At 69.7% G+C, this 57,671-nt stretch carries 35 protein-coding genes (2 of these 35 only partly in view); 29 read left to right on the top strand and 6 right to left on the bottom strand.

Annotated features, from left to right (window positions below; all coding sequences use genetic code 11):
- Nucleotides 1-1,204, top strand: the 3' portion of a protein-coding gene (locus tag AB4070_RS18325; protein ID WP_441981361.1) for a heparan-alpha-glucosaminide N-acetyltransferase domain-containing protein. 68 nt of this gene lie to the left of the window's left edge; the window shows 1,204 of its 1,272 coding nt (coding positions 69-1,272); the start codon falls outside the window, past its left edge; its stop codon occupies nucleotides 1,202-1,204.
- Here the strand turns inward: AB4070_RS18325 and AB4070_RS18330 are convergent.
- Nucleotides 1,176-1,721 carry an ECF transporter S component gene (locus tag AB4070_RS18330; RefSeq protein WP_045264328.1) on the bottom strand — a complete coding sequence of 182 codons (546 nt, stop codon included), beginning with the start codon at nucleotides 1,719-1,721 and terminating at the stop codon, nucleotides 1,176-1,178. The two genes, AB4070_RS18325 and AB4070_RS18330, sit on opposite strands and share 29 nt — an antisense overlap.
- A gap of 167 nt (nucleotides 1,722-1,888) precedes the next feature.
- On the opposite strand from AB4070_RS18330, the gene AB4070_RS18335 reads away from it, so the two are divergent.
- The 7 genes from AB4070_RS18335 to AB4070_RS18365 all read left to right on the top strand — a co-directional run bounded on the left by AB4070_RS18335 (nucleotide 1,889) and on the right by AB4070_RS18365 (nucleotide 11,604).
- Nucleotides 1,889-5,089 (top strand): S8 family serine peptidase, encoded by a 3,201-nt coding sequence (locus AB4070_RS18335; RefSeq protein ID WP_441981362.1) that lies wholly within the window; start codon nucleotides 1,889-1,891, stop codon nucleotides 5,087-5,089.
- A 183-nt stretch (nucleotides 5,090-5,272) separates the two neighbouring features.
- A complete protein-coding gene (locus AB4070_RS18340) occupies nucleotides 5,273-7,558 on the top strand; it encodes a carbon starvation CstA family protein (protein WP_441981363.1) in 2,286 nt (761 codons plus the stop codon).
- Between the two features lie 15 nt (nucleotides 7,559-7,573).
- Complete coding sequence (locus AB4070_RS18345; RefSeq protein WP_441981364.1) at nucleotides 7,574-7,819, top strand: YbdD/YjiX family protein; 246 nt, start codon at nucleotides 7,574-7,576, stop codon at nucleotides 7,817-7,819.
- A 29-nt stretch (nucleotides 7,820-7,848) separates the two neighbouring features.
- Nucleotides 7,849-9,039 (top strand): sensor histidine kinase, encoded by a 1,191-nt coding sequence (locus AB4070_RS18350; protein WP_441981365.1) that lies wholly within the window; start codon nucleotides 7,849-7,851, stop codon nucleotides 9,037-9,039.
- Nucleotides 9,036-9,773: a LytR/AlgR family response regulator transcription factor gene (locus AB4070_RS18355; RefSeq protein WP_441981366.1), complete on the top strand. Its 738-nt coding sequence runs from the start codon at nucleotides 9,036-9,038 to the stop codon at nucleotides 9,771-9,773. Before AB4070_RS18350 ends, AB4070_RS18355 begins: the two co-directional genes overlap by 4 nt.
- The gene (locus AB4070_RS18360) at nucleotides 9,770-10,150 is read left to right on the top strand and encodes a heavy metal transporter (protein ID WP_441981367.1); all 381 of its coding nucleotides are present in this window, start codon (nucleotides 9,770-9,772) and stop codon (nucleotides 10,148-10,150) included. Before AB4070_RS18355 ends, AB4070_RS18360 begins: the two co-directional genes overlap by 4 nt.
- Complete coding sequence (locus AB4070_RS18365) at nucleotides 10,147-11,604, top strand: sodium/solute symporter (RefSeq protein WP_441981368.1); 1,458 nt, start codon at nucleotides 10,147-10,149, stop codon at nucleotides 11,602-11,604. Before AB4070_RS18360 ends, AB4070_RS18365 begins: the two co-directional genes overlap by 4 nt.
- A 90-nt stretch (nucleotides 11,605-11,694) precedes the next feature.
- On the opposite strand, the gene AB4070_RS18370 is transcribed toward AB4070_RS18365, so the two are convergent.
- Both AB4070_RS18370 and AB4070_RS18375 read right to left on the bottom strand, forming a co-directional pair.
- Nucleotides 11,695-12,612, bottom strand: a complete 918-nt coding sequence (locus AB4070_RS18370; protein WP_441981369.1) for a pirin family protein — start codon at nucleotides 12,610-12,612, stop codon at nucleotides 11,695-11,697.
- Nucleotides 12,609-12,953, bottom strand: coding sequence for a GNAT family N-acetyltransferase (locus tag AB4070_RS18375; protein ID WP_441981370.1), 345 nt, complete (start codon nucleotides 12,951-12,953; stop codon nucleotides 12,609-12,611). The genes AB4070_RS18370 and AB4070_RS18375 overlap by 4 nt, the downstream gene beginning before the upstream one ends.
- Before the next feature lie 206 nt (nucleotides 12,954-13,159).
- Here AB4070_RS18375 and recQ point away from each other — a divergent pair, with 206 nt between their 5' ends.
- A complete protein-coding gene (gene recQ / locus AB4070_RS18380) occupies nucleotides 13,160-15,211 on the top strand; it encodes a DNA helicase RecQ (RefSeq protein ID WP_441981371.1) in 2,052 nt (683 codons plus the stop codon).
- A 65-nt stretch (nucleotides 15,212-15,276) separates the two neighbouring features.
- Here the strand turns inward: recQ and AB4070_RS18385 are convergent, their stop codons facing one another.
- A complete protein-coding gene (locus AB4070_RS18385) occupies nucleotides 15,277-16,569 on the bottom strand; it encodes a TetR/AcrR family transcriptional regulator (RefSeq protein ID WP_441981372.1) in 1,293 nt (430 codons plus the stop codon).
- A 119-nt stretch (nucleotides 16,570-16,688) separates the two neighbouring features.
- On the opposite strand from AB4070_RS18385, the gene AB4070_RS18390 reads away from it, so the two are divergent.
- From AB4070_RS18390 to AB4070_RS18415, 6 genes are all read left to right on the top strand, one after another.
- On the top strand, nucleotides 16,689-17,987 hold the full coding sequence (locus AB4070_RS18390) for an MFS transporter (RefSeq protein WP_441981373.1): 1,299 nt from the start codon (nucleotides 16,689-16,691) through the stop codon (nucleotides 17,985-17,987).
- Nucleotides 17,988-17,989: 2 nt separating this feature from the next.
- Nucleotides 17,990-19,744 carry a glycoside hydrolase family 3 protein gene (locus AB4070_RS18395; protein WP_441981374.1) on the top strand — a complete coding sequence of 585 codons (1,755 nt, stop codon included), beginning with the start codon at nucleotides 17,990-17,992 and terminating at the stop codon, nucleotides 19,742-19,744.
- 260 nt (nucleotides 19,745-20,004) lie between these two features.
- Nucleotides 20,005-25,200 carry a choice-of-anchor G family protein gene (locus tag AB4070_RS18400; protein WP_441981375.1) on the top strand — a complete coding sequence of 1,732 codons (5,196 nt, stop codon included), beginning with the start codon at nucleotides 20,005-20,007 and terminating at the stop codon, nucleotides 25,198-25,200.
- A 79-nt stretch (nucleotides 25,201-25,279) separates the two neighbouring features.
- A complete protein-coding gene (locus AB4070_RS18405) occupies nucleotides 25,280-26,116 on the top strand; it encodes a DUF5819 family protein (RefSeq protein WP_141370569.1) in 837 nt (278 codons plus the stop codon).
- Nucleotides 26,113-27,354: an HTTM domain-containing protein gene (locus AB4070_RS18410; protein ID WP_441981376.1), complete on the top strand. Its 1,242-nt coding sequence runs from the start codon at nucleotides 26,113-26,115 to the stop codon at nucleotides 27,352-27,354. Before AB4070_RS18405 ends, AB4070_RS18410 begins: the two co-directional genes overlap by 4 nt.
- A 120-nt stretch (nucleotides 27,355-27,474) precedes the next feature.
- Nucleotides 27,475-29,541: an acyl-CoA dehydrogenase family protein gene (locus AB4070_RS18415; RefSeq protein WP_441981377.1), complete on the top strand. Its 2,067-nt coding sequence runs from the start codon at nucleotides 27,475-27,477 to the stop codon at nucleotides 29,539-29,541.
- Between the two features lie 15 nt (nucleotides 29,542-29,556).
- On the opposite strand, the gene AB4070_RS18420 is transcribed toward AB4070_RS18415, so the two are convergent.
- Nucleotides 29,557-29,994, bottom strand: a complete 438-nt coding sequence (locus AB4070_RS18420; protein ID WP_441981378.1) for a hypothetical protein — start codon at nucleotides 29,992-29,994, stop codon at nucleotides 29,557-29,559.
- Between the two features lie 125 nt (nucleotides 29,995-30,119).
- Here AB4070_RS18420 and AB4070_RS18425 point away from each other — a divergent pair, with 125 nt between their 5' ends.
- Nucleotides 30,120-31,163, top strand: a complete 1,044-nt coding sequence (locus AB4070_RS18425; RefSeq protein ID WP_441981379.1) for an NAD(P)-dependent alcohol dehydrogenase — start codon at nucleotides 30,120-30,122, stop codon at nucleotides 31,161-31,163.
- A gap of 81 nt (nucleotides 31,164-31,244) precedes the next feature.
- Nucleotides 31,245-31,814, top strand: a complete 570-nt coding sequence (locus AB4070_RS18430) for a DNA-3-methyladenine glycosylase I (protein WP_441981380.1) — start codon at nucleotides 31,245-31,247, stop codon at nucleotides 31,812-31,814.
- Nucleotides 31,815-31,832: 18 nt separating this feature from the next.
- Here AB4070_RS18430 and AB4070_RS18435 read toward each other — a convergent pair whose 3' ends face one another.
- Complete coding sequence (locus AB4070_RS18435) at nucleotides 31,833-32,579, bottom strand: GntR family transcriptional regulator (protein ID WP_441981381.1); 747 nt, start codon at nucleotides 32,577-32,579, stop codon at nucleotides 31,833-31,835.
- Between the two features lie 198 nt (nucleotides 32,580-32,777).
- Between AB4070_RS18435 and AB4070_RS18440 the strand changes: the two genes are divergently transcribed.
- The 12 genes from AB4070_RS18440 to AB4070_RS18495 form a co-directional block, all read left to right on the top strand.
- Nucleotides 32,778-35,663, top strand: coding sequence for a metallophosphoesterase family protein (locus AB4070_RS18440; protein ID WP_441981382.1), 2,886 nt, complete (start codon nucleotides 32,778-32,780; stop codon nucleotides 35,661-35,663).
- Nucleotides 35,664-35,867: 204 nt separating this feature from the next.
- Nucleotides 35,868-41,933 carry an Ig-like domain-containing protein gene (locus tag AB4070_RS18445; RefSeq protein ID WP_441981383.1) on the top strand — a complete coding sequence of 2,022 codons (6,066 nt, stop codon included), beginning with the start codon at nucleotides 35,868-35,870 and terminating at the stop codon, nucleotides 41,931-41,933.
- Between the two features lie 60 nt (nucleotides 41,934-41,993).
- Entirely contained in the window at nucleotides 41,994-42,965 is a 972-nt protein-coding gene (locus tag AB4070_RS18450) for an AAA family ATPase (RefSeq protein WP_441981384.1), read from the top strand.
- Nucleotides 42,965-44,227, top strand: coding sequence for a DUF58 domain-containing protein (locus tag AB4070_RS18455; RefSeq protein ID WP_441981385.1), 1,263 nt, complete (start codon nucleotides 42,965-42,967; stop codon nucleotides 44,225-44,227). Before AB4070_RS18450 ends, AB4070_RS18455 begins: the two co-directional genes overlap by 1 nt.
- Nucleotides 44,224-46,620: a transglutaminase family protein gene (locus AB4070_RS18460; RefSeq protein ID WP_441981386.1), complete on the top strand. Its 2,397-nt coding sequence runs from the start codon at nucleotides 44,224-44,226 to the stop codon at nucleotides 46,618-46,620. The genes AB4070_RS18455 and AB4070_RS18460 overlap by 4 nt, the downstream gene beginning before the upstream one ends.
- Nucleotides 46,617-47,864 (top strand): RDD family protein, encoded by a 1,248-nt coding sequence (locus AB4070_RS18465; protein ID WP_441981387.1) that lies wholly within the window; start codon nucleotides 46,617-46,619, stop codon nucleotides 47,862-47,864. Before AB4070_RS18460 ends, AB4070_RS18465 begins: the two co-directional genes overlap by 4 nt.
- Entirely contained in the window at nucleotides 47,861-48,676 is an 816-nt protein-coding gene (locus tag AB4070_RS18470; protein WP_046746681.1) for a PP2C family protein-serine/threonine phosphatase, read from the top strand. The genes AB4070_RS18465 and AB4070_RS18470 overlap by 4 nt, the downstream gene beginning before the upstream one ends.
- Complete coding sequence (locus AB4070_RS18475) at nucleotides 48,676-49,923, top strand: FHA domain-containing protein (RefSeq protein WP_441981388.1); 1,248 nt, start codon at nucleotides 48,676-48,678, stop codon at nucleotides 49,921-49,923. The genes AB4070_RS18470 and AB4070_RS18475 overlap by 1 nt, the downstream gene beginning before the upstream one ends.
- Nucleotides 49,920-51,557, top strand: coding sequence for a serine/threonine-protein kinase (locus AB4070_RS18480; RefSeq protein ID WP_441981389.1), 1,638 nt, complete (start codon nucleotides 49,920-49,922; stop codon nucleotides 51,555-51,557). The genes AB4070_RS18475 and AB4070_RS18480 overlap by 4 nt, the downstream gene beginning before the upstream one ends.
- A gap of 14 nt (nucleotides 51,558-51,571) precedes the next feature.
- Entirely contained in the window at nucleotides 51,572-52,282 is a 711-nt protein-coding gene (locus tag AB4070_RS18485; protein WP_230977970.1) for a hypothetical protein, read from the top strand.
- Nucleotides 52,279-53,688 carry an RDD family protein gene (locus AB4070_RS18490; RefSeq protein ID WP_441981390.1) on the top strand — a complete coding sequence of 470 codons (1,410 nt, stop codon included), beginning with the start codon at nucleotides 52,279-52,281 and terminating at the stop codon, nucleotides 53,686-53,688. Before AB4070_RS18485 ends, AB4070_RS18490 begins: the two co-directional genes overlap by 4 nt.
- Before the next feature lie 43 nt (nucleotides 53,689-53,731).
- Nucleotides 53,732-57,671 carry the 5' portion of an FtsK/SpoIIIE domain-containing protein gene (locus tag AB4070_RS18495; RefSeq protein WP_441981391.1) on the top strand. It continues 560 nt past the right edge of the window, so only the first 3,940 of its 4,500 coding nucleotides appear in the window; its start codon is at nucleotides 53,732-53,734; the stop codon falls past the right edge of the window.

Below are 57,671 nucleotides of genomic sequence, written 5' to 3' on the forward strand. Positions count from 1 at the left end.
CGCGCGCTTCCTGGCGATCATCGGCATGTTCTGCGCTCACCTGCTCCCGTCGGCCGGCATGCCCGGCCACGTCGAATGGGTGTCGACCATCGTCGACGGGAACGCCTCGACCCTGTTCGCCGTCGTCGGCGGGATCAGCGTCGTGCTCGCCACCCGCTCCTATCTGGAACGCGGCCACGTCGCCGCCGCGCGGTGGGCGATGGCTGTGCGGGGTGTGCTCGTCATCCTCATCGGGGCGACGCTCGCCCTGGCGCCGGGAAGCATCGTGGTCGTCCTCGTCTACTTCGGTGTCGCCATGCTGTGCAGCATCCCGTTCCTCAGGGTGAGTCCGCGCTGGTTGCTCGTCTCCGCGGCGATCCTCGCGATCGCGGGGCCGATCCTCAACGCCTTCCTGCGGCAGGCCCTGGGGGTCATCGGGGAGGGCGGCGGAGTGTCCTGGCCGCAGTGGGGGGAGCCGGCCGTGGCGCTGCGCGCGATCTTCGTCACCGGCACCTATCCCGTCGTGACCTGGATCGTCTACGTGCTCGTCGGGATGGCCGTCGCCACGCTTCTGATCGCCGCTCGGCACAACGGAACGGAGAAGCGATTCCTCGCGTGGACGGCTGGTATCGGCGCCTTCCTCGCCGTGTTCGCCGTGTCGACCAGCGCTCTCGTCTACGAGTTCTTCGGGCGCGCGGTCCTCGTCGCGACCCTGCCGCCCGAGGCCGCTGCCGCCACCGAGAGCATCATCGGTACGCCGGGCTTCGGCGCTCCGCTCTCTCCGCAGTGGTGGGCGCTCGTGCTGCAGACGCCGCACACCGGCACGACCCTCGACATCCTGCGCGGGGTCGGTATCGCCCTCTTCGTCATCGCGAGCATGCTGTTCCTCGCCCGAGTTCTCCCCGGGTCCGCGCTCCGGGTGCTCGAGCCCGTCAGGGCGGCGGGAGCCGCTCCGCTCACGGTCTACACGGTGCACGTGCTCGCCGCGGCGGCCACCTCGTTCGTGCTGCTCTCCGGCGCGGTCGACGCGTCGACGGAGCTCCCGTGGTGGTACCTGGGACCGGCGATCCTCGGCATCCACATCCTGGGCGCGGTCGCCATCGGCGCGATACTGGCGGCGCTGAAGCGTCGCGGTCCGCTCGAGGCGCTCGTGAGCTCGGTCTCGGGCGCAGTCGCGCGGCGGCTGGGCGGAGTGCCTAGCGGCGGGCGACGCCGGCGCGGCTGAGGGCCGAGCCGATCGCGAGGCCGATGGCTGTCCACGCGATCGGCCCGAGCACCGAGATCGCGAGGTAGAGGATCTGCGCCCACAGCGGCATCACCGAGAGGTGAGCGGCGAAGAACACCACGACCGCCACGAAGACCCCGATGATCGCCGCCGAGAGGAAGAATCGCCACGGCCCCCAGGAGCGGTAGCGGGTGAGGGCGGCCACCCCCTCCTGGATCAGACCGAACAGCAGAGCGGTGCCGATGAATCGCAGTGCCCAGGCCGGGTTGAAGGCGCTCGCGATCAAGGCGGCGAACACATGGGTGATCAGTGCGACGAGCGGGAGGCGCAGCACCTCCTGCGCGATGATGCCCGGCAGCACGTGCGAGCCGAGGACCAGGCCGTAGAGGAACAGCAGCGGACTGGCCAGCAGCACCGGAGTCACCCATCCGGCGATACCCGCGAGGATGCCCGTGGCGACCCCGATGGCTGCGCATACGAGCAGGACGCGGGTCGTCAGGACAGAGGTGCGGGCCACCTCTCCAGCTTACTGTCGACGTATCGCGAGGGCGGCCGTGGATAACCCTGGCCGATCGGCGAATGCCGGGTGACCGATCGGCCAGACTTCCTGAGAATCGCCAGGGTCGGGCTTATGTTGGCCGCGGTGCAGCAAGAGGGCCGCACCGTGATCATCGGGAGCACCACATGGGTCGAACACCCCTCCGGATGGCGGCAGCCACCACCCTGGCCACGCTGTTCATCGCATCGACGGCAACCGCAGGCTATGCGACGGAGGAGGTGACGCACCCCGTCCCCGTCGCAGGCACACCAGGGCACTACATCGTGGTGATGAAGGCGGATCCGCTCGCCACCTACGAGGGCGACGTGAAGGGTCTGAAGGCCACCAAGCCCGCCGAAGGCGACCAGCTCGAGACGCAGTCGCAGGATTCGCAGCGCTACGTCGAACATCTCCAGACCGAGCAGGAAGACCTCGTCAGCGACATCGGGGTCACGCCGGACACCACCTATCAGGTCGTCCTGAACGGCTTCAGCGCCGACCTCAGCGGCGAGCAGGTCGATGCGCTCCGCGCCTCGAAGGACGTCCTCGGCGTCTACCCCGATGAGATCCGTCACCCCGACGCGCAGAGCTCGACCGACTACCTCGGCCTCGGCGACGACCGCAAGGGCAAGGGCGGGGTGTGGCAGCAGACCGGAGGGGTCGCGACCGCCGGAGAGGGTGTCGTCGTCGGTGTGATCGACACCGGCATCGCCCCCGAGCACCCCTCGTTCGAGGGCAAGAAGATCAAGAAGCAGAAGAAGCAGAACAACCGCAGCAAGGGCGGCCAGCCCTACACCGACGGCACGTACGTCTACTTCGACAAGTCGGACGGCGGTCAGTTCCAGGCGGCGATGGTCGAGGGTCAGGACTGGGACACCAGCGACTACTCCTCGAAGCTCATCGGCGGACAGTACTTCTCCGCCGGGGCCGAGGCCGCCGGCTTCGACTTCCAGTACGACTACCTCTCGCCGCGTGACGGCGACGGCCACGGCTCGCACACCGCCAGCACGGCGGCGGGTAACTTCAAGGTCAAGGCCAGCATCGAGAACGTCGACTTCGGGACGATCTCGGGCGTCGCGCCCGCGGCGAAGATCTCGGCGTACAAGGCCTGCTACGTCGGCCCCGACACGACGGTCACCACCGACGACATCTGCGCGCAGAGCGACCTGATCGCCGCGATCGACCAGGCCGTCGCCGACGGCGTCGACGTGATCAACTACTCCATCGGCGGCGGTGCCGCGAGCACCGTGATGGCCCCGGAGGACCTCGCGTTCTTCAACGCCGCGGCCGCAGGCGTCTTCGTGGCGACGAGCGCCGGCAACGACGGACCCGACCCGGTCACGGCCGACCACGCCTCTCCCTGGTACACCACCGTGGCCGCGTCGACCATCCCGACGTGGGAGGGCACCGTGCAGTTCGACGGGTTCGCGCAGGCCGGAGCCTCGGTGAGCGTGCCGTTCGGACAGAAGGTCACCGGCCCGTCGATCGCCGCAGTCGATGCCGCGGCGGCGGGCGCCGTCACCCCGCAGCTCTGCCTGCCGGGCACCCTCGATCCTGCCAAGGTCGCCGGACACATCGTGGTCTGCGACCGCGGTGGCAACGCCCGCGCCGAGAAGTCGCAGGTGGTGAAGGACGCCGGCGGCATGGGCATGGTGCTCGTGAACGTGCCGGGCGGTGCCGACTCGCTCGACAACGACTTCCACGCGGTGCCGACCGTGCACCTGAACGCCGTGCATCGCGCGGCCGTGCTCGCGTACGTGCAGGGCGGCGTGGATCGTCCCATCACGCTCGTCGGTGAGAACACCACCGGCGTCGTCACCCCGACCCCGCAGATCGCGGGATTCTCGAGTCGCGGACCGATGCTGGCGGACGGCAGCGACGTGATGAAGCCGGACGTCGCGGCTCCCGGCGTCGCGATCCTCGCGGCGACCGAGAACGCTCCGGGGGAGAAGCCCACGTTCGGCATCCTCTCCGGAACATCGATGGCCTCCCCGCACGTGGCCGGCCTCGCCGCGCTGTACCTCGGCGAGCACCCCAAAGCGACCCCGGCGGAGATCAAGTCCGCGATGATGACCACCGCCTACGACACCGTGCTGCCCGACGGATCGAAGAACACGAACCCGTTCGAGCAGGGCGCAGGTCAGGTGGACCCGAAGCGCTACCTGAACCCGGGTCTGCTCTACCTCAACGGTGTGAAGGACTGGGCGGCGTTCCTTGACGGGAAGGGGCTGTCGGACTTCCCCGGCATCGACCCCATCGACGGCAGCGATCTGAACCAGGCGTCGATCTCGATCGGCTCCCTGACCAGCGCGCAGACCGTCACCCGCACGGTCACCTCGACCGAGAAGGGCACCTTCACGGCCAAGGCCTCCGTGCCCGGAGTGAACGTCAAGGTCACGCCTCAGCAGTTGAAGTTCGACCGCCCCGGCCAGACCAAGACGTTCACGGTGACGTTCGACAACGCCACGGCCCCGGTGGAGCAGTGGGCCACGGGTTCGCTCACGTGGACGAGTGCGAAGAACACGGTGCGCTCGCCGATCGCACTGTTCCCGGTCACGGCGGATGCGCCCGCCGAGGTCTCGGGCAGCGGCGTCGACGGCAGCACCGCGGTCGAGATAACTCCCGGTCTGACCGGTGACCTCGCGCTCGGACTCTCGGGTCTGACGCCGTTCGAACTGCTCGCCGACGCGGACAACCCCGTCGAGGGGCACTCGGGAGACGAGAAGTCGGGCGACGCCAACAAGGACGTCTCGTGGATCGTGAACGTGCCGGAGGGGACGACCCTCTCGCGGTTCGACCTCGATTCGTCGGACGACAAGGGCAGCGACCTCGACCTCACCGTGTACCGGGTGGTGAGCCCGGACGACCTGCAGTACTACGAGCGCTGGCGTTCGGCCACAGGCTCGGCGGACGAACAGGTCACGATCCCGTCGCCGAAGGCCGGAACCTACCTGGTGGTGGCGAACATCTACTCGACGACGGGTCCGATGACGTGGGACATGACCTACGCCAACGTGCTGGCCGACGGTGAGGGTGACCTCACGGCAACGCCGAACCCGCTCGCCGCGGTGCGCGGCAAGAAGACGTCGTACAACCTCGGCTGGACCGGCCTGACCGCCGGCACCCGCTACCTCGGGGTCGTGCAGTACGGCGACTCCGATGTGCGCACCGTGCTGACGGTCGACGTGCCGGCGGCGAAGTCTCCGGAGACTCCGGCTCCGGAGACTCCGGCTCCCGAGACGAAGGCGCCGGAGACCCCGGCACCGGAGACGAGCGCGCCGGCGACGCCTGCGCCCGAGACCTCGGCACCGGCGACCCCGGCTCCGCGGGAGGAGAAGCAGGAGTAATCCGGACATGCACAGCGACAGCACCCCGTGGTCCTCTGGCCGCGGGGTGCTGTCGCGTGCGGGGCATCCGTTCATCGCGTGATAGCCGCCGCTCGTCGCAGCGGCTGATCGTCCGGCTCCTCCGGGCGGGGTCGTCTTCCTAACGTGGGGGAACGCAACGTCGCGTATCCCGAGGAGACCCCCATGACCGCACCTTCGTCGCGCCGCCGCGACGGCGCCGGACTCGTCGACGACGAGCCCCTCATCGTCACCGACCCGAATCTCCCTCCCGTGGCCCTCACCGAGGAGCACCACGAGAAGACGAACCGCTGGACCCTGCCGAAGATCATCCTGTGGGCCGCGATCGCCCTGCTGGGCGCCGTCGCCTGGACCATGCTCGCGATCGTCCGCGGCGAGACCGTCAACGCGATCTGGTTCGTGTTCGCCGCGGTCTGCACATACCTGATCGGCTACCGGTTCTATTCGAAGGTGATCGAGAAATACATCACGCGACCCGATGACCGTCGGGCCACCCCCGCCGAGGTGAAGCAGGACGGCAAGGACTACGTCCCCACCGACCGCCGGGTGCTCTACGGCCACCACTTCGCCGCGATCGCCGGCGCCGGCCCGCTCGTCGGCCCCGTGCTCGCGGCGCAGATGGGCTACCTCCCCGGCACCATCTGGATCATCGTCGGCGTCGTGCTCGCCGGTGCGGTGCAGGACTACACGGTGCTCTTCTTCTCCATGCGACGCGGTGGTCGCACGATCGGCCAGATGGCCCGTCAGGAACTCGGGAAGATCGGCGGCACTGCAGCGATCATCGCCTCGCTGCTGATCATGCTGATCATCGTCGCGATCCTCGCCCTCGTCGTCGTCAACGCGCTCGGGGAGAGCCCGTGGGGCGTCTTCTCGGTCGCAATGACCATCCCGATCGCGTTGTTCATGGGCGTGTACCTCCGCTACCTGCGCCCGGGCAAGGTGACCGAGGTCTCGATCATCGGCTTCGTGCTGCTCATGGCCGCGATCATCGGCGGCGGCTGGGTCGCCGGCACCGAGTGGGGCCAGGCGATCTTCCACCTGGACCGCACCACGATCGCCTGGGGCATCATCATCTACGGCTTCATCGCCGCCGTGCTCCCGGTGTGGCTGCTGCTGGCCCCCCGCGACTACCTGTCGACGTTCATGAAGATCGGCGTGATCGTGATGCTCGCCGGGGCCATCGTGCTGGTCCGTCCCGAGATCACCGTCCCCGCCATCAGCATCTTCGGTGAGAACGGCATGGGGCCGGTGTTCGCCGGTCCGCTGTTCCCCTTCCTGTTCGTGACGATCGCCTGTGGAGCGCTGTCGGGCTTTCATGCGCTGATCGCCTCGGGGACCACCCCGAAGCTCATCGAGAAGGAGCGTCAGACGCGCTTCATCGGCTACGGCGGCATGCTCATGGAGTCGTTCGTCGCGATCATGGCGCTCGTCGCCGCGATCTCGATCGACCAGGGCATCTACTTCGCCATGAACGCCCCGACGGCAGCGACAGGGGGCACGGTCGAAGGCGCCGTCGCCTTCGTGAACTCGCTCGGCCTGACGGGGGTGAACCTGACACCCGAGATGCTCACGGGCACGGCAGCGGCCGTCGGGGAGGAGTCGATCGTCTCGCGCACCGGCGGCGCCCCCACTCTGGCTCTCGGCCTCGCGCACATCATGCAGCAGGCTCTCGGTGGCCAGGCCCTCATGGCGTTCTGGTACCACTTCGCCATCATGTTCGAGGCGCTGTTCATCCTCACGGCCGTGGATGCCGGAACCCGTGTCGCCCGGTTCATGCTGCAGGACTCGATCGGAGCCTGGTTCCCGAAGTTCCGCGACGTCTCCTGGCGCCCCGGGGTGTGGATCTGCACCGCGATCATGGTGGCCGGCTGGGGAGCGATCCTCATCCTCGGCGTCACCGACCCGCTCGGCGGCATCAACACCTTCTTCCCGCTGTTCGGCATCGCGAACCAGCTGCTCGCCGCGATCGCGCTCGCCGTGGTGATGGCCATCGTCGCCAAGCGCGGCAAGAGCTACATCAAGTGGCTGTGGATCATCGGGCTGCCTCTGGCGTTCACCGCGGTGGTCACGATCACGGCGTCGCTGTACAAGATCGCCTCGCCCGTGCCGGCCATCGGCTACTGGGCGAACCACTTCCGCTACGTCGCCGCCCGCGACAGCGGAGACACCTCGCTCGGCGAGCCAGCGGTGCTCGATGCGGTCATCCGCAACACCGCCGTGCAGGGCACGCTGTCGATCATCTTCGTGACCCTTGCGATCATCGTGATGGTGGCGGCCGTGATCGTCACGATCAGGGCGATCCGCGACGGTGGCGGCGAGAACACCGAGGACGCACCCGTGGCCTCGCGCCGCTTCGCCCCGGCCGGGTTCCTGCCGAGCGCTGAAGAGCGCGAGCTCGAGAAGCAGTGGGAGCCGATCCTCGCGGACGAGCGCAAGGCGTCGACCCACTGATGTCGAGACACTGAGATGGCTGACACCACGAGTCGGACGGATGCCGCGACCACCCTCCTGCGGACGCTGCTCAGCGCCGCGGTGCGGGCCGGCCGCGGCATCCGCTGGTACATCACGAACCTGATGGGCGACAGCGCCTACGCGACGTACGTCGCCCATCACGGTCGTGTGCACCCCGGCGAGGAGCCGCTGACCGAGCGGCAGTTCTGGCGGCAGCGGATGGACGACCAGGATCGCAACCCCGGCGCCCGCTGCTGCTGAGGCGTGCACGGCTCCGTAGGCTGAACCCCATGACCGACGTCGTTCTCGCAGCGATCCTCGGCGTGCTCGGCGGCATCGTGCTCTCGGTGCTCCTCCTGCTCGCACGCCGACTCGCCCGCGGCGCCGCCGACCTGGGCAGCGACGCCGAACAGGCCGCCCTCACTGTGCTGCATCAGGCGAGTCTGGCGGCACCGCATCTGCGCGCTGGACTGTCGGGCCCCGATGTCGTCAAGGCGGCGCGTCATCTGCGGGTGCTGCTCGGCAGCGCGGCGGTCGCGATCGTCAGCGCCGAGGGCACGGTGTCGTTCGACGGGCCGTCCGACGGACTGGAATCCGCCGCCCGCCGCATCGCCGCCAGGGTCGGGGAGTCGGGACGCAGGCAGGTCTTCCCCGCTCCCGGTGCAGACGACGATCTCGCGGCCGTCGGGGCGCCGATCCTGGTCGACGGACGCGCGATCGGTGTCGTGGTCGCCTTCGCGGCGCCCGTCCGTGCCGCGTTGGTGCGTGCCTCGGAGGAGGTCGCCGACTGGTGCGCGGCCCAGGTCGAGCTCGGCGGACTCGATGCGTCCAGGACGCAGCTGGCCGAGGCGGAGCTGCGCTCGCTGCGTGCGCAGATCTCGCCGCATTTCATCTACAACGCCCTCACGGCGATCGCCTCCTTCGTGCTCACCGACCCCGCACGCGCGCGCGAGCTGGTGCTGGAGTTCGCCGACTTCACCCGCTATTCCTTCCGGCGGCAGGGGGAGTTCACGACGGTGGCCGACGAGCTCGGCAGCATCCACTCCTATCTCGAGCTCGAACGAGCGCGGTTCGGGGACCGCCTGCGCGTCACGCTGCAGATCGCACCGGAGACGCTGGCCACCGTCATCCCGTTCCTCTCGGTGCAGCCGCTGGTCGAGAACGCCGTCCGTCACGGGCTCGAGCCCGGCGAAGGGGGAGGGGAGATCCGCATCGCCTCACGCGACGACGGTACCCACACCGAGATCACGGTCGAGGACGACGGGGTGGGCATGGACCCCGAGGCCCTTCACGCGACGCTCACCGCCGGCGACGACGGGGTCCACGTGGGACTCCGCAACGTCGACACCCGGCTCCGCCAGCTCTACGGGGCGGACGGCGCTCTGGTGGTCGAGACGAACACGGGCGCCGGTACCCTGGTGCGCATGCGGGTCCCGAAATCCCAGCCGCAGCACGATCCGGACGGCGACGGACGAGCATGACCAGAGGCACGGCGCCGATCGATGTGCTCGTCGCGGACGACGAGAGACCCGCCCTGGACGAGCTGGTCCATCTGCTGCGCACGGACGCGCGCATCGGCGCGATCGTCACCGCATCATCGGGCGCGGAAGCCCTGCGGCTGCTGTCGGAGCGGGCCGTGCGGATCGCATTCCTCGACATCCACATGCCGGGGCTCGGCGGGATGGAGCTCGCGCGTGCGCTGCTCGCCCTCGCGGAACCGCCGGCCGTCGTGTTCGTGACCGCCGACGACGCCAGGGCCGTCGAGGCGTTCGAGCTGCGTGCCGCCGACTACCTCCTCAAGCCCGTGCGCATCGAACGGCTCCGCCAGGCGGTCGGACGGGTGGTCGAAGTCGCGGAGGCTCAGGCGCCCGGCGAAGACGAGATGCTGCCGGTCACGATCGGATCCGTGGTGCGGTTCGTGCGCCGCAGCGAGGTGCGCTGGGTGCGGGCCCAGGGGGACTATTCCCGGTTGCACACCGGCGACGGTGCGGGGCACCTGGTGCGCACGCCCATCTCGGAACTCGAGACGCGGTGGACGGACGTCGGGTTCCTGCGCATCCATCGCTCCTCGCTCGTGCGCATCGCCGCCGTGACCGAGGCCCGGCTCTCCGGCGCTGAACCCTCGGTCTCGATCGGCGCCGTCTCGCTGCCGGTGAGCAGACGCCTGGTGCCCGCGGTGCGCGATGCCCTGCTGCGTGGGGAGGTCGGGGGATGACGGAGAAGCCGAAGCGCGTGCGGGTGCGTGTGACCGCTGAGCTGCCTGATCGTCGGCCGGCGGCCTTCACCCGGGGCATCGCGCTGCCGGGCGCCCCCGTGGATGAAGCGGATGCGGTCTACGCGCGAGCTCTGATGCGCAGCCAGCTGCGACTCGCACTCGGAACGGTCGCCGGCTTCGTGGTCGTCGTCATCGCGCTGACCCTGGCGATCGCGCTCATCCCGGAGATCGGGCAGGTGATGATCTGGGGTCTGCCCCTGTCGTGGCTGCTGCAGGCCTACGCGTTCTACCCGATCATCGTCGTGTTCGCGGTGCTCTACGTGCGCACGGCTGCGCGCAACGAACGTCGATACCGTGCGCTCCGGGATCGCGAGTGAACGCGGTTCTCGACCTGATCGGCGTCGCGCTCGTCATCGTCGCGACACTGCTGATCGGCATCTACGGTCTGCGCATCTCGCGCACGACCGGCGACTTCTTCGTCGCGTCCCGCACCGTGCGGCCGGTGTGGAACGCCTCTGCGATCAGCGGCGAGTACCTCTCGGCCGGCACGTTCCTCGGGCTGTCCGGCCTCGTGCTGCTCGACGGTGCCCGTGGCTTCTGGTTCCCGATCGGCTACGCAGCCGGCTATCTCCTGGTCCTGGCGTTCGTCGCGGCCCCGCTTCGGCGCAGCGGGGCCTACACGATCCCGGACTTCATCGAGGCGCGGTTGGAGTCGCAGTCGGCGCGCCGGGTCACGAGCATCGCGGTGCTGGTCATCGGCTGGCTCTACATCGTGCCGCAACTGCACGGAGCGGGGCTGACCCTGCTGGTCGTCGCCGGGCTGCCGGAATGGGTGGGCGCCGTCACCGTCGCGGTGCTCGTCGCCGCAGCGGTCGCGGCCGGAGGCATGCGCGCCATCACCTACGTGCAGGCTTTCCAGTACTGGCTCAAGCTCACCGCGCTCCTCGTTCCCGTGGTCTTCATCGCGTTCGCGCTCAGCGGCGGACCGCACGATTTCGATCCAGCGCTGGTGTTCCCCGTCGAGGCCGGTCCCTCGGGGTTCGACGCCTACGAGACCGCCTCGCTCCTGCTCGCGCTGCTGCTGGGAACGATGGGACTGCCGCACGTGCTGGTGCGCTTCTACACGAGTCCGACCGGGGTCTCCGCACGGCGCACGACCGTGATCGTGATCGGCATGGTGAGCGCCTTCTACGCGGTGTCGAGCACGATGGGGCTGCTTGCGCGCATCGCCGCTCCGGACCTGGCGGTGCCCGGCGTCGCGGACACCGCTGTGCTGCTGCTCCCCTCGCGCGTCTTCCCTGGAGCGTTCGGTGAGCTGTTGACCGCGCTCATCGTCGCCGGAGCGTTCGCAGCCTTCCTGGCGACGTCGGCCGGCCTCGTCGTGTCACTTGCGGGCGTGATCAGCCAGGACGTGTTCTCCGGATCCGTGCGGTCGTTCCGGCTGTCGGCGGTGCTCTGCGCGCTGGTGCCGCTCGCCGTGGCGCTGCTCACGGCCCCGGCAGGCCTCGGGTCGAGCGTGGGCGTCGTGTTCGTGGTGGCGGCGTCGACGCTGTCGCCGGTCGTGCTGCTCGGCGTGTGGTGGCGGGGGCTCACCGCGCGAGGTGCGGTGGCCGGAATGGTGTCAGGCGGGTGCGCTGCGGGGCTCGCCCTGCTGGTGCACGCGGCGGTCGGCGGCATCGGAGCAGCGGCGCCCTATCTCGCGCAGCCCGCCGCATGGACGATCCCGCTCGCCACAGCGGTCACGGTCGTCGTCTCGCTCATCGATCCGCGGGGTCCGTCGCCGCGCACTGAGCGCTTCCTCGCGCGTGTGCACACGCCGGAGCGCGGCTGACCGCACGTCATCTGACGCTCCCGTCGCGATATGACAGCCCGGTTGGCGCGGCAAGCTGTCATATCGCGACCGGAGCAGCAGATGCGGGGGTCAGAGCTTGCGGCTGCGGGGCATGAGCCGAACGGGAGGGAGCGGAGGGGCCGGGATGCGCACGTCGTGTCCGGCCACGATCCCGAAGCGGTCCGACGCCGCCTCCCACTGCTCGCGCGCTTCGACGATCTCGTCGTGCGAGCGGCCGGCGAAGTTCCACCACATCACGATGTCTGCCTCGAAGGGTTCGCCACCGAGCAGGAAGAGCAGTGCGCCGTCGGCGCTCGACACCTCGATCTCCTCACGCGAGTCACCCAGGTAGAGCAGGGCGTTGCGATCGAGCGGATGCTGCGCCACCACGGCATCGCCCTCGACGAGCATCAGCGCGTGCTCCCAGTCCGGACGAAGCGGCAGGCGCACGCGCGAACCGGGGGCGAGCACGATCTCCGCTCCCACGATGGGGGTGTGCACCGTGGCGGGGGAGTGCGCCCCCGCGAAGTCGCCGAGCACGACGGTGGCCTCGGCCGCGGCCCCCTCGTCCGCCCGAAGCGTGACCCCCGGCAACTCGGTGTGCCGTTCGAAGCCCGCATCGCCGTGTCGGCTCGACTCGGGCAGCACCACCCAGAACTGCAGCGCGTCGAGGGGCACCGGCTCATCGCCGATCGAGTACTCCGAGTGCGAGATCCCGTTGCCGGCCGTCATCAGGTTCAGCTGCCCGCGGCGCAGGTCGGCGTCGCTGCCGAGCGAGTCACGGTGACGGATCTCTCCCACGAGTGGCCAGGTCACGGTCTGCAGCCCGATGTGCGGGTGCGGCTCGACCCGCATCTTCGTGTCAGCGGGGCCGAACCGATCGAGGAAGCACCAGGCGCCGATGGTGGGGAGGTTGCGATGGGGAAGCGCTCGCAGCACGTTCATGCCGCGCACGCCGCCGAGGGGCACTTCGCGCGGCTCGATGAGCAGGCGGTGCTGTCCGATCATTCCGCCCGGCCCGTCGGGTCTTCGCCCGCGGATCCGGAGGACCCGGACGGGGACTTCGGCCAGCGGATCTCGGCACCCGGTACGTCGTGCGTCTCGAGGTACTTCGCGATGTACGGGCAGAGGGGGACGATCGCCTCACCACGCCCGGCCGCATCAGCCAACGCCTCGGACGCGAGCTTGCCCGCCAGTCCCTGGCCCTGGAACGCCGGGTCGATCTCGGTGTGGAGGAAGCGGATGGATCCGGGGCGCAGGTCGAACGCCGCGAAGCCGGCGAGCACGTCGTCGGAGCGGATCTCGAAGCGCGAGCCTTCGTCGTTGCGGGTCACGGTGATGTCGGTCATCGGCTGCTCCTTCGAACGGATGCCTCCAACCTACGCCCCGCGTGCGGGGTCGGGCTCGGCGGAAACCCAGACCGTTCGCTGCCGCGCCGGCGCGTCGGAGCGCGACACTCCGGGTGGGCGGCGGGTGGTCTGGGTTTCGGCAGCAGGGCGCTCGAGGTTGTGGATGACACGCAGCCGCCGTCGGCGGGGGTCGTTACGCTGGAGGGATGCCGCAGACTCCCCGTGACCCGTACGCGGATCTGCCGTACGCCGACGAGCCCTACGACGACGGCTGGGAGTCGTCGTACCCGCCCGAGCCGATGGACTGGGAGCCGCAGGGGGTCGGCTTCGAGCCCCCGCTCGACTGGGGGCAGGGTCCCGTCACACCGGTCACCGCTTCCGCCACGTCTACCGCCACCCCTTCCAGCACCGTGCGCCCGCCCGCCGAGCGCCGCGCGACCCCGAGCCGCTATGCGACCGCGCGCGACGCGCTGCACACGGTGTTCGGATACGACGACTTCCGCGGCGACCAGGCCGAGATCGTCGAGCAGGTCATCGCGGGCGGAGATGCCGTGGTGCTGATGCCGACGGGTGGCGGGAAGAGCATCACGTACCAGGTGCCGGCGCTGGTGCGCGAGGGCACGGGGCTCGTCATCAGCCCGCTCATCGCGCTCATGCACGACCAGGTCGACGCGTTGCGGGCCAACGGCGTGAAGGCCGCCTATCTCAACTCGACCCAGGCGATCGACGAGCGTCGCGAGGTGGAACGGGCCTACGTCGCCGGCGAGCTCGACCTCATCTACGTGGCGCCAGAGCGTCTCTCCAACTCTCAGACCACGGCGCTGCTCCAGCGGGGAACGCTCAGCGTGATCGCGATCGACGAGGCGCACTGCGTGTCGCAGTGGGGGCATGATTTCCGCCCCGACTACCTGGCCCTCGGTGATCTGGGCGAACGGTTCCCTGGAGTGCCACGCATGGCGCTCACGGCCACTGCCACCGCGGCGACGCACAAGGAGATCACCGAGCGTCTGCGCCTCGACGGTGCCGCGCACTTCGTCGCGAGCTTCGACCGCCCGAACATCCAGTACCGCATCGTCCCCAAGGTCGATCCGCGCAAGCAGCTCGTCCAGTTCATCCGCTCGCAGCCGGAGGGCGCGGCGGGCATCGTGTACGCGCTCAGTCGGAAGTCGGTCGAGCAGACGGCGACCTACCTCGCCGCCCAGGGGTTCGACGCCCTGCCGTACCACGCGGGTCTGCCCGGCGAGGTACGCGCCGCGAACCAGTCGCGCTTCCTTCGCGAGGACGGCGTCGTCATGGTCGCCACCATCGCGTTCGGGATGGGCATCGACAAACCGGACGTGCGCTTCGTCGCGCACGTCGATCTGCCGAAGTCCGTGGAGGGCTACTACCAGGAGACCGGACGCGCCGGTCGAGACGGCGAGCCCTCGGTGGCCTGGATGGCATACGGGCTCGGCGACGTCGTGCAGCAGCGCAGGCTCATCGACCAGAGCCCCGGTGATCGCACGTTCAAGATGCGCATGGGGCAGCACCTCGACGCCATGCTCGCGCTGTGCGAGACCGTGGAGTGTCGTCGGCAGAACCTGCTCGGCTACTTCGGCCAGGAGTCGCAGCCGTGCGGCAACTGCGACACCTGCCTCGACGACACCGAGACGTTCGACGGCCTCGTCCCGGCGCAGAAGCTGCTCTCGACGATCGTGCGGTTGAAGCGCGAGCGCAATCAGGCGTTCGGGGCCGGGCACCTGATCGACATCCTCCGCGGGGCCTCGACAGAGCGCATCAGGCAGCAGGGCCACGACAAGCTCGCGACCTACGGCATCGGAAACGACCTCTCGGATCAGGATTGGCGCAGCGTCGTCCGTCAGCTCCTGGCCCGAGGCATTCTCGTCGCGCAGGGTGACTACGGCACCCTCGCGCCCGGTGAGCAGGCGGCCGGAGTGCTGCGTGGTGAGACCGCTGTACCCCTGCGCAAAGACACGATCGGGCGTCCGACCTCCTCGGGCCGCGCCCGCAAGGCCAGCGCCGCCGATGCCCTGGACGCGGGGGACCGGCCGTTGTTCGAGGCACTGCGTGCATGGCGAGCCGAGACCGCTCGCGAGCAGGGCGTGCCCGCGTACATCGTGTTCGGTGACGCGACGCTGCGCGCGCTCGCGGAGCACCGCCCTGCCGCTCTCGCCGACCTCGACGGCATCACCGGCATCGGCGCGAAGAAGCGCGAAGCGTACGGCGAGGGCGTGCTCGCGGTGATCGCCGGTGCCTGACCTCGGTGTCTGACCTCGGCGCCTGACCCCGGTGTCTGACCGCGGCGCACGAGCGCAGCGCCGTCTCAGCGCGGAGGCAGCACGTCGTCGAGATGAGCCCGCAGGTGCGTGGCGATGTCGACCCTGTCGCGGTCGTACAGCCACTGGTACTGCAGCCCGTCCCACATCGCGATGAGCCAGGTGGCCTCGTGCACGGGGTCGCGGTGCGCTGGCAGGTCGCCGTCGACCTGAGCGAGGCGGAAGAGCTCAGCGAAGTAGTCGAGGGCGTTCGTGAACCGCATCGTGAAGTAGTCGTGTGCGGGGTGTGCGACGGGGACGGCCTCGCACGACAGCACCGCATAGACCTCGATCAGTCCCGGTTCGTCCCGTGCGCCGAGCGCCGCGCCCTCGGGAATGCTGCGCAGCACCGTGGCAGCCGATGCGGTGCCCGTGAACATCTGGTTCTCGTTGATGGCGCTGTCGCGTTCGGTGAGCACGGCGCTCAGCAGCAGCTCCTTCGACGCGTAGTGGTGCAGCAGCGTCGACTTCGACACTCCGACCGCGGTGGCGATGTCCTGCAGGCTGGTGTCGCCGTAGCCGTCACGGGCGAACAGGCGCATCGCATCGGCGACGATCTGTGCGCGCCTGCGGCGGCCGACCGCGTAGCCGGGGTCGGCGTCGGCGACAGTGGTGGCGCGCAGTCGCGGGAGCGGACCGGCGGGAGTCCCGGAACCGGATGAGGACTCGTCGTCGGGGTCCCTCCACGCGTGCGGCAGCGCCCACAGGTTCTCGCGCTCCTCGAGCATCTCGACGACGTCCACCCGATCGGGCAGGTACTGCGAGAGCAGCTGCAGCCCGTCCCACCCCGCCGTGTGCCGGACGGCCTCGCCGTCGACGTCCCGGTCGGCGGCGACCACCCCGTGGTACTGAGCATCCTCGAGCACGTCGTTGCTGAGTGCGCGGATCCGGCAGTAGCGCTCGCGCATCCGCTCGTGCGCGGGGTGGCCCGGCGCCGAGGCTTCCCCTGTGAGCGCCGCGAACAGCTCGAGGTAGCCGGGAGTGCGCGCATTGCGCTCGGCGATGCCGGCGAAGACCAGCTCGCCCGGTTCGGAGGCGGCCGAGATCGCGCTGAACACGGTCTCGTTCTCGGCTTCGAGCCCGGCGACCACCTCTCCGAGCAGATCGTCCTTCGAGGCGAAGTGGCCGAGGAGTCCCGGGTGGCTGACGGAGGCGGCTGCGGCGATGTCGCGCAGCGACGTGGATCGGTAGCCGCGGGTCACGAACAGATCGTGCGCCGCGGTGAGGATGCGCTGCCTCGTGGCGACGGCGCGCGAGTGACGGGTTCCGGTCGCCGTCATCGTCATCGCATCCTCCGTCATCACTCTATCTTCGCTCATTACCAATCGGTCTGGTTTGACTTACCAACCGGTCGAGATTGGTGTACTGTCATGCCAGAACCGCATCGCCCGAAGATGTGCGGTGAATCGAAAGGACTGTCATGACAGAGCTGTCATCCGCCGCCAACGCGGCCGCGGTGGGCACCACGGGATTCAAGGCCCCAGGGACCACGCCGCTCAAGACCCCGCGCGGTTACACCCCCGGCCTCGCCGCGGTGAACTTCGGTGTCTTCCTGGCGCTTCTCACCCCGGTGATGGTGTCCATGGCGTTCAAGATCCAGCACATCGACCCCGTCAACACCGAGGGAAGCCTCGGACTCGTGATGGGCGTCGGTGCGATCTTCGCCCTCGTGGCGAACCCTCTCGTCGGCAGGCTCTCCGACCGCACGACCTCGCGCTGGGGCATGCGTCGTCCGTGGATCCTCGGCGGCGCCGTCGTCGGCCTCGGCGGGTTCTTCCTCATCGGCTCCGCGAACTCCGTCTGGATGGTCCTGCTCGCCTGGTGCCTCGTGCAGACCGCCATGAACGCCGTGCTCGCGGCGGCGAACGCGACCCTGCCCGACCAGGTACCGGTCACGAGCCGCGGCAAGGTGTCCGGCATCATCGGCATCACCACCCCGATCGGCATCCTCGCAGGCAGCTTCCTGGTGAACTTCCTGCCCGGTGACTTCGAGCGCTTCGTCGTGCCTGGCGTGATCGCGCTGATCCTGGTGATCGTATTCGTCCTGATCCTGAAGGACCGCCGCCTCACCGAGAAGCCCGCCGAGAAGTTCACGATCGGGATGTTCTTCGGCTCGTTCGTGTTCAACCCGCGCAAGCACCCCGACTTCGGCTGGACCTGGCTCACCAAGTTCTTCGTGATGTTCGGCTATGCCGGCATCGCCACCTTCCTGCCGCTGTACCTCGTCACCAAGTTCGGCCTCGACGAGCAGGGCGCGGTGGGCGTCATCCTCGCGGCCAACCTCGCCTCGATGGCGGCGATGGCGATCTCCTCCCCGCTCGGCGGCTTCCTCTCCGACAAGATCGGCAAGCGCCGTCCCTTCGTCGCCGTCGCCGGCGTGATCATGGTGGTCGGTCTGGTCATCCTCGCCATCGCCCCCGATATCACGACCGTCATCATCGCCCAGGCCATCATCGGTCTCGGGGCCGGGTCGTTCCTCTCGGTCGACCTCGCCCTCGCGACCGAGGTGCTGCCCAACCCGGACGACGTGGCGAAGGACCTCGGTGTGCTGAACATCGCCAACGCCCTGCCGCAGTCGATCGCCCCTGCCATCGCGCCGGGCATCATCGCCATCGGGGCGGCGACGCCGCTGGGCGGCTACACCACGTGGTACCTGTTCGGTGCGGTCGTCGCGCTGGCCGGTGCCGTGCTCGTCTACCGCATCAAGGGAGTCAAGTGACCATGACAGAGACCACCATCGCGCGCCCCTGGCTCGACACCGACCTCTCGGTCGACGAGCGGGTGCAGCTGCTGCTCGACGCCATGACCATCGAGGAGAAGGCAGGGCTCTTCTTCCACACCATGATCGCGATCGGCGACCTCGAGGAACCCAACCCGGTGTTCGCGACGCCGTCGGCCCGCGAGTTCCTCGAGTCCAAGCAGATGACGCACTTCAACCTGCTGGGTGCCGCGCCCACCGGTCGGGAGATCGCCGCGTGGCAGAACGCCCTGCAGCGGCTCGCGGCGACCACGCGCCTCGGCATCCCGGTGACGCTCTCGACCGACCCCCGGCACTCGTTCAGCGAGAACCCGGGAGCGTCGATCCTGGCCGGGCCCTTCTCGCAGTGGCCGGAGACCCTCGGTCTCGCGGCCACCCGAGACGAGGAGCTCGTCGAGCGCTTCGCCGACATCGCCCGTCAGGAGTACACGGCCGTCGGTCTGCGCGTGGCACTGCACCCGCAGGTCGATCTCGCGACGGAGCCGCGCTGGGCGCGCCAGACGGCGACGTTCGGCGAGGACGCCGAGCTGTCGGGAAAGCTCGGCGCGGCGTACATCCGCGGATTCCAGGGGGAGTCCTTCGGGCCGGGCTCGGTATCGACGATGACGAAGCACTTCCCCGGCGGCGGCCCGCAGAAGGACGGCGAGGATCCGCACTTCCCGTACGGCCGCGAGCAGGTCTATCCTGGCGGCGAGTTCGAGCTTCACCTGAAGCCGTTCGAAGACGCGCTCGCCGCGGGCACCCGGCAGATGATGCCGTACTACGGGATGCCCGTCGGCACGGAGTACGAGGAGGTGGGTTTCGGCTTCAACAAGTCGGTGATCACGGGTCTGCTCCGCGAACGCTACGGCTTCGACGGTCTGGTGTGCACCGACTGGGGCCTGATCAGCGACTCCGAGATCTTCGGGCAGCCGTTCCCGGCACGTGCCTGGGGCGTGGAAGACCTCACGCCTCGCGAGCGGATGAAGAAGGTGCTCGATGCGGGCGCCGATCAGTTCGGCGGTGAGGCGAATCCGGAGCTGCTGCTCGAGCTCATCGCCGACGGCGAGATCACCGAGGCTCGGCTGGACATCTCGGCACGACGCATCCTGCGCGAGAAGTTCGAGCTCGGACTGTTCGAGAACCCTTACGTCGACGAGGACGCCGCCGACGAGATCGTGGGTCGTGCCGACTTCCGTGCCGCGGGGGAGGACGCCCAGCGCGCGTCGATCACGGTGCTCGCGAACGACGGCGCGCTGCCCTTCGCCCGCGGGCTGAAACTCTATGTCGAGGGCATCGACGTCGCCGTGGCTGAAAAGTTCGCAGACGTCGTCGAGACGCCGGGGGAAGCCGATCTGGCGATCATCCGGCTGCAGGCTCCGTTCGAGGAGCGCGCGACCATGTTCGAGAACTTCTTCCATGCCGGTTCCCTCGACTTCCCGGATGACGTGATCGCGCACGTCGGCGAGGTCGCGGCCGCCGTGCCGACCGTCGTCGACGTGCTCGCCGACCGCCCGCCGATCCTGACGCCGCTCGCCGAGGTGGCGGCTGCGATCACGGTGAACTGGGGTGCTTCCGGGCCGGCGCTGCTGGACGTGCTCAGCGGTGCGTTCCCCGCGCAGGGTCGACTGCCCTTCGACCTGCCGCGATCGATGGCGGCTGTCGTGGCCTCGCGTCCCGACGTTCCGTTCGACACGGCCGACCCGTTGTTCCGCTTCGGGCACGGGCTCGCGCTGTAACACCGAGCGCATTCGCGAAACGCCTCGCAGGCTCCGGCCGCGGGGCGTTTCGTGCTGCTTTCGAGCCCTCGATCGCGGGTTCGATGTCGGCCGATGGCGAAGTGTCTCGGACGATGACGATGGCTGAAAAGTTCTCTGGACGAATGCTGGACAACGCGTCCCGTATCCCGTAGAACTGTCCTCAACATCGCTCGGCCGACTGACGTCGACCCGTGGGGGGGCCATGTGACGCGGAAGATCGCATCACACGGGAGTAGCGAATGGAATTGCAGGAGAGGACTCTGCGGCGACGCAGAGCAGCAGGAGGAAGCATCGCCGGCGTCACCGTCGGCGCGGTGATCCTCGCAAGTGCACTGGTGCCGACAGCGGCGAATGCACTGGACGCGGCGAATCCGAACGATCCGTCGGTCGCGCAGGGGCAGATCATCCAGCTGCCGGCCGCGCTGCTCGGCGGACTCGACATCGCCGCGCTCGGTCACACGCTGACGAGCAACCCGGCCGCCCCTGGCTCGGAGCTCGGCGGGCTGAACGTCGGATTGCTCGAGGCGCTCAACATCGACGTGGGCACCCTCAACGTGCCGCTGCTGACCGACGGCACCACGCCGGGTCTGCTGCGGCTCGGCGATCTGGGCGCTGCGCAGAGCTTCAGCTCCTCGCCGACGCAGACACAGTCGATCGCGTCGTCTGGCACGATCACCGCAGGCGGCGCCATCGACACCGGTGCGGTCGACGGCAGCGTGAACCCGGGCACCCTCGAGCTCACCGACCTCTTCGACCAGCTCGCCGTGGCCGGTCTGACCGACGCGGTCCTGGACCAGGCCTCCATCGGCATCGGTGCTCTCGCGTCGCGCGCCGAGTCGAACGCGGGGACGGTCACGTCCGAGTACCGCATCGCCGACCTGAACCTCGATCTGCACAGCAACCTGGTCGCCGGGCTCTCCGGTACCCTCGCCTCCGCGATTCAGGGCACCGTCACTCCCGTGAGCAACCTCGCCGGTCCCGGCGGGGCGCTGACCGCCCTCACCACCACGATCGTGAACACGATCAACGCGATCCCGGACGTCCCGCTCCTCGCGGCCTTCACCGCGACAGGAGGCACCGTCTCGATCGCGGGGCTCGACACGGTCGGGCAGACCGTGACGACGCAGGTGCTGCAGACCCCTCTCGAGAACACGACCGGTTCGGTTCTCGTCGACCTGAGCACCGGCACGGTCTCGGTCGATCTCGCCAAGATCCTCGTCGAGACGGGCGCGGGGGCGAACCTCAACACACTGCCGGCGAACACCCCGGTGCTCTCCGCCACGACGATCTCCGCCATCCAGCAGGGGATCACCTCCGCGCTCACGGGCACGCACCCGAACAGCCTGAACGGCAAGGTCTCCACGATCCTGAAGTCGACGCTCGACGCCCTCCAGGTGACGATCACGGTCGGCGTCGATCTCACCGTGCCGCTCACCGGAACGCCGCTCGTGTCGGGCGACGTCACGGTCCAGGGTTCGCTGGCGCAGTTCGCCGGCACCGCCACTCCGGTTCCCGCGGTCACGACCGACATCACCCTCGCCGGCCTCAACATCGGGGTGCTTCTGAACCCGGTGATCGCGACGGTGACGAATGCGGTCGCCACGACGACGGGTCCGCTCGTGAACACCGCGTTGAACAGCGTGATCCCGCTCGTGCAGCCGGCGCTCGCCGCACTCACGGGTCCCGTGCTCACGACGCTCGATCCCGTGCTCCAGGGTGTGTTGTCGAACGTCGCGACCATCACCATCAACGAGCAGCCGGCGACGGGAGACATCCCGGGCGGCAGCTTCACGGTGCGCGCGCTCGGAGTGAACCTGCTCCCGGCCGTCGGCGGTGGGGTCGCTCTCGACCTCGGCTCCTCGACGGTCAAGGCTGCCGCGGCAGCCGTCGCAGCGATCGACGCGGCTCCGACCGTCCAGGCGGGGACGAACCTGCCCGTGACCGGCTCCGGCTGGCCCGCGAACACGCAGGTCTCCGTGCAGGTCACAGCGCCCGGTGGCGGGATCGTCAGCGACCCGGTTCCTGTGACGACGGACGGCAACGGCGCGTTCACCGTGAACTACTTCGTTCCCAACGTGACGGTGCCGGGCACCGGATACACGGTCACCGCGACGGCAGGTGCCGTCTCGGCGACGGATACGACCGAGGTCACGGCCGCGGCGACGGTCGATGCCGCCCCCGCAGTGCAGGCGGGGACGGATCTCGCGGTCTCCGGTGCCAACTGGCCGGCGAACACCCAGGTCTCGGTGCAGCTGTCGGCTCCGGCCTCCGGCCCGAACGTGGGCGGCCCCGTACTGGTCACCACCGACGGTTCCGGCACCTTCACGGTCGCCTACCCGGTTCCGGCCGGCACTCCCGCGGCCACCGGTTACACGGTGACGGCATCGGTGGGCACGCAGACGGCGACCGACACCACCGAGGTGACGGACGCGCCCGTGGCCGCCGTCGATGCCGCACCCACCGTGCAGGCGGGCACCAGTCTTCCGGTCACGGGTTCGAACTGGCCAGGGAACACCCAGGTGTCCGTGCAGCTGACAGCTCCGGGCGGCGGCGCGGACGTCGGCGGCCCTGTCACGGCGACCACGAACGCCTCGGGTGACTTCACGCTCGACTACCCGGTTCCCGCTTCTGCGGCTCCGGGCGCGGCGTACACCGTCACGGCGACCGCAGGTGCCGTCACAGCGATCGACACGACGGAGGTCACGGCCGCCGCGGCTGTCGATGCCGCTGATACGGTGCAGGCGGGCACGAGCCTTCCGGTGACCGGCACGAACTGGCCAGCGAGCACGCAGGTCTCGGTGCAGCTGACGGCTCCCGGTGGCGGGAACGTGGGCGGCCCGGTGACGGCGACGACCGACGCGTCCGGCGGTTTCACGCTCGACTATCCGGTGCCGGCTTCGGCCACGCCCGGTGCGGGCTACACGGTGACGGCGACCGTCGGCACCCAGACGGCGACCGACACCACGGAGGTCACGGCCGCCGCGGCTGTCGATGCCGCTGACACGGTGCAGGCGGGCACGAGCCTTCCGGTGACCGGCACGAACTGGCCAGCGAGCACGCAGGTCTCGGTGCAGCTGACGGCTCCCGGTGGCGGCAACGTCGGCGGTCCGGTGACGGCCACGACCGACGCGTCCGGCGGTTTCACGCTCGACTATCCGGTGCCGGCTTCGGCCACGCCCGGTGCGGGGTACACGGTGACGGCGACCGTCGGCACCCAGACCGCGACCGATACGACCACCGTGACCGCGGCGGCCACGGTGGACGCGGCGGCGACGGTGCAGGCAGGCGATGATCTGCCCGTCACCGGAGCGAACTGGCCGGCGAGCACGCAGGTCTCGGTGCAGCTGACCGCACCCGGCGGCGCGGCCGTCGGCACCCCGCGCACGGCCACGACCGGCGCGCTCGGCGGCTTCGCACTCGACTACCCGGTTCCGGCAGGGACCCCGGCAGGCACCGGCTACACAGTCACGGCCTCGGTCGGTGCGCAGACGGCGACGGACACGACGGAGGTCACCGCGGCTCCCGTCGTGGTCGACGCGGCCGCCCAGGTTCCGGCAGGCAGCAACCTCGCCGTGACCGGCTCCGGCTGGCCCGTGAGCTCCTCGGTCACCCTGCAGCTGACCGCTCCGGGCGGAGGCGCGAACGTCGGCGGTCCGGTGACCGCGACGACCGATGCTTCGGGATCCTTCACCGCGAACTATCCCGTACCGCTCGGCACGAGCCCCGGAGCCGGACACACGCTGACCGCCACTGCGGGCGCCGTGACCGCGACGGACACCACAGAGGTGACGGCGCCCGGCGGTCCCTCCGATGTCAACACCAACGCAGCCGCGTCGGCGTCGGCCTCGGCGGACGCGACCGCGGACGGCGATCCGTCGGCTCAGGCCGCCGCGGAGGCGGCTGCTCTGGCCGATGCCACCTCGTCCGCGTCGGCAGCCGCGACCGCTGACGCGACCGCGGCCGCCGAGGCTGCGGCGACGGCGACGGCATCGACGACAGCGTCGACCGACGCGACATCGACCGCCAACGCCTCCGCGGCCGTCGCCGCCCAGGCCGCGGCGCTGGCTGATGCCTCGAGCAACGCGAACGCCGCAGCCTCGGCGGCAGCGGAAGCGAACTCCGCGGCCTCGTCGGAATCCGCAGCGACCTCCGACTCGTCCACCGACGCATCCTCGGAGGCCTCGACCAACGCGAACGCGGCTGCCTCGTCATCCGCTTCGGCGAACGCCGACGCCACCACCGCGGCCGTCGCGGAAGCGTCCGCACAGGCGGCGGCCTTCGCGGATGCGACGGCGCAGGGCTCGGCGGCGGCCGACCCGGCAGCGGACGCCGCATCGGAGTCGGCGGCGACGGCGACCTCGTCCACGGCGGCGACAGCTGACGCCACCTCGGCGGCGAACGCCGGCGCGGCCATCGCGGCCCAGGCGGCAGCCCTCGCCGACGCCACGACGAACACGGCGGCGGACGCCACCGCGACGTCGGATGCGAGCACGAGCGCGGCGGCGAACGCGAGCGCGGCGGCGATCGCGAACGCCTCGACCGATGCCTCGTCGGACGCGGTCGCCTCGGCCGACGCGTCGGCGGAGATCAACACCAACGCCTCCGCGTCGGCAGCGGCTTCCGCGCAGGCTGACGACGACAGCAACGCCTCGGCTGAGGCCGCGGCAGTGGCTGCGGCACTCGCGGACGCGACCAGCCAGGCATCCGCTGCGGCCGACGTGTCGGCCAACGCAGCGGCTCAGGCGGCGGCGACCACCGATGCCTCCACCGATGCCTCCACCACGGCCACCACGGCGGCGAACGCCTCCGCGGCTGCGGCGGCTCAGGCGGCGGCGCAGAACGACGCGACCTCGACGAGCGCGGCGGATGCCTCGGCTGCGGCCGATGCGGACCCGAACGCCTCTGCGGCCGCAGCGGCCAACGCGTCCTCGTCGGCGACGGCATCGGCATCGGCTGCGGCCGACGCCTCGGCCGAAGCCACCGCGGAGGCGTCCGCATCCGCCACCGCTAGCGCTTCGGCGGACGCGGCAGCCGACCCGACGGGGAACATCGCGATCGCGCTCCGGTCCCCGGTCCTGGAACGCGGACAGCAGCAGATTGCCGTCGGCACGGGCTTCAAGCCCGGGGAGAGGGTCACCGGCGTGATGGCCTCCGATCCGGTCGCGCTGGGCAGCCAGGTCGCGAACGCGCAGGGAACGGTCACCTTCACCTGGACCGTGCCCACCGCCACCGACCTCGGACCGCACACCGTGACACTGACCGGGGCGACCTCGGGCAGCGTATCGGCCTCGTTCCAGGTGGTGGCCTCGGGTCTGGCCACGACGGGTGGACAGGTGCAGGGCGGATGGATCGCCCTGGCCGCACTGCTCCTCGTCCTCGGCCTGGGGACGATGAGACTCGCGACATCCCGACGGCGACTGATCCGTACGGAGTGATCGCGATGCAGGAACGCTGAGTGGTCGGGACCGTTTCCCCACGGCGGTCCCGACCCCTCGGCGGTAGGGAGGGAAGTGAATGAGCACCAGACTCGAGTCCGCACCGCACTCCGACGCGGCAGGTTCCGACGCGGTCGAGCCGGAACCCTCGGCCGCCGTGCGGCCACGGCCGACGTGGTGGGTGAAGCTCATCGCCTTCGCGGCCTGCCTCCTGACGCTGTGGCACATCGGCGCGTCTTTCCTGTGGATCGCGCCCTACTCCGCGCTGCGGGAGATCCCCACCCAGCAGGTCCTCGCCGGGTACATGCTGCCGATGTTCGGTCAGTCCTGGAGCGTGTTCGCACCGGAGCCCATCAACGGCGACTACCACTTCAACGTCCGCGCCCTCATCGAGAAGGACGGTGAACAGGTCGAGACCGGATGGGTCAGCGCCACCGACGTGGAGCTCTCGATGATCCGATACAACCTCTTCCCTCCGCGGGCCGGCATCCAGTCGAGTGAGGTGGCGAGCGGACAGATGAACGCCTACAACAAGCTGAACGCCGACCAGCAGGCCGTCATCGGCCTGGACTTCATGAAGGACGACTGGGAGGAGTGGATGGTGCGCTCCTTCGACGAACTGCAGGGTGAAGACAACCCGTCGACCGAGGCCTACATGGCCGAGGAGCACCTCTCGACCGCGTACGCGACCCAGGTGGCCTACGCGATCTGGGGAGCGGATGCGGTGGTCGCGGTGCAGTACCGCGTGAGCCGCCAGAACGTGGTCCCCTACAAGGACCGCAACGACCCCGGCGCGCAGCGCCCCGACCCGACGTTCTCGACGACCGGATGGCGTCTGCCCATAGAAGAGGAAGGACAGAGTCGCGAGAACTTCGCGAACACCTTCCGCGGCCAGTTCGAGAGGATCCAGCCGTGAGCGCGCCGGTCAAGACCGCGGACCGCCGGAAGGACGCGAAGAAGAAGGACTCCGCACCGCGGAGCACCATCACCGCTCCGGCCCCGGCGTCTGCGCCGCCCGCCCCTCCTCGCGAACCCGCCACTGCCCCGGCTCCGGCTCCGGCGAGCACCGTGCCGCCACGGTCTTTCGTCACGCGGCTGCTGACCTTCGTGTCGTCGATGATCGGCGGTCTCTGGTCGATGGTGCTGTCGGCCATCGACCGCATCTCGGCGTTCGTCGGCGACTGGCTCTTCCACGGGAAGAAGGCGCTCTACGGACTCGCGGTCACGCGCATCCTCTTCGGACTCACCGCAATCGGCCTGCTGATCTCGAACTTCGGCACCCGGCTCTACACGTTCGGGTCGGGGTCGGCCTGGAACGGCGAACTCGCGGAGCCGGCGAGCGAGTTCCCCAAGATCTGGGTGTTCAGTGCGTTCCATGCCGCGATGGGCAACGATGCGCTCTACACGGCGCTCTACCTTCTGCTCGGAGTGCTCGCCGTGCTGTTCGTGCTCGGGTGGCGCTTCCGGATCGTGCTGCCGATCTTCTTCTGCCTCTGGGTCGGGTTCATCGAGGCGAACGACATGGTGGGCGATCAGGGCGACAACATGTTCCGCATCGCGCTGCTGCTACTGTTCTTCGCCGACCCGGCGGCGCGCTGGTCGCTGGATGCCCGGCGTCGGGCGAAGTCGGGGGAGTGGTTCGCCCCGAGCAGCCAGCCGGCGCTGCTGGGAACCATGTTCCACAACCTGGCGCTCGTGGCTCTCACGGCGCAGGTCTGCTTCGTCTACGCCTCCGGTGCCCTGTACAAGGCGGGCGGCGCGCCGTGGGAAGAGGGGTACGCGGTCTACAACCCGCTGCAGACCGCCCGGTTCGGCACCTGGCCGGTGCTGAGCGACCTCGTCACGACATGGGGGCCGATGGTCACCGTCGCCAGTTGGGGTTCGATCATCCTCCAGGTGGCCTTCCCGCTCATGCTGCTCACCCGTCCGACGCGGTTGATCGGACTGCTGGGCATCCTGTCCTTCCACATCGGCATCGCCGTGCTCATGGGGCTGCCGTGGTTCTCGCTGACGATGATCGCGATCGATGCGATCTTCATCCGCGACCGCACGTGGGCGCGGTTGAGCGCAGGGACGAAGCGGCGGTGGCGGGAGGCAGGAGCGCCACCGCCTACCGTGCCGGCAGATGCGCTGCCGGCCCGGACTGTGGTCTGACGACAAGCCGACGGGGAGATGTCCCCGCGGCGCATTGGAGGAAGTGGACAGGGCAGTAGGACTCCCGTTGTGGCAGACCTACCATGGCAGTATTCCCACTTCCCTCCGAGAGGAACGCTCATGGTCGACGCCGCCGTCCGTCCGAAGACGACTCGCACCTCCCCCGACATCGCTGACGCCAACCCGCGCCTTGATGTCGCCCGCGTCAACGACGCCCTGATGGGCACGTGGGGCGACGTGCGTCGTCAGGCCCGCGAGATGATCAAGGACTCGGCGTTCTGGCGCAAGGACGAGCTCGGCAAGGACGAGCACCGCGAGCGCGTGCTCAGCCAGCTGCACCTGCTGGTCGAGAACAAGGCCGTGCATCGCGCGTTCCCGAAGTCGCTCGGCGGCGAGGAGAACAACGGCGCGAACATCGCGGGCTTCGAGGAGCTCGTGGTGGCCGACCCCAGCCTGCAGATCAAGTCGGGTGTGCAGTGGGGTCTCTTCGGATCGGCGATCCTGCAGCTGGGCACGGAGGAGCACCACGCGAAGTGGCTCCCCGGAGTGATGGACCTCTCGATCCCCGGTGCCTTCGCGATGACCGAGATCGGCCACGGCTCCGACGTCGCTGCCGTCGGCACCACGGCCACGTACGACCCGGAGGCGGAGGAGTTCGTCATCAACACCCCGTTCCGCGGCGCGACGAAGGAGTACCTCGGAAACGCCGCACTGCACGGCGTCGCGGCGACCGTCTTCGCGCAGCTGATCACGAACGGCGTGAACCACGGCGTGCACTGCTTCTATGTGCCGCTGCGCGGTGAGGACGGGGTGGATCTGCCCGGTATCGGCCGCGAGGACGACGGTCTCAAGGGCGGACTCAACGGCATCGACAACGGGCGCCTCTCCTTCGATCATGTGCGCATCCCGCGGACCAACCTGCTCAACCGCTACGGCGACGTCGCGGCTGACGGCACCTACTCCAGCGCGATCGACAGCCCTGGCCGCCGATTCTTCACGATGCTCGGCACTCTGGTGCAGGGGCGGGTATCCCTCGACGGCGCTGCCTCCTGGGCCTCGGCCCTCGGTCTGCACATCGCGATCACCTATGCCACACAGCGCCGCCAGTTCGACGGGGCTGATGGGCAGGAGGTGGTGCTCATGGACTACGGCAAGCACCAGCGCCGTCTGCTGCCGCGCCTGGCCACCACCTACGCGCAGATCTTCGCGCACGACGAGTTCCTGCAGAAGTTCGACGGCGTCTTCTCCGGCCGGACCGACACCCCGGCGGACCGGGAAGACCTGGAGACCTTGGCGGCCGCCCTCAAGCCGCTGTCGACGTGGCATGCGCTCGACACCCTGCAGGAGGCCCGTGAGGCCACCGGCGGTGCGGGCTTCATGTTCGAGAACCGTCTGGTCGGGCTTCGCGCCGATCTCGACATCTACGTCACCTTCGAGGGCGACAACAACGTGCTGCTCCAGCTCGTCGGCAAGCGGCTGCTGACCGACTACGCGAAGCAGTTCCAGGGCAAGGATGCGGCGGCCCTCGCCAAGTTCGCCGTGGGCATGACCGCGGGCAAGCTGTTCCACGGTGCCGGTCTGCGTCAGCTCGGTCAGGCGGTCTCCGACTTCGGGCAGGTGAGCCGTTCGGTCGAGCGGGGCCTGCGCGAGGAGCAGCAGCACGATCTGCTCGCCGGACGCGTGCAGCAGATGGTGGCCGACATCGCCTCGCGCCTCCGTCCCGGAGCGAAGGACAAGGCGCTCGGCGCTCGCCTGTTCAACGAGAACCAGGCCGAGCTCATCGAGGCCGCCCGTGCGCACGGAGAGCTGCTGCAGTGGGAGGCGTTCACCGACGCCGTGCACCAGATCGACGACGAGGACACCAAGAAGGTGCTCACCTGGCTGCGCGACCTGTTCGGCCTGCAGCTCATCGAGAAGCACCTCGCCTGGCATCTGATCCACGGACGCCTGTCGATGCAGCGCGGCGCGGCGGTGTCGAGCTACATCGACCGCCTGTGCGCCCGTCTGCGCCCGTACTCCCTCGACCTCGTGAACGCGTTCGGCTACGAGCCCGAGCACGTGCGCGCTCCCATCGCGAGCGGCCTGGAGAAGCAGCGGCAGGACGAGGCCCGTGCGTACTACGCCGACCTCGAGGCGAGCGGCAAGGCCCCGATCCAGGAGAAGGCGCTCAAGAAGAAGCAGCGCTGACCCGCCCGCGGTTCGCTACCCGAGATCGACGCCGCGCGCGGTGGCGAGGGCGTGGAGCTTCTCCGCCGCATCGGTCTCGACGCACACACAGGCCTGCAGCCCCGCCTCCTCTTCGTCCCGGAGCAGGTAGTAGCTGTCCGTGTCGGTCAACTGCGCGCCGCCCGCGTCGAAGAACAGCCACCGCACGCGCACGAGCACGAGGCGCTCGGAGAGGTCGCGTCGCTCAAGGAGCTCGAATCCGACGGAGGCCAGCCCGAGCCGCTGATAGATCGGGTATGACTGCCGCAGACCGACGACCATGGCCTCGCGGGAGTCGAGCACTCCGGACGATCGGTCGTTCACGATCATCCCCGGCGTCGACCACAGCCCTGCCGCGGTCTCGGCGTCGAACGCGGTCAGGCTGTCGGCATAGCGGGTGAGGTACGCGGAGATCGTGTCGTCGGAGGCGGTCATGGCGCGAGCCTAGAGGTCGCCGCACGGCGCACGCCCGGCCTTGACAATCGCCGATTCGCGCGGCACGGCTGATTCTCCTCCCGCGCTGGGTAGTCTCGGCAGGTACCCGATCCGAGGAGTCCGAGATGCCTGCCGTGAACGCCTATGCCGCACCCCGTGAAGCAGCCCCGCTGGAGAAGACCGTCATCCAGCGACGCGAACTCGGCCCGCTCGACGTGCTGATCGACATCGCCTTCGCCGGGATCTGCCACTCGGACATCCACACCGTCCGCGGCGATTGGGGCCCACAGCAGTATCCGCTCGCTCCCGGGCACGAGATCACGGGCACGGTCGCTGCGGTCGGTGAGGGCGTCACCCGGTATGCGGTCGGCGATCGTGTCGGCGTCGGATGCCTGGTGAACTCCTGCGGCGAGTGCCGCAACTGTCTGCGCGGCGAAGAGCAGTTCTGCACCCAGGGGGCCGTGCTCACCTACGGCGGCATCGATCGCGACGGCACCGTCACCCAGGGCGGCTACTCCGAGCAGGTGGTCGTGACCGAGGCGTTCGTCCTGCGCATCCCCGACGCTCTGCCCCTGGACGTCGCCGCACCGCTGCTGTGCGCGGGCATCACGACCTATTCGCCGCTGCGGCACTGGAACGTCGGACCCGGCACACGCGTCGCGGTCGTCGGTCTCGGCGGCCTCGGGCACATGGGAGTGCAGATCGCCCACGCGCTCGGCGCGGAGGTGACCGTGCTCTCGCAGACCCTGAGCAAGAAGGACGACGGTCTGCGGCTCGGTGCCGACCACTATCGCGCCACCAGCGACCGGGAGACCTTCCGCGAGCTGCGCTCATCCTTCGATGTGATCCTCAACACCGTGAGCGCCGTGATCGATCTGCGCTCCTACCTGAGCCTGCTCGACGTCGGCGGAGCCATGGTGTGCGTCGGCGCTCCCGGCGAACCCCTCGAGGTGGGCGTGATGTCGCTCATCGGCGGCCGACGCTCGCTCGCCGGCAGCAACATCGGCGGTATCCGCGAGACGCAGGAGATGCTCGACTTCTGTGCCGAGCACGGCATCGCGGCAGAGATCGAGATCATCCCCGCCTCCGACATCAACACCGCCTACGAGCGCGTGCTGGCCTCCGACGTGCGGTACCGGTTCGTGATCGACGCCGCCACGTTCGCCTGAGCGCTCGTCGACCGCCGCGGTGGCGGAAGACATCGGGTTCGGGAAGACATCAGTGTCGGTCGCCGCGGATAGCCTGAGCGGATGATCTCTCTTCTCACGGGCCCCGACGCCCGCGACCGCTGCGCCTGGGTGGGCGACGACGACGAATACCGCCGCTACCACGACGAGGAGTGGGGCACGCCGTTGCACGGCGACCGCGCGCTGTTCGAGAAGATGGCGCTCGAGGGGTTCCAGGCCGGGCTCTCCTGGATCACGATCCTGCGCAAGCGTCCGCGGTTCCGAGAGGTGTTCGAGGGGTTCGAGCCCGAGATCGTCTCGGAGTTCGACGAGTCCGACGTCGAACGTCTGATGGGCGATGCCGGCATCATCCGCAACCGCGCGAAGATCGAGGCGACCATCGGCAACGCCCGCATCGTCCGTGGCATGGCCGAGGGGGAGTTCGACGAGCTGATGTGGTCGTTCGCTCCGGCGGCGTCGGGCACCCGGCCGGCATCCTTCGCGGATGTCCCCGCCGTCACCGCCGAATCGACGGCTCTGAGCAAAGAGCTGCGTCGTCGCGGGTTCCGTTTCGTCGGGCCGACCACCATGTACGCCCTGATGCAGTCGGGTGGGATGGTCGACGACCACATCGCGGGGTGCTGGCGGGCGTGACGCCCAGCGGGCCGATGTTCAGTGCCCGGCAGCCTCCCGGGTGAGCGCGGAGCGCGCGTCGGAGGTGTTCTCGACGGCGAACGTGGCCATTGTCGGCAGGTACCGGTCGTCCGCCACCTCGACGAGGGAACCGTCGGCCGCCCATCCCGTTCGTCGCACCCGCAGCAGCGGTGTGGACGCGGTCACCGCCAGCGCCGCCGCATCGATCTCGTCCGCAGGTACCGCGTCGAAGACATGACGTGCACGAACGGGCGCCAGGCCCTGCTCCTGCATCGCCTGGTAGATGCTCCCCGCATCGAGGTCCGCGGCGAGCAGCAGTCTGCCGACGGGGAGCGGGAACGCCGAGCGTTCGAGCATCGCCGGTTCGTCGTCGAGCAGCCGCAGCCGTACGATCTCCACGATCGCGGTACCCGTCTCGACTCCGAGGTCATCGGCGATCGCTTCCGAGGCGGGCCGGCGTGCGGCCTCGAGCACGCGTTGGCCAGGGCGTCGTCCGATCGAACGCGCCCAGTCCGTGAACGAGACGAAGGTCTGGAACGACTGCGTGGGCACGATTCGGCGCACCCGAGGCGGCGCGCCTCTCCCGCCGTCGACAGCGCCTTCCGCTCGCAGCGTCGCGAGCGCCTGCCTGATCGGTCCACGAGAGGTCCCGAACTCGGCGATCAGGGAGTGCTCGCTCGGCACACGTTCGCCCTCCGGCCATTCGCCGCTTCTGATGCGATCGAGCATCCGCTCGTAGAGCTGCTCGTGCAGAGGTCTGTGCATTCTCTTTTGTGCTCCTGTTGTCGTGACTTCTGGTCCCCGCGGCGACCGCGACATGTTCACTCTGACGCACATCGGTGAACAATCGGGGAATATCCGTAGAAAAAGTTATCATGACTACTTTCGCTCCCCATGCTCGGAAGAGACGGAATCCCCCTGCCTCGGCCGACATGAGCGGTCGACCAACCCCTAGGAAGAGACATGAGAACCAGACGCGGAATCGGCGCCCTCGCCGTGACGTGCGCCCTCACGCTGCTCGTCGGCGCAGCGGCGACGCCCGCCTTCGCTGCAGCCCCGCCGCTGACCGAAGGCTTCACCGACGCGACGGCTTCGCAGCCCCCTGCCGGATGGTCGATCGACAACACCAACGTGACCGGTATGCGGGCGGACTGGCAGGGCTGGTCGTTCCACACCTCGGCCGAGGTCGTGTCGACCTGGGGGAACAGCGGCGATCGCGGCTCCTTCACACGTGCGGACGGTGTGACCGCGGTCGTGCACTCCGACTCCAACCGCCCGACGGAAGGGCGCTTCAGCTCGGTGCTGTGGGCACCGGCCGTCGACCTGCAGAGTCAGGACGGGGCGGTGCGGGTGCGCTTCGACAGTCACTACAAGCAGGGGCAGGCGCCGCAGAACGCGCAACTCGTCGCTCGCTTCGACGACGCAGCGCCGGTGGTGGTCGAGTCGTTCACCCGGAACCGTCTCGATGAGCTGGTCGACGTCTCGATCCCGGTGCCGGCGGGGACCGATGCCGTCACGGTGGGCTGGTCGTATGCCGAGAGCAGCAACAACTGGTTCTGGATGATCGACGACGTGCAGATCAGCGAGGCACCGCCGGTCGATGCGACACCGCGCATCCTCTCCGCCGCGAAGCCCGTCGCCAGAGCCGGCGCGACGGTTCCGGTGAAGGTCGGCGGTCTCCGCCCCGGCCAGCAGCTGACCGCATCGTTCGGCGATGCCGGGGCGCCGGTTCCCGGCATCCCGGTCGCAGACGCCGCGGGGGAGACGTCGTTCTCGGTCGCGCTGCCCGCTGACCTCGCGCCCGGCTCCGTGGCGCTGTCTCTCGGTGGCGCCGGCATCGTATCGACCTCGCTCGTGATCACCGTGCTCGCCGCCGACGATCCGGACTCCTCGACCACCGAGCAGCTGCTCTGGTTCGACGGCTTCGAGAAGGACACCTGGACGAGGGAGGGGACGTGGACGCTGTCGACCCTCGACAGTGTGATCACCCAGTACGGCACCGATCGTCGACACGCGTTCACCCGTGCTTCGGGGCGGATCGCCGTGGCGGAGGCGACGAGCGGGGCATTCTCCGGCGCCATCGCCTCCACTCCGATCGCCGTGAAGGCGGGGGATGCGCTGGAGGTGCGCCTCGACAGCCACTACCGCAAGCGGGGCGGCACCCAGCGTGGCACCGCGACGGCCGTGTTCGACGAGGGAACAGAGACCGTGCTGCGCGAGCTCTCCGATGTCGACGAGGAGTCAGCGCAGCTCCGGCTGCCGGTCACGGTGCCGGCGGGTGCCTCCGCGATGACCCTGCGGTTCGTCTTCGATGCCCCCGGCGCCGCGGGATCGTGGATGCTCGACGACGTGCAGGTGGTGCGTCCGCTCGCGGCACTCGCCGAAGGGGTCGAGGCGAACGCCGTGGTCGACATCTTCAGCGATGTGCAGGGGGCGACGACGCGACTGAGCCAGAACGTGCTGCCGGGATTCCGCTCGATGGCGCAGACGGCGGACGTGCTCGTGTCCAACGGCGACCTGGTCAGCAACGGATCGACCGCGAACTACACCTCCTACCTGTCGGCGCTCGCGGCGGGTGGTGGTGGAGACTATGGCACGGTCGTCTCGACGATCGGCAATCACGAGTACTACGGCAACGAGGGATCGGCGGCGTACCAGGAGCGCTTCCTCGATTCGACGGGGATGCGCGACATCGGTGGACAGGGTGGGCTGTGGGGTGAGGTGCTCGTGGACGGTCAGCTTCCGCTGATCTGGATCGGCAGCGAGTTCTACGACTACACGGCGAAGACCGGCGCAGGTCCGTTCGTCGACTTCAGCGAGGAGCAGTTCACCTGGCTGCGTGATCGGCTCGCCCACTGGCGCGCCCAGGACCAGCCGGTGCTGCTCTTCTCCCACCACCTGCTGCCGTACTCGGTCTCCGGATCGTACGCGCGGTTCTACGAGAACGACTTCGGTCAAGAGGAGGCCCGGTTCGCCGCCCTCCTCGCACAGAACCCGAACGTCATCATGTTCAACAGCCACACGCACTGGTCGCCGACGCTGAACGACTGGAGCACGGAACTGCGGACGGATCCGACGCGCGCCAGCGGCCCCACGGTCGTGAACACCGGAGCCGTCACCACGATGTATGGACCGAGCGGGGACTGGGAGGAGAAGGCCGTCGGCGGCGCCGACCCCGTCGGGCTGCGCGCCGCACTGTACGACGACCGCGTGCGCGTCACGGTGTACTCCTTCTCCACGGCCGGAGCGTCGGAGATCAAGCACGTCGACATCCCGCGTCCCACCGACGCCCCGGTGGATCCGGTCGATCCCGTCGACCCGGTGGATCCGGTCGATCCCGTCGACCCGGTGGACCCGGTGGACCCAGTCGATCCCGTGGACCCGGCTGTGGCGCTGAGCGCGCAGACAGTCGCTGCCGGTGGCCGGGTCACGATCTCCGGAACCGGATTCCCCGAGACTGCGGAGCTCGCGATCGAGCTGCGTTCCACACCGGTGCGGGTGGGCGTCGCGACCACCGATGCCGGCGGGTCGTTCCGCACCGCTGTCACGATCCCCGCGAAGACGCCGGCCGGTGCGCACACAATGGCGGTGATCCTCCCCGACGGGACCGAGGTGACCGCGCCGATCACGGTCACCCGTGCGGGGGACGGCTCCGGCGGCGTCGCGCCGGGAACGGGGACGGGCACAGCCCCCGGTTCCGGCTCCGGCGGCGGAGCGGATGCGTCGTCCACGGGCGGTGACCTCGCCACGACGGGCGGTGCACCCGGCTGGTACCTCCTCGGCGGCGCTCTGCTGCTTCTGAGCCTCGGCGGCGCGCTCGTCGTCCGACGGCGTCGGGGTCGCGGCTGACGCACGCGCCCTCATGCTCCATCGGCGGGGCGGCTTCGAGGTCTTCTCGACGTCGCCCCGCTCGATGGGCAAAACTCCCCATCGAGCGGTATTCCAGGACGCAGTTAGGATGAACGGGTGCTTCGTGGGCCCGTCGGGTCGCGATCGAGGAGAACAGAGAGTGTCACCCTGGGGGGGGAACCGGGAATGAAGGCGTTGTCATGGATGCGCGCACGACCGAAGACGCTGGCGTCAGCGGCCGGTGTCACCGTGGGCGTGATCGCCATCACCACGATGGCCTTCACCTATGAGGGGTTCCCGACCACCAAGGTCGATCTGAACGACGGCGGCGTCTGGATCACCAAGACGTCGAGCCTTCTCGTGGGGCACTTCAACCACGAGTCGACGGTGCTCGACGGCGGACTGCGCACCACGGGTGAGAACTACGACATCCTGCAGGACACGAACAACATCCTGGTCGTCGACGAGAACGCCTCGACACTGACCGCCGTCGATCCTGCACGCGTCTCGCTCGGCGACTCCGCGAAGGTCCCCTCCTCCGCGAAGGTCGCGCTGGGCAACCGCACGGCTGCGATCCTCGATCAGAAGACCGGCGAGCTCTGGGTCGTGCCGGCGCAGGGCGTCGCGTCCTTCGAGGCCGAGGTCAACGAGCCGGTCGCCGAGCTGGGCGCTGGCGCCGATGTCGCCGTGGCCAAAGACGGCACCGTCTTCGGACTCGCCCCGGAGCGCGGCGAGGTCGTCACCGTCCCCGTCGACAACGAGGGGGAGGCGCTCGACGCCTCCGCCGCCTCGGTCGGCGAACTCGACGCCTCCGCGAAGCCCGCGATCACCGCCGTGGGTCGCACCCCGGTCGTGCTGGACCGGGCTGCCGGCGTCGTGACCTCCCCAGGCGGGGTCCGCACCGAGATCCCCGGCGCGGACAAGGCTGTTCTGCAGCAGGCCTCGGAGAACACCGACGCGGTGGCGGTCTCGACCGCGAGCGCACTGGTGAGTGTTCCGCTCGACGGCGGCGAGCCCACAGAGGTCGAGGCGGGCGGCAACGGCGTGCCGGCGGCGCCGGTGTGGCTGCGCGGCTGCACCTACGGCGCATGGGCAGGAACGGCCACGTTCATCCGGGAATGCCCGGGGTCGGCGAACGACGTCAACGCGAACGTCGACGGCGCCGAGGATTCGAAGAGCCTCGTGTTCCGCGTCAACCGCGACGTCATCATCCTCAACGACGCGGTGGGCGGAGCGGCCTGGCTGGCGAACGAGAGCCTGCAGCGCGTCGACAACTGGAACGACCTCACCCCGCCGGAGGGCGAGACCGAGAACGAGGACGACTCGACCGAGGAGACCGTCGAGACGACGCTCCCCGAGCGCAAGGAGGAGAACACTCCTCCGATCGCCGAGGATGACACGTTCGGTGTGCGCCCCGGCGTGACGACGATGCTTCCCGTGCTCGACAACGACAACGATCCCGACGGCGACGTCCTGGTCGCGACCCTCGCCGAGGCCCAGCCCGCCCTCGGCACGATCCAGCAGGTGCAGAACGGCGGATCTCTGCAGATCGCGGTCGACGAGGACGCGACCGGATCGACCACCTTCACGTACGAGGCCGATGACGGTCGCGGCGGCAAGGACACCGCGGCGGTCACGCTGACCGTCTACGACAAGAGCGTGAACACCGCTCCCGTGCCCAAGCGGCACACCAGTCTCACCGTGGAGACCGGCGGAACGATCTCGTACAACATCCTCCCTGACTGGATCGACCCGGAGGGCGACGACGTCTACCTCAAGGACGTCGTCCCCGCGCCAGGCGACGAGGTCGACTTCAGCACCGACGGCCAGATCACGTACAAGGCGACCGCGAGCCAGCAGGGACGCAAGGACGTGCAGGTCACGGTAGCCGATGGATATGGGGAGAGCGCCACCGCGACGGTGACCCTCGATGTGCGGCCCGAGGGGTCGACCAAACCCAAGACCAATGCCGACCACGTCGTGACGCGCGTCGGCGAGCAGGTCACCGTGGCGCCGCTGGCCAACGACACCAGTTCGGGGCGCGAGCTGCTGCGACTCGGCCGCGTGAACGAGGTTCCCGGCGCGACCATCGTCACGGACGGGCCGAACAAGACCTTCTCCTTCACCGCTGATGCTCCCGGCACCTACTACGTGCTGTACCTCGCGACTGCCGGCCCCGAGAACGGCGAGGGGATCGTGCGCGTCGACGTGCTCGAGGCGAGCGAGACGGATCTGCCTCCGGTCGCCGTGCGCGATGTGGCGCTGCTGCCGACGGGCGGCGATGTGCTCATCGGCGTGCTCGCGAACGACGTCGACCCTGCCGGCGGCATCCTCGTGGTGCAGTCCGTCTCGATCGACGACGACTCGGGCATCTCCGTGTCGGTCATCAACCACGAGACCCTCCGCATCACCGATCAGGGCTCGCTCACCGACCAGGCGCGCATCAAGTACCGCATCTCCAACGGCTCCAAGTCGGCGGAGGGCGAGGTGGTGGTGATCCCGATCCCCGCGCCGGACAAGCTCCTGCAGCCCGTCGTGAACGACGACACGGCGATCGTGCGTGCGGGCGATGTCGTCACGATCCCGGTGCTCGACAACGACACGCACCCGAACGACGACGTCATGCACGTCGTTCCCGAGCTGGTCGAGCCGCTGGTCGACCCGGAGGACGGAGAGGCGTTCGTCTCGCAGGACACGATCCGCTTCAAGGCCGGACCCGTCGCGAAGACCGTGTACCTGACCTACGAGGCGGTCGATTCGCGCCAGCAGAAGGACGCAGGCTACGTCACGATCCAGATCCTTCCGGTCGACGAGGAGACGAACGCCGCTCCGCGCCCGCAGGATCTGGTGGCCCGCGTGCTCGCCGGATCGACCGCGAACATCGCCGTCCCTCTCGACGGCATCGACGCCGACGGCGACTCGGTCGAGCTGATCGACATCGCTTCCAGCCCGCAGAAGGGGCGCATCACCGAGACGGCGCAGAACTACTTCACGTACGAGGCGTTCGACGACTCCTCCGGTGTCGATGTGTTCCGCTACCGCGTGCGCGACCGCCTCGGCAAGGAGGGCATCGCCACGATCCGGGTGGGCATCGCGCCGGGCGAGCAGATCAACCAGAAGCCGTTCGCGGTGAAGGATGCCGTGGTCGTGCGGCCGGGTCGCGAGATCTCGGTGCCGGTGATGCTGAACGACTCCGACCCCGAGGGCGACAAGATCAGTCTCGTGAAGGACGGCCTCGAGGTTCCGACCGAGACGGGCATCACGGCCCGTGTCTCGGGTGATCGGGTGCTGGTGCAGGCGCCGAATCGCGAGCTCGAGACGTCGCTGCAGTACACGATCCGCGACGCGAGGGGCGCCGAGGCGACCGCGGCGCTGCAGATCACCGTCGACGAGGACGTCCCGCTGCAGGCGCCCGTCGCCCGTGACGACCGGGTGCGGCCGACGGACCTCACCGACGGCACGATGAGCGCCGATCTCGACATCCTCAAGAACGACGAGGACCCGGACGGCACCACCGATCGCCTGAAGCTCGTGCTCGGAGAAGGCGCGACCCAGCTGGAGAACGGCAAGGTGCGGGTCACCGTCACCGAGCAGCTGCAGCTCATCCGCTACACGATCACCGATCAGGACGATCTGGCCGCATCCGCGTTCATCTTCGTGCCGGCCGAATCCGACCTGCGGCCGATCCTGGACTCGACCAAGCCGCTCGAGGTCATGAGCGGCGAGACCAGGGAGATCCCGCTCTCGAAGTTCGTCACCGTCGCAGGCGGGGGGACCGCGCGGATCACCGAGCATGCCAAGGTGAGCGCCGTGAACGCCAACGGCGACGACCTCGTGAAGGACGAGACCACCCTGGTGTACACCTCGGCCGAGGGCTACTTCGGGCAGGACTCGCTCACGTTCGAGGTCACCGACGGCACGGGGCCGGACGACCCCGAGGGCCGCACGGCGACGCTGAGCATCCCGATCAACGTGCTGCCCCCGGAGAACCAGCAGCCGGTGTTCACGGGAGCAGAGGTCATCGTCGCTCCGGGCGAGAAGGCATCGACACTCGACCTGGCCGCGCTCACGACCGACCCCGATCCGGAGGACGAGGGCAAGCACAGGTACAAGTACGTCAGCGGCGCGGGCAAGGGCATCACGGCCAAGATCGACGGCTCGAAGCTGCTCGTCGAGGCCTCGTCCGACGTCGAGAAGGGCACGGTGTCCTCCCTGAAGCTGGAGATCACCGACGGCACGACGGAAGCCGTCGAAGGCACCGTGACCGTGCGCGTCGGCGCCTCGACCCGCCCGCTGCCCGCGGCCAACACCGACACGATCTCGGAAGCGGATCAGGGCAAGAGCATCACGGTGCCCGTGCTCGCGAACGACTACAACCCGTTCCCGGAGACCCCGCTCAAGCTGATGACCGCTGCCACGGAGTCGGGCTCCGGCGGCGCGGCCGTGAAGGGCGATCAGGTCGTCGTCACGCCCGACGCCAGCTTCGTCGGGACCATGGTCGTGCGCTACCGCATCCAGGATGCGACGAAGGACCCCGACCGCGAGGCCAACGGCCAGATCGTCGTGACCGTCCAGGGTGTGCCGGAGGCACCGGGCACCCCGCTGGTGTCGAGCGTGCAGGACCGCACCGTCGTGGTCTCCTACGGCGCACCGTCGAACAACGGCGCCGAGATCACGAAGTACACGGTGAAGTCGGTCGGCGGCAGCCCGTACTCGAAGGAATGCCGCTCGACCACGTGCACCCTCGACGGCCTCACCAACAACGTGGAGTACACCTTCCAGGTGACCGCGACCAACCGGGTGGGCGAGTCGAAGCCGTCGGGCACGTCGGCGGTCGCCCGTCCGGACGCTCGTCCCGACACCCCGACCCCGCCGACGCTGACCTTCGGCGACAAGTCGCTCAAGGTCGCGTGGGCCACCCCGACCACTCCCGGTTCTCCGGTCGAGAGCTACACGCTGGAGATCTCGCCGGCTCCGCCGTCCGGGGTCTCGCAGAAGCAGGCCACCGGGAACTCGATGACCTGGGAGGGCCTCGAGAACGGCGGCATCTACCAGGTGCGCGTGCAGGCCCACAACCGCGCGCCCGAGCCGTCGAGCTGGAGCGGCTGGTCGGCGTCCGAGGTGCCGGCCGGCCCGCCGATGCCCGCCGCCGCCCCCACTGTCACGCAGCTGCAGGGCGTGGGCACAGAGGCGCAGATGCAGGTGAACTGGGTGCCGGGGAATGCGAACGGCGACCCGATCGACTCGTTCCAGCTGCAGGTGTGGGAGGGCGGCACGCTGCGGAACACCATCACGCCGGGTGCCGGAGCCAGGTCGCAGGCGGTGACGGTCCCGACATCGGAGACGCCGTACACGTACCGCATCCGCGCGCACAACAAGGCGGACTGGGGCGACTGGAGCCCGATGTCGGCACCGCGCCGCGGGGTGAACAAGCCGGGTGCGCCCTCGCTGTCGAACGTCGCTGAAGGCGATCGGTCGCTCACGCTCACCTGGTCTCCCGGCGCGCTCAACGGTGCGTCACGGAACGAGGTGCGGTACCAGTACTCCATCGGGGGCGACTGGGCGGCGATGCCGGGCAACAACGTCATCACCGGACTCTCGAACGGTACGAACTACAACGTGCGGGTCAGGGCGGTCTCGACGGTCGATGGCCAGACCTACGCGAGCGACGCCTCGAACCAGATGTCCGGCAACCCCTACGGCCCGTTGAGCCAGCCCTCCGTGACGGTGAACTCGAACCCGAAGAGCGTGACGTTCGGATGGAACGCGAACGTCTCGGCCAATGGACGCGGGATCAAGGTCGTGCGCATCCGGATCGACGGCGGCGGGTGGTCGCACGTCGGTGCGACCGGAAGCACCACCGTGGGCGACGGCTACAGCCAGCGCCACACGATCGATGTCGAGGTGACGGACGACGCGGGGCAGAAGATCACGCGGAGCGAAGCCGGCACGTCCGGCCCGAAGCCCAATCCGCGCGCCTGGGTCACCTCGACCGGCAACGCGAACGGCCAGCCGAACTGCAACGACGGCACCTGCGCGTACTTCTACCTGAACGCTCAGGACTTCGACCCGGGGCAGACCATCTCCGTGCAGTGCAACAACAACGACGCGACGTACGGCGGCGCGTGGGGTGGACCGTACTCGATCACCATGGACGGCAATGGCAGCTACGGCGGCCGGCTCAGCTGCTACCTCGGCAACCGTCGTGGCGTGATCGAAGCCTGGGTGATGGTCAACGGCACCGCCTTCGAGCACCGTGTCTGGCAATGACCCGTCTCCCATCCCCGCTGTGAACACCGGTTCTGAACAACAACAAGGAACGACACACTCATGACAATGACCCCCGAGCAGGCCGCCTGGTTCCAGGGCACCTTCCAGCGCCTCGTCGAGAACATCGACAAGGCCGTGCAGGGCAAGCAGGAGATCGTCGGCCTCGTGCTGGCCGCGATGCTCGCCGAGGGCCACGTGCTCCTCGAGGACGCACCGGGTACGGGCAAGACCAGCCTCGCCAAGGCGCTGGCCGCGACCGTGCAGGGCACCAGCACGCGCATCCAGTTCACCCCCGACCTGCTGCCCTCCGACGTGACCGGTGTGACGATCTACGATCAGCAGTCGCACCGCTTCGAGTTCCACAAGGGCCCGATCTTCGCGTCGATCGTGCTCGCCGACGAGATCAACCGTGCGTCGCCGAAGACCCAGTCGGCGCTGCTCGAGGTCATGGAGGAGTCGCGCGTCACGGTCGACGGTGTCACCCACGAGACCGGGCGCCCGTTCCTCGTGATCGCCACGCAGAACCCCATCGAGCAGGCGGGAACCTACAAGCTGCCCGAGGCGCAGCTCGACCGCTTCCTGATCAAGACCTCCATCGGATACCCCGACCTCGCGGTGACCGAGAGCATTCTCGCCGGTGCCTCCGACCGCAACCCGTCTGCCGGTCTGTCCGCGATCATCACGACCAGCGCCGTCGCCGACATGGCAGACCTCGCGGCAACCGTGCACGTCGAGCCCGCCGTGCTCCGCTACGTGGCAGAGCTCGCCGAGGCGACTCGCGAAGACGGCGCCATCCGCCTCGGCGTCTCGGTGCGCGGTGCGATCGCGATGATCCGCATCGCCAAAGTCTGGGCCGCGGCTCAGGGGCGCCACTTCGTGCTCCCGGACGACATCAAGGTGCTCGCCCGCCCGGTGTGGCAGCACCGTCTGCTGCTCGACGCCGAGGCCGAGTTCGCCGGCACCAGCAGCGACACCGTCATCGCCCGCGTGCTCGATGCCGTGGCGGCCCCCCAGGCCAGAGCGGCGGCCTGATGACCGCGGAGGCCCTACCGGCGTCGACGCCGCAGACGGAGCGCGACGCCGGATGGCGTGACATCGCGGCCGTCCTCGGTGCGCGCGCCCTGACGCGCCTCCGCAAGATCACCTCCGCCATCCGTCCGCTTGCCTGGGTGCTGATGGGGCTCGCCGTCGGGTTCTGGGTCCTGGGGCAGATCGCCGGGTGGTCGGAGTTCACGATCGCCGCGGTCGTCATCGCGATCGCCGTCGCCCTGTGCGCGCTGTTCCTGATCGGTCGCACCGCCTACGACGTCGCCCTCGACCTCGCCCGCACCCGCGTCGTCGTGGGCGAGCGCGCGGTCGGCGCCCTGACCCTCGCGAACCGCGGCACCAGGGCCATCCTGCCGTCGCGAGTGGTGCTCCCGGTCGGTTCCGGGCGGGGCGAGTTCGGCATCCAGCGGCTCGCGCCGGGGGAGGAGGCGGAGGAGCTCTTCGCGATCCCGACCCAGAAGCGCGGTGTGGTCAAAGTGGGACCGGTGAGCGTCGTGCGCGGCGACCCCCTCGGGCTGTTCGAGCGGGCGCACCGTCGCGACGACCCGGTCGACCTCTTCGTGCACCCGCGCACGGTGCTGTTCGACGGCCAGTCCCTCGGCTACCTGCGGGACCTCGAGGGGCTTCCCGCCGCCGACCTGTCCCGCGACGACGTGTCGTTCCACGCCCTGCTCGAGTACCAGCCGGGCGACGACCTCCGCCACGTGCACTGGCGATCGACGGCTCGCACCGGCACCATGATGGTCCGGCAGTACGAGGAGACCCGGCGCTCGCATTTCGTGATCGGTCTGTCGCGCTCCCTCGCCGACTACGCCACCCCGGACGACTTCGAGCTGGGAGTCTCGGCCGCAGGGTCGATCGGTCTGCGTGCTCTCCGCGACTCGCAGCGCGTCGACATGCGGGTGCAGGGGCGCGAGCTGCCGGCAGGCACGGGCAAGCAGCTGCTCGATTCCCTCTCGGCCGTCGAGAACAGCAAGCCCAAGGAGGGCGGCATCGCCGAGCTCGCCGGAGTGGTGTCGGCGACGATGCCGCTCGCGAGCGTGGTTGTGCTCGTGTGCGGGGCGCGCGTCAAGCCCGACGACCTCCGCCTCGCCTGTGCGCGTCTTCCGTTCGGCGCCCGCGTGCTCGTGGTCGTCGCCGACACCACCGCCTCCGCTCCGGCCCTGCGCCGCATCGGCGATGCCGACGTCGTGACGGTCGGTGCGCTGGAGCAGATCCCCCTCGCCCTGCAGAAAGTGCTCGCATGACCGCATCCTCGGCCGCGTTCGCCGGTCTGCCCGTGCGTCGCTGGATCCTCGATCTCGGTGCCAGCACACTCCTGGTGGTCACCGCGCTGGTCGGCTTCTGGCCGACGTTCGCCGGTCCGTCCTTCCTCCCCGCCGTGGTCGGCGGTGTCGTGCTCGGCCTCGCGATCGCGGCGGTCACGACCTGGCGCCGGTGGGGCATCCTGATCGTCGCGGGTCTCACGGTCGCCGCCTACTTCGTGTTCGGCGGCGCGTTCGCCCTGCCGCAGACCTCGATCCTCGGCTTCATCCCGACGCTGGAGACGCTGCAGAAGCTCGCGCTCGGCACGGTCACCGCGTGGAAGCAGATGCTCACCACCGTGGCGCCCGTGGCCGCGGCAGACGGTCACCTCGTGATCCCGTTCCTCCTGGCTCTCGTGTTCACCACGGTGACCGCGTCGCTCGCGCTGCGCCTGTCGCAGGTGGCCTGGGCGCTGATCCCGGCCGGCGTGCTGCTCATGCTCGTGATCGCCCTCGGCACGCCGGAGCCGGCGTTCCCCCTCGTGCAAGGACTCGTCTTCGCGGTCGTGAGCATGTCCTGGCTCGCGCTTCGCCAGCTGTGGGCGCCGCAGAACACGGCGATCTCCGTCAGCGAGGTCGATCCCTCCAGGGCCTCGCACATGCGCACCCGTCGTCTGCTCGCTGGCGTGGCGGTGCTGGCGATCGCCGGTGGTGCGGGGGTGGCCACGAGCGCCGTGGCGAACCCGGCGCAGCCGCGGCACGTGTTCCGTGACGTGATCATCCCGCCGTTCGACATCCGCGACTACCCGAGCCCCCTGCAGGCGTTCCGCAAGAACGTGCGCGATGAGGCGGACGAGACGCTCTTCACGGTGCAGGGCCTGCCCAAGGGTGCTCGGGTCCGCACCGCCGTCATGGACCAGTTCGACGGCATGGTCTACAACGTCACCGACGGCGGACCCACCTCGTCGAGCGCCTTCAGCCCGCTGCGCTCGAACATGTCGCCGGATGCCGAGGGTGTTCCGGTGACGCTCAACGTGGAGATCGGCGCCTATCGCGGTGTGTGGATGCCGACCGCGGGCGAGCTGTCAGAGATCAGGTTCTCCGGCGATGACGCCGAGCAGCTGCGTCGCGGCACCTACGTGAACACCGAGACGGGCACCGCGGTCGCCACGACGAAGCTGACGAAGGGCGACGAGTACACGGTGGACGCCGTGATGCCGAACATGCCCGACGACGAACAGCTCGCCGAGGTACCGTTCGGCAAGGTTTCGATGCCGAAGCCGAGCAACGTGCCGGAGGAGCTCACGGCCCTTGCGGCCGAGACCGTGGCCGGGGCTGAGACGCCCATCGAGCGGGTGCGCGCCCTCGAGAACTTCCTGGCGAAGGAGGGTTTCTTCAGCCACGGGCTCGAGGGGGAGGTCATCTCCCGGGCTGGACACACCGCCGAGCGCATCTCCACCCTCGTCGGCGGCGAGCAGATGATCGGCGACGACGAGCAGTACGCCGTGGCGATGGCGCTGCTCGCCGGGCAGGTCGACATCCCTGCTCGTGTGGTCATGGGCTACTACCCCGACGAGGAGAACGCGGGAGAAGCCACGTTCGCCGCCACCGGCGACAACGTGCACGCCTGGGTCGAGGTCAACTTCGAGGGGCTCGGGTGGATGGCCTTCAACCCCACCCCACCCGAAGACCAGGTGCCGAACGATCAGAACACCAAACCGCGCGTCGACCCGAAGCCGCAGGTGCTGCAGCCCCCGCCTCCGCCGCAGGAGCCCGTCGATCTGCCGCCCACGCTGCCCGACGACCGCGAGGGCGAGGACGAGAGTCTCAACATCGCCGGCATCATCGGGGCGATCCTCGTGATCGGTGGCATCTCCCTCGGAGTGATCGCACTCCTGGCATCGCCGTTCATCGTGATCGGTGCGTGGAAGGCGGCGAAGCGTCGTTCCCGGCGCGCGGCCGCGCGCACCGCCGACCGCATCAGCGGAGGCTGGGACGAGCTCACCGACCGTGCCGTGGACTACGGCGCGCGCATCCCTCCCGGCGGCACCCGGATCGAGGAGGCGGCGGTCGTGGCGTCTTCGCTGACGGTTCCGCAGGTCACCACCCTCGCCGAGCGGGCCGATGCCGACGTGTTCGGCCCCGCCGAGCCGAGCCAGGAGGACGTCGACGCCTTCTGGCACGAGGTCGATGACATCGTGGGCGGTCTCGGGAAGGAAGCCGGGTTCTGGAAGCGTCTTCAGGCGCGACTGAGCGTCCGCTCCCTGGTCGGCGGCACGGCCATCTCGAACGGATTCCAGAATCTGAAGGAAGCGGCGGCCGTGCGCGTCCGCCGTGAACCTGGCACCATCAAGAACAGTACGACGCCCCCGTCCTCCGAGAGCGAGACCTCATGACGCAGCCCGCGACCGACCAGATCGCGCCGATCTCCCGTCGCGCCGTCGCCTACCTCATCGACGCCCTGATCGCCGGGGGCCTCGCGATCGTGCTCGGCGGCGGCCTCCTGGTCGGCGCCTCGCTCACCGGCAGCCTCGAGGGCAGTGTCGGAGTGCTGCTGATCGGCGGGCCGGTCGTGAGCCTGCTCCTTCTCGGCTGGTTCGTCGTCTACACCGTGATGCAGGCGGGCGCCGGCTCGATCGGCATGCGCGCACAGGGCCTTCGGCTGGTCTCGGCCACGGACGGGAGCGGCCTCGGTTTCGGACGGACGCTGCTGCGCAACGTCATCTTCAGCCTCGCCGCCGCCATCGTCGTGGGCTACTTCACGCCGCTGTTCGACGGCTCCGGTCGGTTCCAGGGGTGGCACGACAAGGTGGCCGGCTCTCTCATGGTTGACGCGCGCGTGTCCGCGCCCGCCACCTCGACGGCCGCGACCCCCGCCTCGACCGGACCCAGGGCCGCGGCGCCGACGCCCGCACCGGCGATCCCCGGACTCCCGCAGCCCGCTCCTGCCTCCGCCCCGGCTCCCGCTCCGGTTCCGGCGTCCGTTCCTGCGTCGGCTCCCGGCACGCCGCCCTCCGCTTCGATCCCTCCACGACCGGCTGCTCCTGCGGCACCGGTCGCCGACGCGGGATCCCTCATCGCCTTCGTCCCCGGCATCACTCAGGATGCTCCTGCACGCCCAGCGCCCGAGCCCGAGACCGGGCCCTCACCTGCGCTCGAGGAGACGATCCAGCAGCAGCCTGTGGCTCCGGTGAGCCCGCCCGCCGCCAGCCCGCCCGCGGCGACGCCGCCGGCTGTGCCTGCCGCTCCCGCGGCGCCTGCCGCCTCGCGCGCCACCGAGGAGGACGACCTCGAGGACACCAGGATCAGTGTTCCGGGACACCGCCTCGTCTTCACGTGGGACGACGGCACGCGTGTCTCCGTCTCCCGCCGCACGGTCTTCGGCCGCAACCCCGCACCGGAAGAGGGAGCGACGCTCGTGCCCGTGCGCGACGAGACGCTCTCGCTCTCGAAGACGCACTTCGAGGCGGCGGCCGAGACCTCGGGCGGCTGGGTGATGGACCGACACTCCACGAACGGGATGACGATCGTCCGCGCGGGACAGCGGATCGCCTGCCCCGCCGGGCAGCGCGTCCCGGTGCGGCTGGGCGACGCCATCGAGATCGGCGACCGCATCGTCACGATCGGCGGATACGCATGAGGCCGGGACTGGTCGTCTCGACCGGATCGGCCACGCATCCGGGACTCCGGCGTGCGCTGAACGAGGACGCGCATCTCGCGTCGGCGCCGATCTTCCTGGTCGCCGACGGAATGGGCGGGCACGAGGCGGGGGAGCGCGCGAGCGCCGCTGTGATCGCGGAGTTCGCGCGCTACATCGGCCGGTCCGCGCTCGAACTCGACGACGTGCGTCTGGCGCTCTCCCTGGCGAGGGAGAGCGTCGAGGAGCTGTCCACCTCGGGCAACGGCCGCGCAGGTACGACCCTCAGCGGTGTGTTCGTCGCTTCGGTCGACGGCATGGGCTACTGGCTCGCCCTCAACATCGGCGACTCGCGCACCTATCGCTTCGCAGACGGCGAGCTGGAGCAGATCACCGTGGACCATTCCGTGGTGCAGGAGCTGATCGAATCGGGTGAGCTCACGGTGGAGGATGCCGTCTCCGACCGCCGCCGCAACATCATCACGCGGGCGATCGGCGCGAGCAGCACGGGCGACGCCGACTACTGGATGTTCCCCGCCGAGCTCGGCGACCGGATGCTGGTGTGCTCGGACGGACTCACATCCGAGGTCGCCGACGCCCGCATCCGCGAGATCCTGATCGCCGAGAAGGACCCGCAGCGGGCCGCAGACGTGCTCATCGACGAGGCCGTCAGCGCCGGGGGCAGGGACAACATCACGGTGCTCGTCATCGACGCCGTCTCCGTCGCCTCGAGACCGGGGACGCTGATGGCCACCGATACGGACATCGACCAGGACACACGTCCACGAGAAGCCGCAGCAGGAGGGGTTCGCTGATGCAGACCAGCTACCGACCGGGACAGTGGTACCTGATCGTCATCCCGGGAGCGGTCGTCGCCCTGCCGCCCGACGTGCCAGGCGATGTCGTCGCGCGGCTGTGGGAGCGCCTGCCGGAGGAGAAGACGCTCGCGACCGTGGTCGATGTGCTCACCGCGCAGTCGGGGGTCTCGTTCACCTCGCTGCCCTCGTTCGTCGCGGCCGTGGCCGAAGGATCGGACATGCGGATCGCCCTGCGGGGTGCGGTCACCGCGAGTGTGGAGACCGGCACCGAGTCGTTCGAGCTCTCCGGCGACGATGTCACCACCTGGAACGAGCGCTACCTCGGCGGTGCGACGAAGGTCGAGATCACGGTCGAGAGCACCGATGCCGATGCCGACGGACTTCCCGTGCAGAGCGGAATCGTCCGGGCGGCGGCCGTGAGCGCCGAGCTCGAGCCGAGCGATGCCGATCCGCTCCCCTCCGTCCTCGGCCCTGTCCCGGTCGTCGGGGAGTCGGTGTCGGAAGCGGACGCCGCGGAGCCGGCTCCGGAGCCGGTGGCAGCTCCTGAGCCCGCGCCGGAGCCGGTGGCAGCTCCGGAACCCGAGCCCGAGCCCACGCCCGAGCCCGAGCCCGAACCTGAGCCGACGCCCGAGGAACCGCTCCCCGTCATCGACGATGCCTTCCTGCCGCCCACCGAGGTGACGCTCGCCCCGCCGGTCGACGACGACTTCGATCAGCTGTGGGGCGCCACCGTGCACTCCGTCGGCGGGGCGGCGACGCCGGCGGCGCCGATCGCCGTCGAGGGTGACCACGACGGCGCGACGATCTCGGCCGCAGACCTCCGTGCGCTCCGCCAGCAGCCACCGGTCTCCAGCGACGCCCCGACGGAGGTGCTCGACGTCACCCCGGCACCGGCCGCGGCCTCCGTCGGCCGCATCCGCCTGTCCACGGGGCAGGAGACGGCTCTGGATCGCACCGTGATCATCGGGCGCCGCCCGCGGTCGACACGGGCGAGCGGCGCGAATCTCCCGCATCTCATCGCCGTCGAGAGCCCGCAGCAGGACATCTCGCGCAGCCATCTCGAGGTGCGGCCCGAAGGCGACACCGTGGTGGTCATCGACCTGCACACCACGAACGGATCCACCCTGCTGCGGCCCGGTGCCGACCCCGTGCGGCTGCACCCCGGCGAGCAGACGCTGGTGCTCTCCGGCGACGTCGTCGACCTCGGCGACGGTGTCACGGTCGCCTTCGAGGATCTGCCGTGACGCGTCGCCCCTCCCCGCCGCCGGACCTTCCCGGCTTCACCTACGTCGAGCCGCTGGGTACCGGCGGCTTCGCCGACGTCTTCCTCTACGAGCAGGAGATGCCGCGCCGCCGGGTCGCGGTGAAGGTGCTGCTCGCCGATCGCATCTCCAGCGGCGCCGCTCAGGAGTTCGCGGATGAGGCGAACGTCATGGCGATGCTCTCCACCCACCCCGCGATCGTGACGATCTACCAGGCAGGGGTCGCCGGAGACGGACGCCCCTACCTGGTGATGGAGTACTGCCCGCGGCCCAACCTCCAGCTGCGCGCGCGGAAGGACCCGTTCTCGGTGGCCGAGGCGCTCCGGGTCGGTGTGCAGGTGGCCGGTGCCGTCGAGACAGCGCACCGCGCCGGCGTGCTGCACCGCGACATCAAGCCCGCCAACATCCTCGTCACCGAGTACAACAGGCCGGCGCTCACCGACTTCGGCATCGCGTCCACCACCGGAGCCACGGGAGAGGCATCGGGGATGTCGATTCCGTGGTCGCCTCCCGAATCGTTCGCCGAGCCGCCGCAGAGCGGACCGCGCACGGATGTGTGGGCCCTCGGAGCGACGCTGTACACCCTGCTGGCCGGCCGTTCCCCGTTCGAACGTCCGGGGGAGCGCAACTCGAGCGCCGACCTCATCGAACGCATCGAGCGCGCAGCTCTCCCCTCGCTGAAGCGGCCGGATTCGCCCGAGAGCCTGCAGCGACTCCTCGAGCGCGCGATGGCGAAGAACCCCGACGATCGTTTCCCGAGCGCCGTGGCGTTCGCGCGGGCGCTGCAGAAGGTGCAGATCGAGCTCTCGCATTCGGTGACGCCGATCGACATCGTCGACGACCACCCGCCGGCGGAAGACCTGGACGACGACGGCGACGGCCTCACGCGGGTGCGCGAGATCGTCAGCATCGACCCCGACGTGGCATCGTTCACCCGCCCGTCGGCGACGACGCAGCGCAAAGAGCCTCCGGCCGTGCTGCCCGGCATCCCGCGCTTCGACGCGCCACCCGCCGAGACATCGTCCGTGCCGTTCGTCGAGCAGACGCAGCTGCGTGCTCCGACTCCTGCTCCGCCGCAGCCGCTCCCCCCGAGCGCCGATGACCGGACGATCGCCCGCGCGCCGCAGGTGGTCGCCCCCGATGCCGCCGTGCCGCCGCCGATGGTGCCTGGCACGCCCGTCGCAGCTCCGGCCGTACCCGAAGCGCCGCGCAGTCGCAAGGGCCTCTGGTTCGGGCTCGCCGCCGCCGGAGTCGTGATCGTGATCGGCGGGATCGTCGGTCTGAACCTCCTGGTCGCCGGGATCACTCCCGAACCGCAGGAGACGGCCGAGGCCGTCGACCCGAAGGATGTCGGCACGGATGTGGTGCCGAAGGTGACCGAGCTCGCCGGCACGCGCCAGGGCGAACAGGTCGTCTTCACCTGGACGAACCCGAGCCCGCTCGACGGCGACTCGTACATCTGGACCCCGGTGGCCGTCTCGGGAGAGGTCGATCCGCAGCAGACGCCGGACCCGACCGCCACGGTGCCTGCCACGGCGGGAACCGTGTGCATCGACGTGATGCTGCGACGCGACGACGGGCGCGCGTCCGAGACCGTGCGGGGGTGCGTGGAGTGAGTGGTGAAGGCGGTGTGACCGTCGAATTCGCGGGGGAGTACTTCCCGGTCCGTCGGGGCGGGCGGTTCATCGTCGGTCGCGAGGGCGACCTCGAACTCGACGACAATCTGTTCCTGCACCGGCACTTCCTGGAGATCACCGACGCCGACGGGCTGTGGTGGCTCTCGAACGTCGGAACGCGGCTCACGGCGACCGTGACCGACTCCGCCGGCGGAGTGCAGGCCTGGCTCGCTCCCGGCGCCCGTCTTCCCCTGGTCTTCGAGACCACCACGGTCGTGTTCAGCGCAGGACCGACGACGTACGAGCTCACCCTGCACGCGGCCGAGCCGACGTTCCGTGCGACCAGACGCGAGCACGACGACGGCGGGGCATCGACGATCGGCGACGTGCCGCTGACCCTCAGCCAGAAGCTCCTCATCCTCGCGCTGGCCGAGCCGCAGCTGCGCAGGGACGGCACGGGCATGAGCGAGATCCCCACCTCGGCGAAGGCCGCGGAGCGACTCGGGTGGACGGTCACGCGCTTCAACCGCAAGCTCGACAACGTGTGCGACAAGTTCGACCGGATCGGCGTGCCCGGCATGCGGGGTGGGCAGCGCAGCTTCGCGACCAACCGACGCGCGCGGCTGGTCGAACACGTGATCGCCTCGCGCCTGGTCGGCAAGAGCGACCTGCCTCTGCTCGACACCGCGCACGCCGTCGACGAGGCCGAGGGAGAGCAGGAGTGATCTGGGAGATCGACGACCACGCTCCCGAGGTCGAAGGGCTCGACGCGCACGGACGCCCCGACCCCGCGTACGCGGCGTCGCTGGGGCTGCGACCGGCGGGGTGGGGAACGCGTGTGCTCGCCGCTCTCATCGAGTGGACGGTGGCCGTGCTCATCGCACTTCCGGCCATCATCGCCCTGACTCCCGTGCTCGCTCAGGCGGTGTCGGGGGAGTTCGACCCGGAGAAGTTCTTCGCCCGGGGCGACCTGGTGTGGCTCATCGTCGCCGCCGCGGTCTCGCAGGGGCTGATGATCGCGTACGTGGTGGTCCAGCTCGTGCTGCACGGACGCAAGGGAGTGACGCTCGGCAAGGCGATCTGCGGCATCCGCTCGGTGAACGTCCGCACCCTCGAGCGCCCGGGATTCTGGCGCGGCGCCGTGGTCCGGTACCTCGTCGCGTACGCCTCGTTCATCGTGCCGATCATCGGTCCCGTGCTGGTGATCATGCTCTCGCCGCTCTTCGACATCGAGAAGCGCGGTCGTGGATGGCTCGACCTCGCCGCCGCGACCTGGTTCGTGGACGTGCGGGGCGGCTTGAACCCCTACGACCAGAAGCGCATGCGCATCGCGCGCAAACGGGTGAAGACGCCGGAGCACGAGGAGAAGGCGCCGCTGCCGTCCCTGGCCACGCCGGTGCATCGCGATGCCCCGGCGGAGTACGTTCCGAGTGCACGGTTCTCCGGCGGTGTGATCGGCGCGCATCGATCCACCGGGGGCACCGCGCCGGAGCCGCAGGAGACCCCGGGCGTCGGATCCATGGTGTCGGCCGTGCCCCCGTCCCTGGCGACGGGTGCTCCCGGCCCGGCATCATTCTCTCCGGCTCCGGCTCCGGCTCCGGCTCCGGCTCCGGCTCCGGCTCCGGCCTCAGCACCGACCGCGGTTCCTTCTGCCCCCGAACCGGCACCCGTTCGGCCCCCGGCATCCGCTCCTGTCGCCACCCCTGCCGCCGTAGCGGCACCCGCTGTGGAAACGCCGGCAGCCCCGGACGCACCGGCACCTGCCGCATTTCCCGCGCCGGGGTCTTCTCCCGCGCCGGTGGGAGTACGAGCGCTCCTGGTGCTCGACACCGGGCAGCGCATCGAGGTGCGGGGGACGACGCTGTTTGGGCGATCCCCGAGTGCCGCCGCAGGCGAGGGTGAGGCGCTCCTGGTGCCGGTCGTCGACGACACGCGCTCGGTGTCCAAGACCCACATCGCGGTGATGCCGGCCCGACGGGGCGTCTTCGTCGTCGACCGGGCCTCCACGAACGGCAGCGCGATCGTCCGAGGCGGTTCCGAGACGGCGCTGCCGGCGGGACACCCGGCGGAATTGCAGATCGGCGACACGGTGCGCTTCGGCGACCGGTCCCTCCAGGTGGAGTGGGTATGACCCTGAGCAGTGAGATGCGCCCTCGGCGCGGTGAGGACGAGCGATGAGAGTCAAACTGACCCTGCGTCGACCCGCGGCACCCCTGACCGATGTGGTCGTGATGGCCGACTCGACGGCGACGATCGCCGACGTGGCGCGGCAGATCGCCACGACCGATCCCGCGCGCAGCATCATGGCCGCGCCCAGCGATGTGCTCACGCTGTCCGTCGCCCCACCGACCAGCGAGCAGCTCACGATGCTCAATCCCGATCTGCTCGTGGGCGATGCCCCGATCGGCTCCGGGTTCCTCGCCGAGGTGGTCAACGTCGGATCCCATCGGGCGTCGGTGGGCGGCGCGGGCACGCACCCGGCCGCCGTCCTCACGGTGGTCGCCGGTCCTGCCGCCGGGCAGGAGTTCCCGTTGCCGATCGGTCACTTCCTGATCGGCCGCGACGCCGCCAACGATGTCACCATCGCCGACCCGCTGGTCTCGAAGCGGCACGCCCGCATCGAGGTCGCAGCGACCTTCGTCGAACTGGTCGATCTGAACTCGGCGAACGGCATCCTCGTCGACGGCGGACTCGTGCAGCGGCTCCGGGTCATCCCCGGACAGAGCTTCGTGCTGGGCGACTGCGAGTTCGTCGTGCACATGGTGAGCGATTTCGACGGCTCCGCCAGCGGCGACCCGGTGCTCGAGCGCGGGGGCGCTCTGATGTTCAACCGCAGCCCGCGCGTCGAGGAGCGCTTCACAGGGCAGGAACTGGACGAACCGCGCTACCCCCGCGACCAGCCGTCCCGGCTGTTCCCCTGGCCCATGCTCGTCGCGCCGATCCTGCTGGCCGTCACGATGTTCAGCATCACGCAGCGTCCGGCATCCCTCCTGATCGCGGCCGCGTCGCCGATGATGATGTTCGGAAACTTCATCTCGCAGAAGACCAATCTCGGTCAGCGTCTGCGCAAGGAGGCGGAGTCGTTCGAGGAGCAGTTCGAACGCCTGGAGGAGACGCTCTACCACTCGCACCCGAAGGAGCGGGAGGTGCGGCAGAACGAGGTACCGGCCGTCGCCGTCGTGTTCGACGAGGCGATGCGGCTCGGACCCCTGCTGTGGACGCGACGCCCCGAGCACTGGAATTTCCTCGCGATGCGCCTGGGCGTCTGCGAGAGCGAGGCGCGCACGCGCATCAAGCGCACCGAGAGCCCTGACGCGCTCGTCGAGTACGTCGAGCGCGTCGACCGCCTCGAGGAGCGGTACCGGATGATCGACGACGTGCCGATCCTGGAGTCGCTCCAGAGCGTCGGGTCGATCGGTGTGGCCGGTCCCACGTCGGTGGCGAGCGATGCACTCCGCGGCATCGCGGTGCAGCTGTTCGGCACGCATTCGCCGAACGAGCTGGTGACGGTCGCGCTGACCGAGCCGGGCTGGGCCAACGAGCTCGACTGGCTCAAGTGGCTGCCCCACACCTCCAGCGAGCGCAACCCGTTCAAGGAGATGCCTCTGGCGGACTCCGCCTCGACCGGCACGGCACTGCTCAGCGGTCTCGAGGAGATCGTCTTGCGTCGCTCACGGGAGTCGAAGTCCGCCCGGCCGCCGTACGGCGCCGACTGGGACCCGATGCGCTACGGCACCGACGTCAAGCGCGCCGCCGAGGACGCGACGTTCCCCGGCCAGACGGCGATCCTCGTGATCATCACGAACGATGCTCCTGTCGATCGCGCCCGGTTGACCCAGATCCTGGAACGCGGCGCCGACGTCGGCGTGTACGCCCTGTTCGTCGCTCCCGTGGTCGAGGCGCTGCCCGCCGCGTGCCGCACGTTCGTCGACGTGAGCGCAGGGCTCGGCGATGCGGTCGTCGGCACGGTCCGCAGCGGCGTGGACTATCGCGGAGTGCAGGTCGAGGGCGTCTCGCACGCCTATATGACCATGTTCGCCAAGCGACTGGCCCCCGTCGTCGACTCCAGCACCGTGATCGAGGACTCCTCCGACATCCCGAACTCGGTCAGCTTCCTCTCCCTGGTGGGTACCGAGGTCGCGGAGGACGCGAACGCGGTGATCGACCGCTGGCGCCAGAACAACACGATCATCGACCGCTCCGGTGTCCCGCAGGCCCGACTGAAGAAGGCGGGGAACCTGCGCGCCATCATCGGGCAGTCGCAGACTGACGCGATGACCCTCGACCTGCGCACCCAGGGTCCGCACGCCCTCGTCGGCGGGACGACGGGTGCCGGTAAGAGCGAGTTCCTGCAGGCCTGGGTGCTCGGCATGGCAGCCGCCCACAGCCCGGATCGCGTCACCTTCCTCTTCGTCGACTACAAGGGCGGCTCCGCGTTCGCCGACTGCGTCGACCTGCCGCACACGGTGGGCCTGGTCACCGACCTGAGCCCGCACCTGGTGCGTCGCGCCCTCACGAGCCTGCGCGCCGAGCTGCACCACCGCGAGCACCTCTTCAACCGCAAGAAGGCCAAGGACCTGCTCGAGCTCGAGAAGCGGCGTGACCCGGAGACTCCGCCAGCGCTCGTGCTCGTGATCGACGAGTTCGCCGCGCTCGCCGGAGAGGTGCCGGAGTTCGTCGACGGCGTCGTCGACATCGCCCAGCGCGGTCGCTCCCTCGGCATCCACCTGATCATGGCGACGCAGCGACCGGCCGGTGTCATCAAGGACAACCTGCGGGCGAACACGAACCTGCGCGTCGCGCTGCGCATGGCGGACGAATCCGATTCGAAGGATGTCGTCGACGATCCGGTGGCGGCGACGTTCCCGCCCTCGCTGCCGGGGCGCGGCATCGCGAAGACCGGTCCCGGACGCCTCGTGCCGTTCCAGTCGGCGTACGCCGGCGGATGGACGACGGATGAGGCGCAGGTCGCCGAGGTGAAGGTGGCCGAACTCCGATTCGGCTCCATCCAGACCTGGGAGGCCGAGCAGGCTCCGGAGTCCGAGTCCCACGACGAGGATCTCGGACCCAACGACCAGAAGCGCATCGTGGCGACGCTCGTGAACGCGGCACGTGCGGCTCGTATCCCTGCGCCCCGGCGTCCGTGGCTGGACGACCTCGAGGGGGCCGTCGACATGCGCGACCTCCCGGTGCTCGGCGACGGACAGGTGCTGCTCGGCAAGATGGACGTGCCGGAGCGGCAGCTGCAGGAGCCGGCGTACTTCCACCCCGACAAGGACGGCTCGCTCCTCGTCTACGGCACGAGCGGATCGGGCAAGTCGACCGTGCTGCGCACCATCGCGATCGCGGCGGGCTTCGACCCCGCGCATTCGAACGTCGAGGTGTACGGGCTCGATTTCGGGTCCGGCTCGCTCAAGAGCCTGGAGATGCTGCCCCACGTCGGATCGATCATCTCTGGCGACGACTCCGAGCGCGTGCAGCGCGTGCTGCGCTCGCTGGCCGCGGTTCTGGATGACCGTGGCAAGCGCTTCAGTGCCGCCAACGCCTCCAGCCTCACCGAGTACCGGGAGCTCACGGGGCGGGACGAGGCGCGCATCCTGCTGCTGATCGACGGCTTCCCGCAGTTCCGCAGCGAGTGGGAGTCGACCACCGCGCGGATGCCGTTCTACCAGACCTTCATGCGCATCCTCGGCGAGGGTCGCCCGCTGGGCGTGCACGTGATCGCGAGCGCCGACCGTTCCGGCTCCGTGCCCACAGCGGTCAGCGCGAACGTGTCGCGGCGCGTGGTGCTGCGCCTCTCGGACGAGTCAGGGTACGCGATGCTGAACGCGCCCAAGGATGTGCTCGACGAGCGTTCTGCGCCCGGTCGCGCCATCGTCGACGGACGCGAGACGCAGATCGCGACGCTGGGCGGGACCCCGAACGTGGCGGAGCAGACCAAGCTGCTCGAGGGGCTCGCCGAGAAGCTGCGTGCGGCCGGAGCGAGGGAGGTGCCCGAGATCGGCGCGCTGCCCACCCGCCTGTCGGTGCGCGACCTGCCCGATCGCCTCGGCGAGTTCCCGGTGCTCGGTGTCGCGGAGGACACCCTGGCGGCGCGCGACTTCGACCCGGTCG

The sequence above is a fragment of the Microbacterium sp. 2RAF4 genome (assembly GCF_052115285.1).
In the GTDB taxonomy this organism is placed as follows: Bacteria; Actinomycetota; Actinomycetes; order Actinomycetales; family Microbacteriaceae; genus Microbacterium; species Microbacterium oxydans.

Bases quoted from the DNA above. Each gene is read 5' to 3' on its own strand.
- AB4070_RS18475 (WP_441981388.1), top strand. From the start codon at position 48,676: ATGCAGACCAGCTACCGACCGGGACAGTGGTACCTGATCGTCATCCCG.
- AB4070_RS18450 (WP_441981384.1), top strand. From the start codon at position 41,994: ATGACAATGACCCCCGAGCAGGCCGCCTGGTTCCAGGGCACCTTCCAG.
- AB4070_RS18455 (WP_441981385.1), top strand. From the start codon at position 42,965: ATGACCGCGGAGGCCCTACCGGCGTCGACGCCGCAGACGGAGCGCGAC.
- AB4070_RS18345 (WP_441981364.1), top strand. From the start codon at position 7,574: ATGGCTGACACCACGAGTCGGACGGATGCCGCGACCACCCTCCTGCGG.
- AB4070_RS18430 (WP_441981380.1), top strand. From the start codon at position 31,245: ATGATCTCTCTTCTCACGGGCCCCGACGCCCGCGACCGCTGCGCCTGG.
- AB4070_RS18440 (WP_441981382.1), top strand. From the start codon at position 32,778: ATGAGAACCAGACGCGGAATCGGCGCCCTCGCCGTGACGTGCGCCCTC.
- AB4070_RS18360 (WP_441981367.1), top strand. From the start codon at position 9,770: ATGACGGAGAAGCCGAAGCGCGTGCGGGTGCGTGTGACCGCTGAGCTG.
- AB4070_RS18350 (WP_441981365.1), top strand. From the start codon at position 7,849: ATGACCGACGTCGTTCTCGCAGCGATCCTCGGCGTGCTCGGCGGCATC.
- AB4070_RS18390 (WP_441981373.1), top strand. From the start codon at position 16,689: ATGACAGAGCTGTCATCCGCCGCCAACGCGGCCGCGGTGGGCACCACG.
- AB4070_RS18460 (WP_441981386.1), top strand. From the start codon at position 44,224: ATGACCGCATCCTCGGCCGCGTTCGCCGGTCTGCCCGTGCGTCGCTGG.
- AB4070_RS18375 (WP_441981370.1), bottom strand. From the start codon at position 12,953: ATGACCGACATCACCGTGACCCGCAACGACGAAGGCTCGCGCTTCGAG.
- AB4070_RS18395 (WP_441981374.1), top strand. From the start codon at position 17,990: ATGACAGAGACCACCATCGCGCGCCCCTGGCTCGACACCGACCTCTCG.
- AB4070_RS18415 (WP_441981377.1), top strand. From the start codon at position 27,475: ATGGTCGACGCCGCCGTCCGTCCGAAGACGACTCGCACCTCCCCCGAC.
- AB4070_RS18340 (WP_441981363.1), top strand. From the start codon at position 5,273: ATGACCGCACCTTCGTCGCGCCGCCGCGACGGCGCCGGACTCGTCGAC.
- AB4070_RS18385 (WP_441981372.1), bottom strand. From the start codon at position 16,569: ATGACGGAGGATGCGATGACGATGACGGCGACCGGAACCCGTCACTCG.
- AB4070_RS18335 (WP_441981362.1), top strand. From the start codon at position 1,889: ATGGGTCGAACACCCCTCCGGATGGCGGCAGCCACCACCCTGGCCACG.
- AB4070_RS18370 (WP_441981369.1), bottom strand. From the start codon at position 12,612: ATGATCGGACAGCACCGCCTGCTCATCGAGCCGCGCGAAGTGCCCCTC.
- AB4070_RS18405 (WP_141370569.1), top strand. From the start codon at position 25,280: ATGAGCACCAGACTCGAGTCCGCACCGCACTCCGACGCGGCAGGTTCC.
- AB4070_RS18400 (WP_441981375.1), top strand. From the start codon at position 20,005: ATGGAATTGCAGGAGAGGACTCTGCGGCGACGCAGAGCAGCAGGAGGA.
- AB4070_RS18470 (WP_046746681.1), top strand. From the start codon at position 47,861: ATGAGGCCGGGACTGGTCGTCTCGACCGGATCGGCCACGCATCCGGGA.
- AB4070_RS18355 (WP_441981366.1), top strand. From the start codon at position 9,036: ATGACCAGAGGCACGGCGCCGATCGATGTGCTCGTCGCGGACGACGAG.
- AB4070_RS18445 (WP_441981383.1), top strand. From the start codon at position 35,868: ATGCGCGCACGACCGAAGACGCTGGCGTCAGCGGCCGGTGTCACCGTG.
- AB4070_RS18425 (WP_441981379.1), top strand. From the start codon at position 30,120: ATGCCTGCCGTGAACGCCTATGCCGCACCCCGTGAAGCAGCCCCGCTG.
- recQ (WP_441981371.1), top strand. From the start codon at position 13,160: ATGCCGCAGACTCCCCGTGACCCGTACGCGGATCTGCCGTACGCCGAC.
- AB4070_RS18465 (WP_441981387.1), top strand. From the start codon at position 46,617: ATGACGCAGCCCGCGACCGACCAGATCGCGCCGATCTCCCGTCGCGCC.
- AB4070_RS18435 (WP_441981381.1), bottom strand. From the start codon at position 32,579: ATGCACAGACCTCTGCACGAGCAGCTCTACGAGCGGATGCTCGATCGC.
- AB4070_RS18420 (WP_441981378.1), bottom strand. From the start codon at position 29,994: ATGACCGCCTCCGACGACACGATCTCCGCGTACCTCACCCGCTATGCC.